Source organism: Clostridium sp. BSD9I1, assembly GCF_900185645.1.
Lineage (GTDB): Bacteria > Bacillota > Clostridia > Clostridiales > Clostridiaceae > Clostridium_AK.
The window spans coordinates 115,343-160,991 of the sequence record NZ_FYAM01000005.1; the positions used below are offsets into that span (position 1 = coordinate 115,343).

41 protein-coding genes are annotated in these 45,649 nt (G+C 33.1%); 37 read left to right on the forward strand and 4 right to left on the reverse strand.

The features are described from left to right. Positions 1 to 30: 30 nt before the first annotated feature. Positions 31 to 1,140 carry a DEAD/DEAH box helicase gene (locus tag BSD9I1_RS02780; RefSeq protein ID WP_186429034.1) on the reverse strand — a complete coding sequence of 370 codons (1,110 nt, stop codon included), beginning with the start codon at positions 1,138 to 1,140 and terminating at the stop codon, positions 31 to 33. A gap of 174 nt (positions 1,141 to 1,314) precedes the next feature. On the opposite strand from BSD9I1_RS02780, the gene BSD9I1_RS02785 reads away from it, so the two are divergent. The 5 genes from BSD9I1_RS02785 (at position 1,315) to BSD9I1_RS02805 (ending at position 5,075) form a co-directional block, all read left to right on the forward strand. Next, on the forward strand, positions 1,315 to 1,548 hold the full coding sequence (locus tag BSD9I1_RS02785) for a hypothetical protein (protein WP_186429035.1): 234 nt from the start codon (positions 1,315 to 1,317) through the stop codon (positions 1,546 to 1,548). 244 nt (positions 1,549 to 1,792) lie between these two features. After that, the gene (locus BSD9I1_RS02790; protein WP_186429036.1) at positions 1,793 to 2,686 is read left to right on the forward strand and encodes a chemotaxis protein; all 894 of its coding nucleotides are present in this window, start codon (positions 1,793 to 1,795) and stop codon (positions 2,684 to 2,686) included. Positions 2,687 to 2,973: 287 nt separating this feature from the next. Continuing rightward, entirely contained in the window at positions 2,974 to 3,654 is a 681-nt protein-coding gene (locus BSD9I1_RS02795; protein ID WP_186429037.1) for a pseudouridine synthase, read from the forward strand. 3 nt (positions 3,655 to 3,657) lie between these two features. Next, positions 3,658 to 4,329: a chloramphenicol acetyltransferase gene (locus BSD9I1_RS02800; RefSeq protein ID WP_186429038.1), complete on the forward strand. Its 672-nt coding sequence runs from the start codon at positions 3,658 to 3,660 to the stop codon at positions 4,327 to 4,329. A gap of 20 nt (positions 4,330 to 4,349) precedes the next feature. Continuing rightward, a complete protein-coding gene (locus BSD9I1_RS02805) occupies positions 4,350 to 5,075 on the forward strand; it encodes an MBL fold metallo-hydrolase (protein WP_186429039.1) in 726 nt (241 codons plus the stop codon). Positions 5,076 to 5,131: 56 nt separating this feature from the next. Here the strand turns inward: BSD9I1_RS02805 and BSD9I1_RS02810 are convergent, their stop codons facing one another. After that, entirely contained in the window at positions 5,132 to 5,755 is a 624-nt protein-coding gene (locus tag BSD9I1_RS02810) for a flavodoxin family protein (RefSeq protein ID WP_186429040.1), read from the reverse strand. A gap of 292 nt (positions 5,756 to 6,047) precedes the next feature. On the opposite strand from BSD9I1_RS02810, the gene BSD9I1_RS02815 reads away from it, so the two are divergent. Continuing rightward, positions 6,048 to 7,673, forward strand: a complete 1,626-nt coding sequence (locus tag BSD9I1_RS02815) for a GH3 auxin-responsive promoter family protein (RefSeq protein WP_242966393.1) — start codon at positions 6,048 to 6,050, stop codon at positions 7,671 to 7,673. A gap of 22 nt (positions 7,674 to 7,695) precedes the next feature. Continuing rightward, entirely contained in the window at positions 7,696 to 7,863 is a 168-nt protein-coding gene (locus BSD9I1_RS02820) for an iron chelate uptake ABC transporter family permease subunit (protein WP_373419336.1), read from the forward strand. Positions 7,864 to 8,094: 231 nt separating this feature from the next. Here the strand turns inward: BSD9I1_RS02820 and BSD9I1_RS02825 are convergent, their stop codons facing one another. Continuing rightward, positions 8,095 to 8,196 carry a putative holin-like toxin gene (locus BSD9I1_RS02825; RefSeq protein ID WP_035311500.1) on the reverse strand — a complete coding sequence of 34 codons (102 nt, stop codon included), beginning with the start codon at positions 8,194 to 8,196 and terminating at the stop codon, positions 8,095 to 8,097. 308 nt (positions 8,197 to 8,504) lie between these two features. Here BSD9I1_RS02825 and BSD9I1_RS02830 point away from each other — a divergent pair, with 308 nt between their 5' ends. From BSD9I1_RS02830 to BSD9I1_RS02850, 5 genes are all read left to right on the forward strand, one after another. Beyond that, positions 8,505 to 8,864, forward strand: a complete 360-nt coding sequence (locus BSD9I1_RS02830) for a hypothetical protein (protein ID WP_186429041.1) — start codon at positions 8,505 to 8,507, stop codon at positions 8,862 to 8,864. A 346-nt stretch (positions 8,865 to 9,210) separates the two neighbouring features. Continuing rightward, complete coding sequence (locus tag BSD9I1_RS02835; RefSeq protein WP_186429042.1) at positions 9,211 to 9,474, forward strand: hypothetical protein; 264 nt, start codon at positions 9,211 to 9,213, stop codon at positions 9,472 to 9,474. Between the two features lie 90 nt (positions 9,475 to 9,564). Beyond that, the gene (locus tag BSD9I1_RS02840; RefSeq protein ID WP_186429043.1) at positions 9,565 to 10,665 is read left to right on the forward strand and encodes a sorbosone dehydrogenase family protein; all 1,101 of its coding nucleotides are present in this window, start codon (positions 9,565 to 9,567) and stop codon (positions 10,663 to 10,665) included. A gap of 277 nt (positions 10,666 to 10,942) precedes the next feature. Further along, complete coding sequence (locus BSD9I1_RS02845; protein ID WP_186429044.1) at positions 10,943 to 11,152, forward strand: hypothetical protein; 210 nt, start codon at positions 10,943 to 10,945, stop codon at positions 11,150 to 11,152. A 126-nt stretch (positions 11,153 to 11,278) separates the two neighbouring features. After that, entirely contained in the window at positions 11,279 to 12,085 is an 807-nt protein-coding gene (locus BSD9I1_RS02850) for an MBL fold metallo-hydrolase (protein WP_186429045.1), read from the forward strand. A gap of 210 nt (positions 12,086 to 12,295) precedes the next feature. Here the strand turns inward: BSD9I1_RS02850 and BSD9I1_RS02855 are convergent, their stop codons facing one another. Continuing rightward, positions 12,296 to 13,210 carry a branched-chain amino acid transaminase gene (locus tag BSD9I1_RS02855; RefSeq protein WP_186429046.1) on the reverse strand — a complete coding sequence of 305 codons (915 nt, stop codon included), beginning with the start codon at positions 13,208 to 13,210 and terminating at the stop codon, positions 12,296 to 12,298. 439 nt (positions 13,211 to 13,649) lie between these two features. Between BSD9I1_RS02855 and ilvN the strand changes: the two genes are divergently transcribed. The 25 genes from ilvN (at position 13,650) to BSD9I1_RS02980 (ending at position 45,233) form a co-directional block, all read left to right on the forward strand. Continuing rightward, entirely contained in the window at positions 13,650 to 14,153 is a 504-nt protein-coding gene (ilvN, locus tag BSD9I1_RS02860; RefSeq protein ID WP_242966390.1) for an acetolactate synthase small subunit, read from the forward strand. A gap of 33 nt (positions 14,154 to 14,186) precedes the next feature. Beyond that, positions 14,187 to 15,179, forward strand: a complete 993-nt coding sequence (ilvC, locus tag BSD9I1_RS02865) for a ketol-acid reductoisomerase (RefSeq protein WP_186429047.1) — start codon at positions 14,187 to 14,189, stop codon at positions 15,177 to 15,179. 80 nt (positions 15,180 to 15,259) lie between these two features. Further along, positions 15,260 to 16,771, forward strand: coding sequence for a 2-isopropylmalate synthase (locus tag BSD9I1_RS02870; protein WP_186429048.1), 1,512 nt, complete (start codon positions 15,260 to 15,262; stop codon positions 16,769 to 16,771). Between the two features lie 9 nt (positions 16,772 to 16,780). Continuing rightward, positions 16,781 to 18,343, forward strand: coding sequence for a citramalate synthase (gene cimA / locus BSD9I1_RS02875; protein ID WP_186429049.1), 1,563 nt, complete (start codon positions 16,781 to 16,783; stop codon positions 18,341 to 18,343). A gap of 17 nt (positions 18,344 to 18,360) precedes the next feature. Next, a complete protein-coding gene (gene leuC / locus BSD9I1_RS02880) occupies positions 18,361 to 19,629 on the forward strand; it encodes a 3-isopropylmalate dehydratase large subunit (RefSeq protein WP_186429050.1) in 1,269 nt (422 codons plus the stop codon). Then, positions 19,630 to 20,121, forward strand: a complete 492-nt coding sequence (gene leuD / locus BSD9I1_RS02885; RefSeq protein ID WP_186429051.1) for a 3-isopropylmalate dehydratase small subunit — start codon at positions 19,630 to 19,632, stop codon at positions 20,119 to 20,121. A 17-nt stretch (positions 20,122 to 20,138) separates the two neighbouring features. Next, a complete protein-coding gene (leuB, locus tag BSD9I1_RS02890) occupies positions 20,139 to 21,212 on the forward strand; it encodes a 3-isopropylmalate dehydrogenase (RefSeq protein WP_186429052.1) in 1,074 nt (357 codons plus the stop codon). A 12-nt stretch (positions 21,213 to 21,224) separates the two neighbouring features. After that, positions 21,225 to 22,886: a dihydroxy-acid dehydratase gene (gene ilvD / locus BSD9I1_RS02895; protein WP_035311484.1), complete on the forward strand. Its 1,662-nt coding sequence runs from the start codon at positions 21,225 to 21,227 to the stop codon at positions 22,884 to 22,886. A 5-nt stretch (positions 22,887 to 22,891) separates the two neighbouring features. Next, on the forward strand, positions 22,892 to 24,559 hold the full coding sequence (ilvB, locus tag BSD9I1_RS02900; protein WP_186429053.1) for a biosynthetic-type acetolactate synthase large subunit: 1,668 nt from the start codon (positions 22,892 to 22,894) through the stop codon (positions 24,557 to 24,559). 334 nt (positions 24,560 to 24,893) lie between these two features. After that, a complete protein-coding gene (locus BSD9I1_RS02905) occupies positions 24,894 to 26,558 on the forward strand; it encodes a PAS domain-containing sensor histidine kinase (protein ID WP_186429054.1) in 1,665 nt (554 codons plus the stop codon). Positions 26,559 to 26,682: 124 nt separating this feature from the next. Further along, positions 26,683 to 27,819: a 4Fe-4S binding protein gene (locus BSD9I1_RS02910; protein WP_186429055.1), complete on the forward strand. Its 1,137-nt coding sequence runs from the start codon at positions 26,683 to 26,685 to the stop codon at positions 27,817 to 27,819. A gap of 411 nt (positions 27,820 to 28,230) precedes the next feature. Continuing rightward, positions 28,231 to 29,034: an enoyl-CoA hydratase-related protein gene (locus tag BSD9I1_RS02915; protein WP_186429056.1), complete on the forward strand. Its 804-nt coding sequence runs from the start codon at positions 28,231 to 28,233 to the stop codon at positions 29,032 to 29,034. A gap of 81 nt (positions 29,035 to 29,115) precedes the next feature. After that, positions 29,116 to 30,435: a GntP family permease gene (locus tag BSD9I1_RS02920; RefSeq protein WP_186429057.1), complete on the forward strand. Its 1,320-nt coding sequence runs from the start codon at positions 29,116 to 29,118 to the stop codon at positions 30,433 to 30,435. 96 nt (positions 30,436 to 30,531) lie between these two features. Continuing rightward, on the forward strand, positions 30,532 to 32,091 hold the full coding sequence (locus BSD9I1_RS02925) for an acyl CoA:acetate/3-ketoacid CoA transferase (RefSeq protein WP_186429058.1): 1,560 nt from the start codon (positions 30,532 to 30,534) through the stop codon (positions 32,089 to 32,091). Between the two features lie 24 nt (positions 32,092 to 32,115). Beyond that, positions 32,116 to 33,252, forward strand: coding sequence for an acryloyl-CoA reductase (gene acrC, locus BSD9I1_RS02930; protein WP_186429059.1), 1,137 nt, complete (start codon positions 32,116 to 32,118; stop codon positions 33,250 to 33,252). A 10-nt stretch (positions 33,253 to 33,262) separates the two neighbouring features. Then, complete coding sequence (locus tag BSD9I1_RS02935) at positions 33,263 to 34,057, forward strand: electron transfer flavoprotein subunit beta/FixA family protein (RefSeq protein ID WP_186429060.1); 795 nt, start codon at positions 33,263 to 33,265, stop codon at positions 34,055 to 34,057. A gap of 15 nt (positions 34,058 to 34,072) precedes the next feature. Then, complete coding sequence (locus tag BSD9I1_RS02940; protein WP_186429061.1) at positions 34,073 to 35,113, forward strand: electron transfer flavoprotein subunit alpha/FixB family protein; 1,041 nt, start codon at positions 34,073 to 34,075, stop codon at positions 35,111 to 35,113. Positions 35,114 to 35,150: 37 nt separating this feature from the next. After that, positions 35,151 to 35,594 carry a MaoC family dehydratase gene (locus BSD9I1_RS02945; protein ID WP_186429075.1) on the forward strand — a complete coding sequence of 148 codons (444 nt, stop codon included), beginning with the start codon at positions 35,151 to 35,153 and terminating at the stop codon, positions 35,592 to 35,594. Positions 35,595 to 35,902: 308 nt separating this feature from the next. After that, positions 35,903 to 37,315, forward strand: coding sequence for a sigma-54-dependent Fis family transcriptional regulator (locus tag BSD9I1_RS02950; protein WP_186429062.1), 1,413 nt, complete (start codon positions 35,903 to 35,905; stop codon positions 37,313 to 37,315). Positions 37,316 to 37,670: 355 nt separating this feature from the next. Next, positions 37,671 to 38,891, forward strand: a complete 1,221-nt coding sequence (locus tag BSD9I1_RS02955) for a Zn-dependent hydrolase (RefSeq protein ID WP_186429063.1) — start codon at positions 37,671 to 37,673, stop codon at positions 38,889 to 38,891. Positions 38,892 to 39,111: 220 nt separating this feature from the next. Beyond that, entirely contained in the window at positions 39,112 to 40,500 is a 1,389-nt protein-coding gene (hydA, locus tag BSD9I1_RS02960) for a dihydropyrimidinase (RefSeq protein ID WP_186429064.1), read from the forward strand. A gap of 27 nt (positions 40,501 to 40,527) precedes the next feature. Continuing rightward, positions 40,528 to 41,013 (forward strand): DUF1097 domain-containing protein, encoded by a 486-nt coding sequence (locus BSD9I1_RS02965; RefSeq protein ID WP_035311466.1) that lies wholly within the window; start codon positions 40,528 to 40,530, stop codon positions 41,011 to 41,013. Between the two features lie 97 nt (positions 41,014 to 41,110). Further along, positions 41,111 to 42,325 (forward strand): FAD-dependent oxidoreductase, encoded by a 1,215-nt coding sequence (locus BSD9I1_RS02970; protein ID WP_186429065.1) that lies wholly within the window; start codon positions 41,111 to 41,113, stop codon positions 42,323 to 42,325. Positions 42,326 to 42,337: 12 nt separating this feature from the next. Then, on the forward strand, positions 42,338 to 43,591 hold the full coding sequence (gene preA, locus BSD9I1_RS02975) for an NAD-dependent dihydropyrimidine dehydrogenase subunit PreA (protein ID WP_186429066.1): 1,254 nt from the start codon (positions 42,338 to 42,340) through the stop codon (positions 43,589 to 43,591). Positions 43,592 to 43,787: 196 nt separating this feature from the next. Beyond that, complete coding sequence (locus BSD9I1_RS02980) at positions 43,788 to 45,233, forward strand: amino acid permease (protein ID WP_186429067.1); 1,446 nt, start codon at positions 43,788 to 43,790, stop codon at positions 45,231 to 45,233. The last annotated feature ends 416 nt before the right edge of the window (positions 45,234 to 45,649 follow it).

A 45,649-nucleotide genomic window follows, 5' to 3' on the forward strand; every position in this document is an offset into this window, starting at 1 on the left:
AATGTTAAAAGAATAGATATGCTTAAAACATTATATATCTAATTCTCTTCTAGATATCTCAAATTTTATAGATTTTTCTATTTCTTCTAATGTTCTTTTATCTTTTGGGTCTATAAATAGACAAGTATAGCCCTCTTCACCGGCTCTTCCTGTTCTGCCAATACGATGTATATAGGATTCTGCATTTTCTGGAATATCATAATTATATATATGGCTAACTCCGCTTATATCTAATCCTCTAGCTGCCACATCTGTAGCTATTAAATACTGTACATCTGCATTTCTAAAGGATTTTATTATTCGTTCACGTTTTGATTGAAGTATATCACTATGTAACTTTGTACAGTTATATCCACGTCTATGTAATGCCATTTCAAGATCATCTACTCTTCTCTTAGTTCTACAAAATATTATAGCCATAAATGGATTATCTTCATCTAAAACTTTACATAAAGAATCTTGTTTTCTTCTGTCTGTAGTTTCTACAACTTCCTGTTTAATATTAATAAGTGTAACTTCTTCTTTTTTAACCGCAACCATTAAAGGGTCATTCATATATCTATAGGCTAATTTTTTAACTTCAGAATTCATAGTTGCTGAGAAACATAAAGTTTGACGTTTTTTATTTGTTTCTTTTATAATAGCTTCAACATCATTTTTAAATCCCATAAGCAGCATTTGATCTGCCTCATCTAATACTAATGTTTTTAATTTACTAAGATCTATTGTTTTTCTTTGGAGATGGTCTAGTAATCTACCTGGAGTTGCAATTATTAAATGAATATTTTTGCTGAGCTTTTTTAATTGAGATCCAATGTCTTTACCACCATATGCCGCTAAAATATTTATGTCTTTAGCAGCTTTAAATTTCATAGCTTCTTCAGTTATTTGAATAGCAAGTTCTCTTGTAGGAGATATAATCAATGCCTGAATTGCATTTACGTTAGACGATATATTTTCAAAAATAGGAATCAAAAAGGCAAAGGTTTTTCCTGTACCAGTTTGTGCTTCTGCGATAACATCTCTTCCTTCTTTAATAAATTTAATACTTTCTTGTTGAATTGCTGTTGGCTCAGTAATACCTGTGTGACTTAGTACATTTATTATATCTTCACTAATTCCTAGTTCTTTAAAATTCATTATTCTTCAAACCTTTCATTACTTATTTATATTTAGTCTTTATTAAATCAATTAATAATATCACATAAATATTAATAGTAATAGGGGACGGTTAATTAGATAACTAAATACTTGTTATTTTATTATTAATACATATAATTATACTTGGGAAAAACAAATAATGGAGGTGATATTATGACTAGTGATGAAATATATAAAAGAATAATTGTTATGGATAGCGTTAAATCTGCAAATGCATTTATGAAGGATAATAATATAAGTAAATCCGATATTGGAAAGCTGTGCAAGAAGTATGATATATTTGTAGACCCTAAAGCAACAAAAGAAGAACTAATAAGCAGATTTATAAGTTTGACTTTGGGTGAAAAGTTAAAAAAGAAATCTGCTAATAAATATAAAACAAAATAAGAAATAAGTGCCACCCACATGGCAAGTGGCAAATGGAAATAGATAATTTATATGAACCACCTTCTAGTAATGGATGGTGGTTTTTAATTTAGCAATGCTGTAAAGATAAATCTTGGGTAGTCGATAACATAAATAGAAAAACATAGAAAAGAATCATAATTTGAAATATAATATATATTGAGGAAAGTTTGACTATTTATATATTTATTAAGAAATATATTATTTATAAAAAGGAGATTTGATTATGGGAAGTGGTATATTACTCGAAAGCGGCACTGGTGAAGTAGAGATTCTAGAATTTATAGTTAATAATAAGCACTATGGAATTAACGTAATAAAGGTTAAAGAAGTACTAGAAATGGAAGAGTTAACTGAAATCCCTCAATCCCATCCAGCAGTAGCAGGATTGATCTTATGCAGAAATGAAATAATAACTTTAGTAAATTTAAAATATGTTTTAGATGGACAAAGTGTAGTAAATAAGAAAAATAAAATAATACTGTGTGAATTTAATAAAACTAAAGTTGCATTTAATATTGATAGCATAGTTGGTATACATAGAATAGGGTGGAATAATATAAGTAAACCTGAAGATATTGCAAGCAATCCTTTAATTATAGGAAACATAATATTAAACAATAAAATAATTTTCTTATTAGACTTTGAAAAAATTGTTACAGATATAAACCCTGAATCAGGAATAAGTGAGGATAAAATTATAGATGTTGAATATAGGGATAGGTCAGATATTAAACTTATGCTAGTAGATGATTCGCCTCTAATAAGAAGACTCCTAAGAGAGACTTTAACTAAAGCCGGCTTCACTAATTTAAAGTCTTTTGATGAAGGAGAACAAGCTTTAGATTATTTGAACAAATTAGTAAGAGAAAAGGGAGAAGATTTTATAAAAGAGGTTCAGCTTGTTATAACAGATATAGAAATGCCTAAAATGGATGGACATACTCTTACTCGAAAAATTAAGGAGGACAATATATTAAGGGAACTTCCAGTGATAATATTTTCTTCCCTAATTACAAACGAGCTAGCCCACAAAGGAAAGTCCGTAGGAGCAGATGCTCAATTAAGTAAGCCAGAGGTAGGAACTTTAGTTGAGCTAATAGATAAGTTTATAAAATAGTATTTATAACAAGAAATAAACCGCCAGAAATGGCGGTTTTTCTTACTATATTAGTTATATATATATCAGAAAACTCAATTTGTATTTTTTCTACATCAAAATTCATAATCATTTCCTCTGTATCTGTATCAAATATAAGGTTTTTCAGGAATTAAAGATTATCACATATTAACTTTAGAGTTTGTTGTATAATATTTATAAAGGTAAGGTCATTATTAATTAAAAAGTAATAAGAATTTATATGAACTAATTTATATACACATATATAGAAAGGATAAAGAGTTAAAATGAGAATCAATAAACTTCTTAGTAATTTGGGTTATTGTTCAAGAAGGGATACTAATAGACTTATTGAGCAAAATAGAATAACAGTAAATGGTGAACTTTGTAGTCCAGGACAGTGGGTGAAAGAAGAAGATGTTATTCTCATTGATAATAAGCCTATCCCATTAAAGGACAAGATTTATATTGCATTAAATAAACCAGTTGGAATTACTTGTACTGCATCAAAGGAAGTAGAAAGTAATATAATTAATTTTATGAATTATCCAGAATACATTTTTCCGGTTGGAAGATTAGATAAAGCATCTCAGGGATTAATATTAATGACCAACGATGGAGAACTAGCAAATAAAATCTTGGAATCGGAAAATGAGCACGAAAAAGAATATATTGTAACTGTGGATAAACCATTTGATGATTCTTTCATGAAAGGCATGTCCGAAGGGGTAGAAATTTGTGGAGTCAAGACAAGAGCTTGTGAAGTGAATAGAATAGGGGAAGATACTTTTCGTATTATTCTTACCCAAGGACTAAATAAGCAAATTAGAAGAATGAGTAAAGTCTTTGGATATACAGTTGTGAGATTAGAACGTATCCGAATCATGAATATGAAAATTGATGGGATAGATGTTGGTAAGTGGCGTAATCTTACAGAGAAAGAGGTATCAGAATTAAGGAGGAGTTAATTTATGTTTCAGGTGGTTGATGTTGAAAAGTGGGAAAGAAAGGAGCATTTTAAATACTATACTGAACAAATTAAGTGTGGCTATAGTATTACTGCAAATCTTGATGTCACTTTGTTTAAAGAGCTATTGGAAAAGAACAATCTAAAATTTTACCCTTCATTTATCTATTGTGTTACTTATAACATAAATTCCATGCCAGAGTTTCGCATGAGGTTGGGAGAAAATAATCAATTAATAATATATGATATTGTTCATCCTAATTATACAATTTTTCATAATGATGATCATACGTTCTCAGATATGTGGTCAGAATATAATAGCGATTTTTATAAGTTTTATAATAATTATAAGGATGATATGGAAAGGTATTCAAATGTTAAAGGCATAAAAGCTAAGCCAACCCAACCTAAAAATTTTTATTGTATATCTTGTGTTCCATGGGTGAGTTTTACCGGATATTCAACCTATAGTAGCGGCTGTACACCAGCATTAATGCCAATTATAACATACGGAAAGTATCATGAAGAAAATGGAAAGTGGATAATGCCGTTTACTGTAACAATATCACATGCAGCGGCTGATGGATATCATGTAAGTAAGCTCATAAATAGTATTCAAATGACAATAGACAAATTTGATATAATATTATCACGGGAATATAAGAATCAGGAATAATGTTGAAGGAGTAAAAAAGTATGGAACTAAAGAAAATATCTGATAGGATTTATTATTTACCTAACGAAGAAGAAAATGATAGACCAGTTCTTGGGTATATCAAAGGAGATAAATATTCATTATCTATAGATGCAGGTAATTCATCTAAGCATGTAGAAAAATTCTATTCTGAATTAAATAATTTAGATTTGAAGTTGCCAGATTATACAGTGATTACTCACTGGCACTGGGATCATACATTTGGCATGCATTCAGTAGTGGGGAAGACAATTGCAGGAAAATTTACAAATGATAAATTGAAAGAAGTTGCAACATGGCAGTGGTCTGATGAGGATATGAACAATAGACTTGAAACAGGAGAAGACATTGAAATGTGTGATAGGTGTATCAAAGCAGAGTATTCAAACAGGCAAGAGATAAAAGTAATCCCTGCAGATATAGAATTTGACGGAAGTTTAAAGATTGATTTAGGCGGAATTCATTGCGAATTAATCCAAGCTGAAGCGCCTCATTCAGAAGACTCCGTTTTAATTTGCGTACCAGAAGAAAAAACGTTGTTTGTAGGTGATGCAAATTGTGAAGATTTCTATAATAACAATGGTAATTATGATAAGGATAAGCTGGAGTCTTTTATTGCACTAATGAGAAAAATTCATTTTGATACTTATATTTGGGGGCATGATGAACCGCAAACTAAGGATGAAGCAATTACATATTTGGTAGATCAATTAGAAACGCTTAAATAGAGTTAAAAATCAGGGTAAGAATATTGTTACCCTGATAAATCATAGTTTTTCTTGAATTAACGTATAAAGTTAGTAACAGCTCGTGGTTCTTTTTCTGGAAGTGTAACTCCAGTTTCTTTACCCGCATTTATACACTTTAAAAGCCAAGCCATATTTTTGCCTAGTGTTCTCATTGTCTGCATTCCCTCAAGATCTTGCTTTACTTCCTCAGGAGTATTTCCATGAACCATATTCCAATACTGAGAGGATACAACAGGCATATTTGAAATGGTAAAGTATTTATTTAACTGTTCGAAAGCTGCTGTTGAACCACCGCGTCTACAACTTACAATTGCAGCACCAGGTTTATATTGAAAGTCGTTTCCAGCATAGAAAAATCTATCTAGAAAGGATGTTATTTGACCAGATGCACCTGCATAATGTACAGGAGAGCCAAAAATAAATCCGTCAGCATCTTTTGCTTTTTCTAAAGCAATATTCACAGTATCATCGCTAAATACACACATATCATTATTAGTAGAACACCCACCGCAGGCCATACAACCACGAATAGGGTTGGTTCCTACATGAAAAATTTCTGTTTCAATACCGTCATTTTCTAAAGCCGATGCTACTTCATTTAATGCAGTATAAGTACAGCCTCGAGCTTTTGGGCTTCCATTTATAAGTAATACTTTCATTTTGTTACCTCACTTTAATTATATATTTTCTACGCATATTATTATTCTAAAATACGAGTAGCAATATTACAAGCATGCTATTTTTTACTTAGATGCTAAATTCTCTTAGCATAAGCGAATAGGTCATTTGTTCACTAATGTTAATGATTTTACATGTTATATATTTTTGTAACTAGTTATTAACAAAATTCCAACTTTTTCATATATTAATCACAGAGAAATACCTAGGGAGTGTGCAATTACGAGTATAATAAGTAAAGCGCTTTATAAAATTGCCATAGAGGGTGGAGGAATAGTTAAAAAGAAGTTTGATAGGGAGACCAGAAACTGTGGAGTAGCAAACTCAGAAGCACTATTTAAAATATTGAGGGCAAACTCTAAAAGTGAAATTGGAAATAAATTTAACTTTGGGGATATTAAGTCTATAGAGGATTTTAAGAAACAAGTTCCATTAACAGAGTATGGGTATTATGAAAACTATATAGAACGAATGGCAAATGGGGAAAAGAAAATTTTAACAAGTGAAGATGTGGAATACTTTGGACATACATCAGGAACAACAGGAAAACAAAAATTAATTCCTTCTACTAAGAGAGGTAGAAAGATTGCTTCAAAGTATATGGCGCTTCTTACCAATAAATTTAGTTATGATAATTTTAAAGAAAACTGGAATTATGGAAAAGGCTTAATGATAGCTGATATAGTTATGACAACTTATACTAAAGGAGGAACTCCAATATGTGCGGCTACTTCTGGAGGAATGAATGGTATAAGGCATATTCTGCCATATTTATATACTTCACCAATAGAAGTTATGAAGATAAAAGATAAGGAAGCTGCACTTTATCTTCATCTATTATTTGGATTAACAGAAGCTAGACTTTTATATATAAGTGGAGTTTTTATTTCAAATATATTAGATTTATTTAGAGTTTTAGAGAGTAAAAGCCAAGATTTAGTAAGAGATATAAGAAGAGGACGTATAAGTAACAATTTAAATATTGATGGAAGTACTAGAAAGAATTTAAATAAACTTCTTACTCCTAATGCTAGCAGAGCTGACAAATTAGAGTGTGAGTTTAAAAAAGGATTTAAGGGGATAGCCAGAAGAATATGGCCTAGTTTACTATATATTGCTACAGTAACTGGAGCAAACTTTTCTATATATGACGATAAAGTAAATTATTATACCGATTCATTGCCTATTTATTCTCCAGGTTATGCTGCTACTGAAGCTATGATTGGAATTAATCCTTATGTAAATAAAATAAGGTATGTAATTGTCCCCGATACTGCTTTTTATGAATTTATTCCTATTAAAGAAGAGGCTGAAGGAAGTCATTATACCTTTTGCTTAGATGAACTAAAATTAGGGGAAAAGTATGAAATAGTTATCACAAATTATGCAGGACTTTATAGATATAGAATTGGTGATGTTATTAAAGTGGTTGGATTTTATAATAATTGTCCAGAAGTTGAATTTTTATATAGAAAGAATCAAGTACTTAATATGGTATCTGAAAAGACTAATGAAGAGCATTTAGCTAGCTCTATAAAAAATACAGTAAAAAAATTAAATTTAAATTTGGTAGATTATACCACAATGCCAGATAATTCAATTACACCTGGAAGATATATTTTTTATTTTGAATTAAAAAATAATATATATAAATACAAAGTTGAATTATTAGAAGAAACATTGGATAGAGAAATCAGAAATTCAAATTTGGCCTATGATAGAGCTAGAAATAACAAGAAGTTAGGTAGGGTAAAAGTAATACTTTTAGCACCAAATACTTTCAACTTAATAAAGGAATCGTTATTAAATAAAGGGATATCAAAAAATCAAATTAAGATTCCAAGAGTAGCAATTAATAATAAAAATATATTAGATATTATAAATAAAAATAAAATGTGAAAGTGAATCATTCTAAATTATAATTGTTACAGGAATAGGAGGATGGTTTCTATTGTTTGTAGATATAATTGGATATAATATAATTCAACCTAATGGAATTCCAGCGGGAATTATGGTTGCTCTAATTGGTGCACCATGCTTTATATATTTAAGTGCCACCCACGTGGCAAGTAGTGCTAATGATGTGTAAATTTATGTCATTTTGTTAGAATAGTAGTAGTATACTATATAAATCCTAAAAGTCTTATATAAAATAGGTTTAATTTTCTAAAATATTTGATATAATATAAGTATAAATGAGCAAAATAAAATAGGGTGCTGGTAACACCCTATAACATACAATTCTAGTTGCTTAGGCAACTGATATCACTATTAATTGTTTAATTAAAATAGTAGCTAACCAATTGCGAGATGGGGGCTACTATTTTTTTGAGATTTTTTCTATAAGTAACACTATTAACGTCAATAGTGAAATCAAGAATAATCCACCTTCAAATAATAACATTAAAACGTCATTACTCATCTTTATCACCTCCCTTCAACAGGGATGGGTGATACCAAGTAGCCCACATTCAACTATATTGAATTGTACTAGAAAATTATACCACATGCTTTATGGAAATTCTATAATAGTAAATATGAGATAGTTTGTCAATCAGTTATACCAAATCAATGAAAGAAATATGTGAGATGTTTTTTAAAAGGATTTGTAAGGTTACTATAGAATATATTTATAAAGTCACAATTACATAATATGTGTGGAAGTAAACTATTTTTGCTTATCGCTAAATCAATTAATGATACAATAAAGATGGGAGTGTTTATGTAAAAATGAGTAAAATAAAGGATATTATTATTGGTTTTGCAGTAAGCATCCTCGTACTAGCATTGTGGACATATAAGATGATAGTTACAAGCGGGATACCTGTTGAGATGTCTTTTAAGGATAGTGTATCGATATCATGCCTACTATTTTTAGATTTGATAGTATATAGTTTTTATGTAAGAAAGACAGAGTATATACTAATGAATATTATATTATTGTTAATACCGCTGTTTTTATGGGGTGCGTCTATGCAACAGGCATTAACATATAATTATCACAAATATGATACTCTCGTTAGTATTATAGGTTTCTCTACAATTTTAATTTCATTTTTACAGCTTGTTTACTGGAAAGTAAAGAAATAAAATTCACGACATAATCGTAAAATATGTGCAGCAATACTGTTGATTAATTGATTGATGATAAGGAGGGGTTATGAATTATATTCATTATGCTTTAGATTTACTAAGTATTTTATTTATATATATAGTCATTACAAAAATTTATATGGTGGTTGCAAACTATATAGGTGAAAAATTAGGGTTTGGGAAATTTTTTATGCACTTATGGGAAAAAGTGAGGAAAGATAAATAGCTGTAAATTTGTTACCCATGGAGGTGAAAAAATGACAAATTATAAGGAAATTACATGCACTATCGCCTGCAATAAATTGAAATTAATTCCCTGTATGAGCATGGAGCAGACTCTGGAGTGGACTGTGTTTTACCAGGAGTACTTTATTTAAGAGGTAAAACCAGACAGGTATTCTTTGATTTTATAAAGCAAGAATTTCCAAATTTATATGAGCCTTTAAAAACTTTATACAAGACGGGTGGTGCACCAAAGGAATATAAAGATAAACTATATAACACTGTCAATGAGTTAAAGGATAAATATAAGCTTTCAAGCAGTTATACGAAACCAATGAAAGAGAAACTAAATCAATCCAGAGGTGAGCAGATATCTTTTCTTTAAACCTCTCATAAGAATTTATCTATTAAAATGGTACGGTTAGCTTCCTAAATGAATAATATAGTAATTGGATTAAGTGTGGAGGATAACAGTATGAAGAATGCAATTCATAATGCTTTGTCTAATATAATGTTTCGTGCTCGTAATACAATCAATATCAAAGCAAAGACTAACTCATCAAGGCAATTTCCTTACGAAATTAAAGTTATCGCTGAAAACTTATATGTACCCTGGGCGATGGATATAAGCAATGAAGACAAACTATACTTTACTGAGCGGTCTGGAGCAATTAGAATTATTGAAAATGGTAAACTTCTTTTGCAGGCACTGATTACACTTCCTGCACCCTTTGTAAGTGAGGGAGAAGGAGGCCTGATGGGTATTGCCCTAGACCCAAGTCATTCACAAAACCATTATATGTATGTTATGCACTCATATGCAGAGGGTAACCGAATCTATAACCGTGTTGTTAGATTAGTTGAAAGCAATAACAGGGCATCCATCGACAGGGTTCTTCTAGACAAAATCCCTGGGGGACGAATTCACAATGGAGGAAGGTTAAAGATAGGTCCAGATAAAAAATTGTATATAACAACCGGAGATGCAGGGAATCCCGCATTGGCACAAGATTCTAGTAGTACAGCTGGAAAAATACTGCGAATAGAATTAGACGGCAGCATTCCTAAGGATAATCCAATTAGTAATTCCACTGTGTATAGCTTAGGCCATAGAAACCCACAAGGTTTAGCATGGAATTCAAAAAATGTCTTGTATGCATCAGAGCATGGACAGACAGCACATGATGAGATAAACATAATAAAACCTGGAGCTAATTATGGCTGGCCTCTTGTTCAAGGAGATGAAACCTCGACACAAGTTGTAACACAAAAGCCATTGATACACAGCGGAGAAGTTACATGGGCACCCTCTGGGATTACCTTCGTAAATCAAGGACCATGGCAAGGAAAATTACTGGTTGCTTGTTTGCGTGGAGAGCAGCTACTTGCTATCTCTTTGAATGGAAATGGAACAGTAGTTAGAAATGTAGAATCATTGTTCAAGAATGAGTATGGACGTTTACGTGAGGTTATTCAGGGGAAGGATGGATTGATTTACTTGACAACAAGTAATAGAGATGGAAGAGGTAATCCTCGTATAGCTGATGATAAAATTATCCGGCTCATTCCGAAATAAAGAGATGTTTAGATACCTTAAGACATATCATCTATTTTATTTGCCACAATATAAACAGCCGTCAAGAAAAAGTAGTAAAGGAACTAGAAAACTTTTTCTCAGTGGCTGTTTTGAAATTCGTCATAAATATAGTAATACAATGTGAATTTTATCTAGATGAAAAGCATGGTAGGTGAGTTCTAAAAAAGGATTTGTAAAGTTGGAATAGAATATATTTATAAACACTAATATTGTATATTATGGGGAAATAATTAAATTTTAATTGGGGGATTATTATATGTTTTTTACAGAAGCTATATGTATTATACTTATCATTTTATTTTTAATTTTAGCGGTTAAGCCTTTGAAAGTAGCAAATATTATTAGAACTATATTTCGCATGCAGGAGTTACATGTTGATGACTCCAGGATTTTTTTCTTAAGAGCTTCTGGTATAACAGGAATAGTAGTTTTTTCTTTATTTCTAATACTAACAGTATTTTATTAGAATTGTTATTTGATTTATGTTTAAGTATTTTACAAGATTCATTAATAATGAACTCATGCTGTTTTAAATATTAAGTAAGATTTAGGCAATTAAATACAAAAAATTAATAGATGAAGGAGGCAAAATGTGAAACTAAAAGTTTTAGTAGATAACAATACATATATTGACCAATATTATTGTGGTGAACCTGCTGTTTCGTATTATATTGAAGATGAAGATATTAGACTATTACTGGATGTAGGATATTCTGATTTGTTTATAAGAAACTCAGATGCCTTAGGTGTAGATTTAGAAAGTGTGACTACTATCGTTATTTCACATGGTCATGATGACCACACAAGGGGATTAAAATACTACTTTAAACAAAACAATAAAAATAATATTTCTATTATTGCTCACCCAGATGCATTTAAAGAAAAAGCAGTAGGTGATTTAAAAATTTGCTCGCCTATATTAGAAGAAGAACTAAAAGAAAAATGTAATCTAATTCTTTCAATAAAACCTATTAAGGTTAGTAAAAACATAACTTTTTTAGGAGAAATACCACAAATAAATCATTTCGAAGAAAGAAAACCTATTGGCAAACAAATTGTTGGGAAGAATTCAATTGACGACTATGTAAGAGATGATACTGCACTTGTTTATAAGAGTGAAAAGGGTATTTATATTATTACAGGATGTTCTCATAGTGGAATATGTAACATAATAGAATATGCAAAAGAAGTGTGTAAAGATAATAGAGTATTAGGAGTTATAGGAGGTTTGCATTTATTTGAAGTAACCAAGCAGGTTAATAAAACTATCGATTATCTAAAACAGAATAACATCAAAGAACTATATCCTTGTCATTGTACTTCATTTACCGTTAAAGCAGAGATACATAAGGCTTTGCCTGTAAAAGAAGTTGGTGTTGGCCTAGAAATAAACTGGTAAAAATGTTGGAAATAAAAATACATAGCAGCTAAATAATGCCGCATTTTTAAATTTGGCGTCTAGCTGCTATTTTATAAGTAGGGTACAGCACATAGCATAGAATAGTGGTAGGGGGAGCTACCTTTTATTCTGTGCTTTGCAATCTGTACCCAGAACTTGCTTGAAAACTAATTTCAACTTGCCACTTGTCACGTGGGTGGCACTTTTATGCTAATAAACAGCAGTACAAGAATCTTTGTATTTTTCAATCTTGCCTACGGTTAAATTTGAAAATGCTTCTTTAATTCTTTTGCATATTTCGCCAGGTTCTCCATTACCAACAATTCTATCATCTGCCTCAATAATTGGGGTAACTTCCATAGCGGTACCACTGAAAAATAATTCATCAGCAGCATAAAGCTCTGTTCTTGATATGCTTCTTTCAATTACCTCTATACCTAAATCTTCCCTTGCTATTTGCATAACAAGTTCTCTAGTTATACCCTCTAATATGTTATCTGAAGGAGGAGGTGTAATTAGTTTACCTCTTCTAACCATAAATATATTTTCGCCTGGTCCTTCACAAACATGACCAGTTGCAGTTAAAAATATAGCTTCGTCATATCCTCTGCTAGTAACCTCCAATGAAGCCAATGCAGAATTTAAATAAGATGCAGTGGCCTTAACTCTTGGAGGAAGCATATTATCGTTTAGTCTTGTCCAAGATGTTACAGCAACTCTAAGACGATCTTTTCCAGTGTAACTTCCTAGCGGTTGACAGTATATAACTATACGATCATCGTTATCTTTAAGAGTAGGCCCTATATGCTCAGATCCCTTAAAAGCTATAGGTCTTATGTAGGTCGTAGATTTAAAATTGTTTTTCTTTAAAAGTTCAATTGTAATATCACAAAGTTCTTCTACACTATAAGGCAAATTGATATTTAAAACCTTACATGATTGAAGAAATCTAGTATAGTGTTCTTTTAATTTAAATGCATAAAGTTGATTACTATCTTCATGCCAATAAGCTCGTATTCCTTCAAAACAAGCAAGTCCATAGTTAAAAGCCTTAGACCTAACACTTATATTTACGTTATTTTCCTTTACAAAGTCCCCTTGATAAAATGCTAAACATTCATTCATAGAAAAGCCCCCTTACAAAATATAAATTTATTTTTATATATTCGACATGTTTGCAAAATAGCAAATTTTTCATGAATTTTGATATTTTAATTATAGATTCTAAAGGTATTTTCACCATATGTCAACAGAAAATTGAATGAAAAACAAAAATAATTTAAAATTTCTTGTAGTTTTCAGAATATAGAAACAAATAATTCTAAATTGATTATAAATGAATAATTTTAAATCAGCAAATATTTAATAAGAGCCTAGGTGCTGAAATGCCTTAACGGCAACGTTTACAGAGGTTTAATAAGCTAAAAAATGAAAGATTAAATTCAAATGACGGAGGTATCATGCAATTTTTAATTATTTAAGAAAATTGATTGACCTTGCAAAAAATATATGATAATATTACTGACAAGATTTGGTTTAAGTAGCTTGTTTTCTCTGAAAGGAGATGATTGAGATAAAATCTTATGTTTTGTCAGTTACAGTTGATAACAATCCAGGAGCACTTATGAGAGTGTGTCAACTTTTTAGTAGAAGAGGCTATAACCTAGAAAGTGTTACAGCAGGACTCACTGAAAAGGAAGGCATATCTAGATTAACATTAATTGCTAAAGTGGAAAAAGATGATATATTAGATCAAATAGTAAAACAAATTAAAAAACTAGAAGATGTTTATAAGGTATCAGTTCTAGATGAAAACAGCTCTATATGTAGGCAAATGATGTTTATAAAGGTTAAAGCAGAAGGAGAAAGTAAGCAGGAAATACTGAATATAGTTAATATTTTTAGAGGTTCCATAACAGACATTACACCTGAAAGTTTAACAATAGAAATTACAGGGGATGAAAATAAGCTAGAGGGGCTAAAAAATGTATTAATGCCTTTTGGTATTTTAGAAATAGTAAGCAGTGGTTTTATTGCTTTAGAAAGAGGCGTAGAATCTCTTAAATAATAAATATTTAAAAATCACAAGGGGGCTATTATTATGGCAAAAGTATATTATGAACAAGATTGTAATTTAGAGGTTTTAGAAGGAAAGAAGATTGCTGTAATTGGTTATGGAAGCCAAGGACATGCACATGCACTTAACCTAAAAGAAAGCGGACAAGACGTTATAGTGGGGCTCTATAACGGAAGTAAGTCTTGGAACAAGGCTGAAGAAGCTGGACTTAAGGTTATGGTTGCTGCAGATGCTGTTAAGGCTGCAGATGTAATAATGATACTTGTTAATGATGAAAAACAAGGTAAGCTTTATAAAGAAGATATAGAACCTAATTTAACACCAGGTAAAGCATTAGTATTTGCTCATGGATTCTCAATTCATTTTGGTCAAATACTACCTCCAAAGGATGTAGATGTATTCTTAGTTGCACCAAAGGGACCAGGACATACTGTTAGAAGTCAGTATTTAGAAGGAAAAGGAGTACCTTCTCTCATAGCAATACATCAAAACGCTACGGGAAATGCAAAAGAAATAGCATTAGCTTATGCAGCAGGTATAGGTGGAGCAAGAGCTGGAGTTATTGAGACTTCCTTCAAAGAAGAAACTGAAACAGATCTTTTTGGTGAACAGGCTGTATTGTGTGGTGGGTTAACTGCACTAATAAAAGCAGGATTTGAAACTTTAGTTGAAGCAGGTTATCAACCAGAAATGGCTTACTTTGAATGTTGTCATGAAATGAAGCTTATTGTTGATTTAATTAATCAAGGTGGATTAAACATGATGAGATATTCCATAAGTGATACTGCAGAATATGGTGACTACATAGCAGGACCAAGAGTAGTAACAGAAGAGGCTAAAAAAGCAATGAAGGGTATTTTAACAGACATTCAAAATGGTACGTTTGCTAAAAATTGGTTGCTTGAAAATCAAGTAGGAAGACCGTTCTTCAATGCTACAAAAAATAAAGAAGCAGAACATGAAATTGAAAAGGTTGGATCTGAACTTAGAAATATGATGAGTTGGACAAAACAATAAATCATAATCGATAAATGGGTGCCACTTATGCTATTAGAGTAAGTGGCACTAAATTTAGTCTTAGAGGGGAGGGGACAATTTTGGATAGGCGAATAAAAATATTTGATACTACATTAAGAGATGGAGAGCAAACTCCTGGTGTAAATCTTAATGTAAAAGAAAAGGTAATGATTGCAAGACAATTGGAAGCCTTAAATGTGGATATCATTGAAGCAGGCTTCCCATTTTCATCTAAAGGAGACTTTGAGGCAGTAAAAGCTATAGCAAAAGAAATCAAAAAGTCAACTGTAGCAGCATTATGTAGAGCTACTAAGGGTGATATAGATTGTGCATGGGAAGCTGTAAAGGAATCGGCAAAACCTAGAATTCATACGTTTATTGCCACGTCCGATATTCATATGCAGCATAAGCTTCAAATGACTAAGGAAGAAGTCTTAAAAAGAGCTGTCCAAATGGTCTCCTATGCTAAAAGCTTATGTGAAGATATAGAATTTTCAGCTGAGGATGCATATAGAAGTGATCCAAAGTTTTTATGTGAAATTTTTGAAAAAGTTATTAAGGCTGGGGCAACAGTGATTAATATACCCGATACAGTGGGATATGCTTTGCCTTCGGATTACTATAAATTTATTGAATATATAATGAAAAATACCAAGGGTATAGAAGCTGTAGACGTAAGTGTACATTGTCATGATGACTTAGGCCTAGCAGTAGCAAATAGTCTATCAGGAGTTATGGCAGGGGCAACACAGGTAGAATGTGCTATTAATGGTTTAGGGGAAAGAGCTGGAAATGCAGCCTTAGAAGAAATAGCTATGGCTATAGACCTTAAAAAAAATTCTTTAGGTGCATTTACTAATATAAATACTAAGCAAATTTATAGAACGAGCAAGCTTGTAAGTTCCTTAACAGGTGTGAATGTACAGCCTAATAAGTCTATTGTTGGAGGTAATGCTTTTGCTCATGAATCAGGTATACATCAAGATGGAGTTCTTAAAGAAAAGAGCACCTATGAGATTATTACTCCAGAATCAGTTGGAATAAATAATAATTCAGGTATTGTACTTGGTAAGCATTCAGGAAAGCATGCCTTTGATAATTATTTAAAGGATATGAATATTGATCTTGATAAGGAAGAATTGGAACATGTCTTTGAAAAATTTAAAGAGTTAACGGACAAGAAGAAAACCATAACTTCTAAGGATATAGAAGCAATTGTACATGCTAAAAAATACTTCAATGAAACCTATAAGCTTAAATCCTTCCAAATAAACACTGGAAACAACATAGTTTGTACAGCAGCAGTAGAAATATTAAAAGGTGAAGAATTATTTACTGAGGTTGCAGTAGGAGATGGCTCTGTAGATGCAGCATTTAAGGCTGTAGAAAGAACTATAGGTATGAATATAAACCTTAAGGACTACTCTATAGCATCTGTAACTGATGGAAAGGATGCATTGGGAGAGGTAACAGTGAAAATAGAAGATGAAAAGGGACATATTTTTGTAGGTAAGGATATTTCGGAAGATGTTATGGAGGCAAGTATACGTTCGTATATAAATGCAATAAATAAGATGATTGATGAGAGTTAGGTGATAGGTATGAATAAAAGGGTACACATTTATGATAGTACATTAAGGGATGGGGCTCAGGCAGAAGGGATTTCATTTAGCGTTACTGATAAACTTAAAATCGTAGAAAAGCTAGATAATCTAGGAGTGAGCTATATAGAAGCAGGAAATCCATCATCAAATCCTAAGGATTTAGAATTCTTTAAGGAAGTAAAAAAGCTAAATTTAAAAACCTCTAAAATATGTGCCTTTGGAAGTACCAGAAGACCTAATATAAAGGTAGAAGAAGACAAAGAATTAAGTAGTCTTGTAAAATCCGAAGCTGAGGTTTTAGCTGTATTTGGAAAGGCTTGGAGTTTCCATGTGGAAGAAATAATTAAGACTACCCTAGATGAAAATTTGTCAATGATAAGAGATACCATAGAGTATTTAAAGGCCTTAAATAAAGAAGTTGTATTCGATGCAGAACATTTCTTTGATGGCTATAAAAATGATGCTGAATATGCTTTAAATGTTATAAATACAGCTAAGGAAGCGGGAGCAGATTGGATTGTACTTTGTGATACAAATGGTGGCACCCTGCCTATGGAAGTTCAAAAGATATTAAATTATGTTGTGAAAGACTTAGAATTTAATAACTTAGGAATACACTGTCATAATGATTTAGGCACTGCTGTAGCTAATTCTTTAATAGCTGTCCAGTGTGGAGTAGCCCAAGTACAAGGCACTTTTACAGGGGTTGGTGAAAGATGCGGTAATGCAAATTTAAGCACAATTATAGCAAACTTAAATTTAAAAATGAAATATGAAGCAATAAAGGATGAAAATTTAGAAAAGCTTATATCCACATATAGATATATTAGCGAGGTAAGTAATGTTACTCCAAATAAATTAGAGCCCTATGTTGGAAGTTGTGCCTTTGCTCATAAGGGCGGTATGCATATAGATGCTGTTTATAAAAATCCCACATCCTTTGAACACATATCACCGGATTTGGTTGGTAACGAAAGAAAAATTCTCATGTCTGAGGTTTCTGGAAGAAGTACTATTATGTCTTTTATAAATTCTTTAAATCCCAATATAACAAAAGATTCAGAAGAAACCAAGGGGATACTGAAAAAGTTGAAGGATTTAGAATACGAAGGATATCAATTTGAAGGGGCGGAGGGTAGTTTTGAACTTTTAGTTAGAAAAGAATTAGGACTATTTAAGCCATCCTTTCAACTTGTTGAATATAAAGTAATGATGGGAGAATCAGATACAGGAGTTTCCAATGCTTTAGCAACCATGAAAATAATGGTGAATGGAGTAATGGAAATCACTGCTGCAGAGGGAAATGGTCCAGTAAATGCATTGGATAAAGCCCTTAGAAAAGCACTAACAGTTTTTTATAAGTCTATATCAAATATGTATTTAACTGATTATAAAGTTAGAGTTATAGATGGAGATAAGGCTACAGATGCAAAAGTAAGGGTAATAATTACATCTACAGATGGAAGCTCAATATGGAGTACAGTTGGAGTTTCAAATGACATAATAGAAGCTAGTTTTAAAGCACTAACAGATTCTGTTGAATATAAATTAATTCAGTAAAAGGGAGATGACATATTATGAAAAAACCTATGACCATGACACAAAAAATACTTGCAGCTCATGCAGGTTTAGATTATGTACAGCCAGGGCAGTTAATAACAGCAAACTTAGATTTAGTTCTAGGAAATGATGTAACAACACCAGTTGCTGTTAAAGCCTTTAACAGCATGAACATTGATAAAGTTTTTGATAAAGATAAGATAGCAATAGTGCCTGATCACTTTACTCCTAATAAGGACATAAAATCAGCAGAGCACTGTAAGTTTATTAGAGAATTTGCCTGTGAAAAAGAGATAACAAATTACTTTGAAATAGGGGAAATGGGAATAGAACATGCCCTAATACCAGAAAAAGGATTAGTAATTCCAGGTGATGTGGTAATTGGAGCAGATTCTCATACTTGTACCTATGGAGCATTAGGAGCTTTTTCAACAGGGGTAGGAAGTACTGACATGGCTGTAGGAATGGCAACAGGTAAAGCTTGGTTTAAGGTTCCAGAAGCTATAAAGTTTGTTTTAAAAGGTAAACTTTCTAAATGGGTTTCGGGTAAGGATTTAATACTTCATATCATAGGTATGATTGGAGTAGATGGTGCACTTTACAAATCAATGGAGTTTACTGGAGAAGGAGTAGCAGAGCTTTCAATGGACGGCAGATTTACCATAGCTAATATGGCTATAGAAGCTGGTGCTAAAAATGGAATATTCCCTGTAGATGAGAAGACTTTAGAATACATAAATGGACGTACAGATAGAAAGCCAACTATATTTGAAGCTGATGAAGATGCAGAGTATAGCGAAGTTTATGAAATAGATTTAGGTGCTATAAAGCCTACAGTAGCTTTCCCACATCTACCTGAAAACACTAAAACTATAGATGAAGTTGGAGAAGTGAAAGTCGATCAAGTAGTAATTGGTTCTTGTACTAATGGAAGAATGGAGGACTTAAGAGTTGCAGCTTCTATATTAAAAGGCAAGAAAGTTAAAAAGGGAATTAGACTTATAGTATTCCCAGGAACGCAAAATATATATTTACAGTGCTTAGAAGAAGGATTAGCTAAGATATTTGTAGAGGCAGGAGGAGTATTTAGTACACCAACTTGTGGCCCTTGTCTTGGAGGACATATGGGGATTTTAGCAGCAGGGGAAAGAGCTATAGCTACTACAAATAGAAACTTTGTTGGAAGAATGGGACATCCGGAAAGTGAAGTGTATTTAGCAAGCCCAGCAGTAGCTGCAGCATCTGCCATAGCAGGAAAAATCGTATCACCAGAGGAGGGAATATAGATGCAGGCATTAGGTAAAGTTTTAAAATACGGAGATAATATAGATACTGACGTTATAATACCGGCTAGATATTTAAATACATCTGTTCCAGAGGAATTAGCAAAATATTGTATGGAAGATTTGGATAAAGACTTTTTGAGAAAGTTAAACCAAGGAGACATTGTAGTTGCAGGTAAAAATTTTGGATGCGGATCTTCAAGAGAACATGCTCCAATATGTATAAAAGCAGCTGGAGTTTCTTGTGTAATAGCAAAAAGTTTTGCAAGAATATTTTATAGAAACTCAGTAAATATAGGTTTCCCGATACTTGAATGTGAGGAAGCTGTAAATGCTGCAGAAAACGGGCATGAGTTAGAAGTGGATTTTGAAAAAGGAATAATAAAAAATATTACATTAGATAAGGAATACCAGGCACAGGCCTTTCCTGAATTTATGTTAAATATAATGAAAAATGATGGATTAGCAAACTGCGTAAATAAAGGATTATTTTAATTTAGGGAGGGACAAACATGAAAGAATTTAAAATAGCAGTTGTACCAGGAGATGGTATAGGCGTTGAAATAACAAAAGAGGCTTTAAAAGTTTTAGATAAAATATCAGAAAAGTATAGTACAAAATTTAATTATGTGGATTTGAAAGCAGGAGGATGTGCCATAGATGCTTATGGAGAAGCTCTTCCAAAGGAAACTTTACTAAAAGCCAAAGAATGTGATGCATTATTTTTAGGAGCAGTTGGAGGGCCGCAGTGGGATCACCTTCCAGGAGATCAAAGACCTGAAAAAGCCCTTCTAGGACTAAGATCAGGATTAGGACTTTATGCAAATTTGAGACCAGCAAAGGTTTTTGAAGAACTAAAATCAGCATCTCCTCTCAAAAATGCACTAGTAGAAAAAGGAATAGATCTTTTAGTTGTAAGAGAATTAATAGGTGGAATTTACTTTGGTAAGAGAGATACGGTAGTTGAAAACGGAGTGGAAACAGCCTATGATACAGAAAGCTATAATGTAGATGAAATAAAAAGAATTGCTCATGTAGCTTTCAAATCAGCAATGAAAAGAAGAAAGAAAGTTACTTCTATAGATAAAGCAAATATTTTAGATGCTTCAAGACTTTGGAGAAAAGTTGTAATAGAGGTTTCAAGGGAATATCCAGAAGTTGAATTAAATCATATGTATGTTGATAATGCAGCTATGCAGCTTGTACGCGATCCTTCACAGTTTGATGTAATGCTTACAAATAATATCTTTGGAGATATATTATCTGATGAAGCTTCTATGCTTACAGGATCAATAGGAATGCTTGCATCATCAAGTGTTGGAGAAGGTAGCTACGGAATGTATGAACCTATTCATGGTTCTGCGCCAGATATAGCAGGCAAAAATATAGCAAATCCACTAGCACAAATACTTTCAGCAGCTATGATGCTTGATTATTCATTTAATATGACAGAAGCGGCAAAGGATATACAAAATGCAGTTAAAAATGTTCTAGCAAAAGGTTATAGAACTTCAGATATATGGACAGAAGGTATGACAAAGGTTGGAACAAAGGAAATGGGAGAACTTGTTTTATCAGAAATCTAAGGAGGGATTTGCATGAAATCAGATGCATGTAGAAAAGGCTTAGAAAAGGCACCTCATCGTTCTCTTTTTAAAGCTCTGGGTTTTATAGATGAAGAGATGGATAGACCACTTATAGGTATTGCAAATTCCTATAGTGAAATAGTGCCGGGACATATGAATTTAGATAAAATTGCTCAAGCTGTTAAAGATGGAATAAGACTTGCAGGGGGAGTACCTGTTGAATTTAGTACTATAGCTGTATGTGACGGAATAGCTATGAATCATAAGGGAATGAGCTATTCCCTTCCTTCTAGACAAATAATTGCTGATAGTGTTGAAATTGTTGCAAACGCCCATTCCTTTGATGGATTAGTTTTACTTCCTAACTGTGATAAGGTGGTTCCAGGTATGATTATGGCAGCAGCAAGGGTTAATATACCTTCAATACTTGTAAGTGGTGGCCCTATGCTGGCTGGAAAAACTAATGGAAAAACAACTGATTTAAGTGCTATGTTCGAAGCAGTAGGATCAGTTAAAGCTGGAAAAATGACTGAGGAAGAACTACTTGAAATGGAAGATACCGCATGCCCTGGCTGTGGTTCCTGCTCTGGAATGTTTACAGCAAATTCTATGAATTGCTTATCAGAAGTTTTAGGAATGGCGCTTCCATACAATGGAACCATACCAGCAGTTTTTGCAGAAAGATTAAGACTTGCAAAAAAGACAGGAATGAAAATTGTAGAGCTTGTTAAAAAAGGCGTTAAGCCATCTGAAATTTTAACAAAGGATGCATTTATGAATGCAGTAACTGTAGATATGGCATTAGGATGCTCTACTAATTCACTGCTTCACCTACCAGCAATAGCAAAAGAAGTATCAGTAGAAATAAATTTTGATAAAGTTAACGAAATAAGTAATAAAACTCCAAACCTATGTAGACTTAGTCCAGCAGGGCATCATCATATAGAGGATTTGCATATGGCAGGAGGAGTGCCAGCGGTAATCAATTTACTAGCTAGTAAAAATCTTATAAATAAGGATTGTTTAACTGTAACAACAGCAAGTATTTATGAAAATGTAAAGAATGCAAAAGTTAAAAACAATGAAGTAATAAGGGATATTGATGCTCCTTACAGCAGTACTGGAGGACTTGTGGTACTTAAGGGAAGTTTAGCACCAGATGGAGCTGTTGTAAAAAAATCTGCTATGGCACCAGAAATGATGAAGCATACGGGAAAAGCTAGAGTGTTTGATAGTGAAGAAGAAGTAGCAGAAGCAATAATGGGTGGAGAAATAAATCACGGTGATGTAGTGGTAATAAGGTATGAAGGACCTAAGGGTGGCCCTGGAATGAGAGAGATGTTATCGCCTACAGCTCTCTTAGCAGGCATGGGATATGATAAAACTGTGGCTCTTATAACAGATGGAAGATTCTCAGGAGCAACAAGAGGAGCTGCTATAGGCCATGTTTCACCAGAAGCTGCAGAAGGTGGGCCAATAGCATTGGTTAAAGAAGGAGATCTCATTGAAATAGATATAGAAAATAAGAAATTAAATCTATTAGTAGATGAAGAAGAGTTACAAAAGAGAAAACCTCAGGGGAAGATGAAGTCTGTAGAAGGATACTTAAAAATTTATAGAAAATTAGTATCCTCAGCCTGCAAAGGAGCGGTTTTTGAAGATGTAAAGGAGTGATAAATTTGGAGTATACAGGTGCCAGGATTATACTTGAATGCTTAAAAGAACAAGGAGTCGATACTATTTTTGGATATCCAGGAGGAGCAGTGCTGAATATATATGATGAGTTATATTCCTTTGATGGTATAACTCATATACGTACAGCCCATGAACAGGGATCTGCGCATGCTGCAGATGGGTATGCAAGAGCTACGGGAAAGGTAGGAGTATGTATTGCTACCTCAGGTCCTGGAGCTACAAATCTTGTAACAGGAATTGCTAATGCCTATATGGACTCTGTTCCTATGGTAGCAATAACAGGCCAAGTGCCCACAAGCTTAATTGGAAAGGACTCCTTTCAGGAAGTTGATATACTGGATATTACAATGCCTATAACTAAACACAATTTTATTGTTAAAAATGTAGAGGACTTAGCACCTGTAATGAGAAAGGCCTTTTCAATTGCAAAACATGGAAGACCAGGACCGGTTTTAGTAGATATACCTAAAGATATAACTGCAGCAATATGTGAATATACGCCATTAGAATTAATAGAGTATGTTAATAATAAACCCATTAATGAAGATGAAGTAGAAAATGCAGTAGAAATAATAAATAAAAGTAAGAAGCCCGTTATTATAGTAGGAGGGGGATGTAATATTTCGGATGCTCAAGAAGAGCTTCAAGAATTTCAAAATAAACTAAAATCTCCTGTTTGCTCTACAATGATGGGACTTGGATCCTTCGATGGAACACATCCTATGTTTACTGGAATGGTTGGAATGCATGGAACTTTGGCATCTAATAAATGTATTTGCGAGAGTGATCTTATAATAGCTGTTGGAGCTAGATTTAGTGATAGAGTTATAAGTAATGCAAACACCTTTGCAAAAGATACAAAAGTAATACATTTAGACATAGATGAAGCTGAAGTAGGGAAAAACATCGAAGCTAATTCGTGGATTATAGGGAATATCTCAGATATACTTACAAAATTAAATAATAGGCTAGAGGAAAGAAAAGAAACTGAATGGACAAAATTTGCTTTAAATCTAATAAACAAGGATGAAAGAAAAACTTTAAGGATAAATCCTAAAGATTCAGTAAATCCTGTTTATCTTATAAGAAAACTGTATGAGCTTACAAAGGGAGAGGCTATTATAACCACAGAAGTTGGACAAAATCAAATATGGGCAACTCAAGGGTATATATATAAGAAACCAAAAACCTTTATAACATCGGGCGGCCTTGGAACTATGGGATATGGCTTTGGTGCCGCTATAGGTGCCAGCATGGGTAAAAAGACAGCTGTGTTTGATATAGCGGGGGATGGAAGTTTTAAAATGAACTGTAATGAACTAGCTACAGTGGTGGAATATAATATACCGGTTAAAATAATAGTACTCAATAACGGCGTTTTGGGAATGGTAAGACAATGGCAAAACCTTTTTTATGAAAAGAGATTTTCACAAACTACGTCTGAAAAAAGAGTAAACTTTGCTAAAATAAGTGAAGCTTACGGTGCGCTAGGAATTAGCATAAATACAAATGAAGAAGTAGAAAATGCACTAAAAATGGCCATAGAATATGATGGACCAGTTGTAGTAGATTGTCTTGTAGACAAAGATGCCATGGCTGTACCTATAGTACCTCCAGGAGCTGATATAGAAGAAATGATGATATTGGATTGAAGCAAGTTCTTAGTTCAGATGGGAATTCTTTTATCACATCTGAATTTTAGAACTGCAAATGCATGACTTAGTTGGCGTTGAGCTCCTGCTTAGAAAGTAGGAGACTTACGCCAAGTTAGTCAGGTGAAGAAAATATAACCTCTTTAGAAGGAGGCTCCTTAAGGGGCCTTTTTTTTATACGAAAATTAACTGTGGCTTATTTTGTGAATTTACAGCTGAAATATTCGAAATTTTCTTTCATGTTGAAGGGATTTTTACTAGCTGTATAGAAATAATACTTAACATAATTCATTTTGAATATTGTTCTAACTAGAGGGTGGGAGGGGTAGTTAAGATGTATGAGGATGAAAATGTAAACCTTTTAAAGAAGCGTATTGAGGAATTGGAAAAAAGATTAGAAGAAACAGAGACTAAATTACGAAAGAGTGAATACTTATTTAAAAGTGTCATTGGGTTGTCGCCTATTTGTACTTATATTCATAGGGGAGATGAGTTATATTACACAAATAAAGCTGGAGCTAAACTAGCAGGTACGGATAATCCGAAAGAACTCATAGGAAAGTCTATAAACTCCATAATAAATAATCATCCTGATTACAATGATATAGTGAAGGAGAGGATAGAAACATTACTTAGTAATGAAACCAGCGTACCCTACATGGAACAAAAACTTATAAAAAATGATGGCACTACAATGTATGCTGAAATTGCAGGTGTCTCTTTTATGTGTGATGATGTCATGAATTTATTAACTGTAATTCGAGATGTAACAAAAAGAGTAGAGTTAGAGCATGCTTTTAGGGAAAGGGAAGAACTTTTTAGAGGTATTTTTGAAAATGCAGCTGTGGGTATGGCCCTAGTAGATTTAAAAGGTAAGGCTATAAAGGTTAATAGCTCAATATGTGAAATTATGGGTTATTCTGAATATGAGCTGCTTGGAAAAACCGTTCATGATGTAACTCATCCAGAAGATATAAATAAAGAGTTAGATAATGCACATAAGTTATTAGAAAATAAAATACACTGCTATCATATGGAAAAACGATATTTTCATAAGGATGGCCGCATTATATGGAGTATTCTAAGTGTTTCATTAATAAGAAATAAACAGGGAGAACCTTTGTATTTTATATGTCAAATTCAGGATATAACCAATATAAAGCAGGCAAAAGAGGCTTTAGAATACGATAAGTTGAAAACAGAATTTTTTGCGAATATATCTCATGAATTAAGAACTCCTATAAATATAATTTATAGTTCAATACAACTCTTAAATATGTATATGGAAAATAATCAATTGTCAGGTAACGCAAGTAAAGTTAAAGGATATTTAGATATAATGAAACAAAATTGTGGTAGGACCATAAGACTAGTCAACAATCTCATTGATACCACTAAAATGGATACAAATTTTTATAATTTAAATTTACAAAACCATGATATAGTAAAAATTATCGAGGATATTACATTATCTACTGCGGAGTATATACAGGATAAAGGAATAGATATAATTTTTGATACAGATATAGAAGAAAAAATAGTTGCCTGTGATGCAGATAAGATTGAAAGAATTATGCTCAATTTACTTTCTAATGCAGTTAAGTTTACAGAAAAAAGTGGGAAAATTAATGTATCACTGCAGGCTAAGAAAAAACACATTAAGGTTTGTGTAAAGGATAATGGTATAGGTATTCAGGATGATAAAATTGATTTGATCTTTGAGAGGTTTGGACAAGTAGATAGATCTCTTGTGAGAAGTCATGAAGGAAGCGGAATAGGATTATGTCTAGTTAAGTCTTTTGTAGAAATGCATGGAGGAGAAATAACAGTTAAAAGTAAATATGGACACGGAAGTGAATTTATTGTTAAGTTACCTACGAAAGTTATTGAGGAAGAAAAACTACAGGAAAAATGTGAAGAATTAAGTAAAAAAACAAAGGGTAACTTTAATAACCATATAGAAAGAGTAAATATTGAGTTTTCAGATATATATTTATAGAAAATCCATTTCTGGAGGCCGCTATGATTTTTCCTTTTCACAAACTTATCACAATTAACACAAGTTTTAATCATATTATTTTATTAATATAATCTTATACAAAATGTGTAGGAGGTTATTAATAATGAAAAATAAATGGAAATGGGTAATAGCAATTTTCTTTTTAATATTTACCCCAATAGCTGGAGTTATGCATCAAATTAAAGGTGGAGGCCCTAGTGGATCACCGTCAACAGATGCATTATGTCCATTTGGTGGTATGGAAACATTATATAGTTTAATTGCTAATGGAAATTATATAAAGAAGATAGAGCCATCATCTTTAATTCTTTTAGGTGCAACATTACTAATTACTATAGTAATAGGAAGGGCCTTTTGTGGATATATCTGTCCTTTAGGGACGATTCAAACTCTTCTAAATAAATTAGCAAAAAAACTTAAAATAAAACAAGTTAAGCCTCATGGGAAAGTTGATAAGGTATTAAGATATGTTAAGTATATAGTGCTATTTTTAATATTATTTATAACTTATAAATCTGGAGAGTTAATTTTAAGACCTTATGATCCTTGGGCAGTATTCATGCACTTAGGTAGCGGAACAGAAATATTTGAAGAATTTCTAATAGGTTTTATTATACTTATAGCTATACTTCTATCTTCAATGTTCATTGAAAGAGCTTGGTGCAGGTATTTATGTCCTCTAGGAGCAACTTTAGCGTTACTTACACCCCTAAGTATTTTCAAAGTTAGAAGAAGTGATTCTAAGTGTATTGGCTGCAAAGCTTGTACTAAGAATTGTTCTATGGGACTTAACGTACATTCACAAGAAATAGCATCTAAAACTGAATGTATTTCCTGTGGAGAATGTGTATCAAGCTGCCCTGTAGATAATACTTTAGAAATGAAAAAAGGTAATACAGTTTTATCTTTAAATAAAATGGCAGCAATACCTTTAGTGATATTAGTTATAGTTGTTTGCTCAAACATAGCTTTAGGGACTTTTAAGACTTCTTCCTCAAATGTTGAAGTGCTAAATGAAAATGGTGTCTTAAATGCTGATAATATTAAAGGATATATGACAATAAAGGATGTAGCAAATGAATTTAATATAGATACTAATATAATTGTAGAAAAGGCTAACTTACCAAAGGATACTGATATAAATAAACCTTTAAAGGAATTAAAAAATGACTTGCTAGATAAAGGAATTGAATTTGAAACTGAAGATTTAAAAGAGGTAGTGAAAGAATTGATAAAGTAAAGTTATTAAAAATAAAGTAAGGATTGTATTTTTAGTAACGGCAGGATTGTTGAAAAGCGTAGATAAATTTATAAAACGTAGAAAAAATTCTACAAGTATTAATAAAAGAGTAAGAAAGATTGAAATTAAAGAGTTTTAACAATACCGAATTACATTCAAAAGTATAAAATTTTTAAGTTGTAGAAAAAATCCTACAATAACTGAAAGTTTTAATATCCTATATAAGTTATAAAATTAACTTATATAGGATATTTTTGTTTAAAATTTATCTATGTTATTAACTCTTCATGCTTAGTATAGGTGATTGTTTATTAAAATGGATTAAAAAAGTTTTTCTTATAAACGATAATGTTACATTTTGGCAAAGATATTGCTTTATATATAAATGCAAAGATAAAGGAGGATGTTTTTATGAAAGAAATAGTATTAAAAGATTTAAGTCTTGAAAATGTCAAGGTGAATATTGAAGAAAATGTAGCAATTGTGACTATGAGTCGTCCAAAGGCTCTAAATGCATTAAATAATCAAACTTTAGAAGAGCTAGATGCCATTATCGAAAGCATAAGTGTAGATAAGAGTGTTTTAGGCGTTATTATCACAGGAGAAGGAAAAGGTTTTGTTGCAGGAGCAGATATTGCCCAGATGAGACCCTATAAAGCAGAGGAGGGCAGAAATTATGCAGAGTATGCTCAAAGCGTATTTAATAAAATTGAAGCTCTTGGAAAGCCTGTAATTGCAGCGGTTAATGGATATGCACTTGGCGGTGGATGTGAGCTATCAATGAGCTGTGATTTGAGAATTGCTTCTGAAAAGGCTGTTTTTGGACAACCAGAGGTAAACTTAGGCGTTATTCCTTGCTTTGGCGGAACACAAAGATTGCCTAGACTCATAGGCAGCGGACGAGCAAAAGAACTCATTTACACAGGAAGAATGGTAAAGGCTGATGAAGCGCTCCTCATGGGTCTTGTAAATAAGGTAGTTTCAGCTGAAGAACTTTTAACTGAGGCAAAAAATATGATGAAAGGCATTATTTCAAAGGCTCCTATGGCAATTAAGTATGCTAAGATAGCCATTAATAAAGGAGCTGATTTGGATTTAGCGAATGCACTTGAACTTGAAAAAGATTTGGCAGCACTTACATTTGCTTCAGAAGATAAAGATGAAGGTATGGCAGCGTTTCTTGAAAAAAGAACTGCTAAATTTGAAAATAAATAAAAGTAAAATAAAATTACTCTTTTTAACAGCCATATTAGTTTAATAAATTAAATAATAAGAAATGGAAGGAGGAGTTAATATATGTCAGGCGGAGAAATTATAAGTTTAATTGGTATTATAGGAGCACTTGCACTATTAATGTATTTAGTAATGAAGGGTGTAAATATTTTTATTATAGCTATAACTTGCTCAGCTATTGTTGCCTTGACAGGAGGCATTAATTTATATGCTGCTTTAAAGGAAAATTATATGACTGGTTTTGTTGGATTCTTTAAAGCAAACTTCTTGATTTTTTTAACTGGTACATTGATGGGAAAAATGTACGAGGTTACAAATGGAGCAAAGGCAATAGCAAGGATGATTGTTAAAACCTTTGGCCCTAAAATGGCTTTAATTTCAATTCCTTTAGCTTGCGGTATTATTTCCTACGGTGGGGTTAGTGTTTTTGTTGCCAGTTTTGCAGTATTTCCTATCGCCCTTGAAGTTTTCAAAGAAGCAGATTTACCTAGAAGGTTTATTCCAGGAGCATTAACATTTGGATGTTCTACATTTGCTATGGTTGCACCTGGTGCTCCTCAAATCCAAAATGCTGTCCCTGCTCAAGCTCTAGGAACGGATTTAATGGCAGGTGCTGTAAATGGTTTCATTTCAGCATTTGTTATCCTTATAGTTGGAGCATTTATGTTATATAGAATGGTAAATAAAGCAAAGGCCAATGGTGAACATTTTGCAGCAAAGTCTGTTGATAATTTTCATGATAATTCAAAACTTCCAAGTGGAGTTGCAGCTTTAATTCCATTAATCATTACAATAATATTAATTAATGTTAAAGTTAACGGCAAGGTGTTGCTTCCACTTGAAGCAGGTGTATTTGCTGGTACTGTAATAGTATTTCTTGTTTTAAATAAATATCAAGATAATAAAACAGTTTTAAATAATATAGGAGAAGGATGTAAAACTTCTGTATTTGCTATTAGTAATACCTGTGCTGTTGTGGGATTTGGTGCGGTGGTTAAGGCAGCTAAAGCATTTCCAGCTGTTATAGATGCAATGGTTAATATTCCTGGACCAGACTTTGTAGGTATTGCTGTAGGTACAACAGTTATAGCAGGTATATGTGGATCTGCATCAGGAGGCCTTGGAATTGCAGCTCCTTTAATAGGACCTGTTTATTTAGCAAAAGGTGTTGCAGCTGCCGCAATTCATAGAACAATGTCTATTTCATCTGCAGCCCTTGATTCTCTGCCACACAATGGATATGTTGTAACTGTTACAAATGGATTATGTAATGAAACACATCATGATGCATATGGACCAGTATTTTGGCTAACAGTAGTTGCTCCAGCAATTGGGTCTGTGGTTGCAGTTATTTTGTTCTCAATGTTCCCATTCCTTCCTTAGTAGAGTGAGTATAAAAGGATGAAAGGACATAGTTTAACTTATGTCCTTTCATCAAAATTAATTGATAATTTTATTTAAGTTAAAGGGGGTTTTTATGTGAGTAAGATAATTACAGCAAAACAAGCAGCAGAAATGGTTAAGGATGATATGACAATTGCGGTGGGAGGCTTTACCAGCTTTGGACTTGCAGAAGATTTATTGATAGCACTGCAAAATAGATATATTGAAACAAAGTCTCCTAAGAATTTGTTCCTTTTTCACTGCGCAGCTGTTGGTGATGGTGGAGAAAGAGGTGCTAATCATCTTGGGGAAGAAGGATTAGTTAAAAAACTTGTATGTGCTCATATTGGCTTAGAGCCAAGATTAAATAAGCTAACAGTTGCAAATAAGCTAGCGGCTTTCATGATCCCACAGGGAGTTACCACTCATATGCTTAGATCAATTGCGGGAGGAAAGCCTGGGACTTTAACTCATGTTGGATTAAAAACCTTTGCTGACCCTAGACTTGAAGGCTGCAAAGTAAATAAGGCAGCTATTGATTCAGGGGAGGAGGTTGTTTCCGTAGTAAATATAGAAGGACAAGACTATCTTTTCTATAAATCTTTTCCTATAGATATTTGTTTTATAAAAGGTTCATTAGGGGATGAGAATGGAAATATTTCTTTAAATAGAGAGGCTTTAATTTCAGATCAATTGGAAATGGCTGCTGCAACACATAATTCAGGAGGTATTGTTATAGCTCAAGTTGAACAAATTGTTCAAAGGGGAAGTATAAAAGCACATGATGTCAAGGTTCATGGATTTATGGTTGATTATATTGTAGAAGGCACAAGAGAAAATAGCCTTCAGACATATGCATACGATCATTATAGACCAGAATTATCAGGTGAGACAAAAGTTCCATTAGCTTCTATTGAACCTATGAAATTAGATGAAAGAAAAGTTTGTGGAAGAAGAGGTGCTTTAGAGCTAAAACCTAATTGCCTTATTAATTTAGGTATCGGTGTTCCAGAAGCTGTGGCTGCAGTTGCAGGGGAAGAGGGATTCTCAGATAAGATTACACTTTCAATTGAGTCAGGTGCTCTTGGCGGCGTGCCTACAGGTGGTATTGCCATTGGAGGCTCCGTTAATCCTGAATCCATATATAAACAGCCTGATATATTTGATATTTATGATGGCGGTGGAATTGACATGTCTTTCCTTGGTGCAGCTGAAATTGATGCTTTAGGAAATGTTAATGTTTCTAAATTTGCAGGGAGAGTTGTAGGTCCTGGTGGATTTATAAATATATCACAAAATGCTAAGAAAGTTTGTTTTACAGGAACTTTTAAGGCTGGAAAAATGGAAACTGAAATTAAAGATGGAAAACTTACTATTTTAAAGGATGGAAAAGGAATAAAGTTTAAAAAAGAAGTAGAGCAAGTTACCTTTTCAGGTGAATATGCAAGTGAAACTGGACAGCAGGTCTATTACATCACAGAAAGGGCTATATTTAAACTTACTAAAAATGGAATTATGCTTATTGAAATTGCTCCAGGAGTTGATTTGGAGAAGGATATTCTCGCAAATATGGAGTTTAAACCATTGATATCAGAGGACTTAAGGCTAATGGATGAAAGAATATTTAAAGATGAGAAGATGGGGCTTTCACTTTAAAGTTTAGTTATAGGGGGAGATAGTATGGATTTTAAGTTAACAGAGGCACAACTTATGTTACGAAAGGTTGCCAGAGAGTTTGCTGAAAAAGAAGTTCAGCCTATTGCAGCTGAAATTGATAAGACGGGAAGATTTCCACGAGAGACCTTTGACAAAATGGCAAGAATAGGGTTCACAGGAATTGGCACACCTTTAGAATATGGAGGATCGGGTGGAAATGATATTGATAAAGTTATAGTAGTTTCGGAAATAGCTAAAAAGTGTGGAGCTACAGCAGCTATTCTTTCAATACACACAGTTTTTTCTTCTATTATTCAAAAGTTTGGTACTGAAGAGCAGAAACAAAAATATTTGCCACAGGTAACAAGTGGAGGATGTCTTGGAGCCTTTGCCTTAACAGAGCCTAATGCAGGTTCAGATGCAGGTGCCGCTAAAACAACAGCCATATTGGATGGTGATGAATATATTCTTAATGGAACTAAATGCTTTATTTCCGGTGGAGGGCAGGCACAATATTTAGCTGTTGTTGTGCTGACACAGCCAGAAAAAGGGCTAAAAGGCTTATCTACAATTGTTGTAGAAAAAGGTACTCCAGGTTTCACAATAGGTAAGATTGAAGACAAAATGGGCATTCATGGATCAGAAACTGTAGAACTTATATTTGATAATTGTCGTGTTCCAAAAGAAAATCTTGTGGGAGTAGAAGGCAAAGGATTTATGATGGCAATGAATGCTCTCGATGGTGCTAGAATTGGTATTGGTGCTCAAGCTCTTGGCATAGCTGAAGGTGCTTTAGATGAAAGTGTTAAGTATATGAAGGAAAGAATCCAATTCGGTAAGCCTCTTACAGCGCTTCAGGGCCTTAGCTGGTATATAGCAGAAATGGCAACTAAGATTGAAGCAGCTAAATGGTTAGTTTATTATGCTGCTCATCTAAAGACAATTGGAGAGAAACACACTAAGGAAGCAGCTATGGCTAAATTAAATGCATCGGATACAGCTAGAGTTGTTACAAATCTTGCATTACAAATTCATGGCGGTTATGGCTATATGAGGGATTATCCACTAGAAAGAATGTATCGTGATGCAAAAATCACTGAAATATATGAAGGTACTTCTGAAATTCATAAATTAGTAATTTCAAGAGAAGTACTGGGCTAGGAGGAGAAAAATGAATATCATTGTATGTTTAAAACAAGTTCCAGATACAAATGAAGTTAGAATTAATCAGGAAACAGGAACACTTATAAGAGATGGCGTTCCAAGTATTATAAATCCTGATGATAAAAATGCCCTTGAAGCAGCACTTCAAATTAAAGATGAAAAGGGCGGCAAAGTTACTGTGATAAGTATGGGACCTCCTCAAGCAAAAGACGCCCCAAGAGAAGCTCTTGCCATGGGTGCTGATGAAGCAATTCTTATAAGTGATAGAGTTTTTGGTGGATCTGATACATGGGCTACGGCTACTATTATTGCAGCAGCAATTGAAAAGACTAAAAATTACGATATTGTACTTTGTGGAAGACAGGCTATTGATGGTGATACAGCACAGGTTGGCCCAGAAATTGCTGAATTTTTAGGTGTTCCACAAATAACATATGCCAAGGAAATTAATTTAGATAAGGAAAAGGTAACGGTAACAAGGTTTACAGAAACAGGGGATTATATAATAGAAGCAAAATTACCAGTACTTCTAACAGCTATTAAAGAATTGAATACTCCAAGATATCCAAGTGTAAAAGGTATATTTAAGTATTATGCACCTGAATCTGATGAAATCACTGTTTGGAGCTTTAATGATTTAGAAGTTGACCCTACACAGATTGGTCTCAAGGGTTCTCCAACTAATGTGTTTAAATCCTTTGTACCAACAAAGTCTAAAACAGCAGAAATTATTGATGGAATAAGCGGAAAAGAAAAAGCAGCTATTTTAGTAAATAAGCTTGCTGATCTGAAGCTTATATAGGAGGTAGGTGCAGATATGGAAAGGGCAAAAGTAAATCAAGATATTAATTTAAATGATTATAATGACGTTTGGGTAATTGGTGAGCAGAGAGAAGGAAAGATTCATCCCGTAACCATTGAATTAATTGGTGAAGCAAAAAAGCTTGCAAGTGAAATTAATAAAAAGGTAGCAGTTGTTGTTACGGGATATGAAATTGACGAAGAAGTAAGCAAGCTCCTTAATTATGGAGCAGATAGAGTTTTATATATCTGCAGTCCATTATTAAAGACTTTTTCAACGGATGGGTATGCACTTTCAATTTCAAATCTTATTTTAGAGAGAAAACCTGAAATTGTCCTAGTTGGAGCCACATCAATAGGAAGAGATATAGGACCTAGAATTGCAGCTAAAATTGGCACAGGACTAGTTGCTGATTGTACAAAGCTTGAAATTGATCCTGAAGATGGGAAAATTCTTCAGACAAGACCTGCTTTTGGTGGAAACTTAATGGCAACTATCATCTGTCCTAAAAACAGACCTCAAATGGCTACAGTAAGACCTGGGGTAATGAAAAAATCAGCACATGTGGATAATCCTACTGGAGTTATTGAAAAAGTAATTCCTGAAATCACTGAGGAAGATATTACAGCTAGGGTTATTGAAATTGTAAAAAGCGGTAGGAGAAGAGTTGATCTTACAGAGGCCAAAATCATTGTGTCTGGGGGACGTGGTGTAAAAGGCCCTGAAGGGTTTGAACTTATTAAAGCCCTTGCTGACAAGTTAGGCGGGGAAGTAGGATCATCTAGAGCTTGTGTTGATGCGGGATGGATAGATAGTATGCATCAGGTAGGACAGACTGGCACAACAGTAAGACCAGAAATTTATTTTGCTTGCGGTATCTCTGGTGCTATTCAGCATTTAGCGGGTATGAGCGAATCAAAATATATTGTAGCAATTAATAGTGATAAATCAGCTCCTATTTTCAAGGTTTGTGATTTTGGAATTGTAGGGGATTTAAAAGAAGTAATCCCAGCTATGATTGAGGAAATAGAGAAAAATAAGGAATTTGAGATTTAAATTCATATTGAAAGGTAGGGAGAGTAAATTGAGCAATATGATAGATGAAAATAGCTTGAATATGAGTGGTTACAGCATAAATGAAATTTATATTGGTATGAAAAAAAGTGTAACAAAAACTATTTCAGAGTCAGATGTGTATACCTATGCAGGCTTAATAGGTGACATTAACCCAGTACATGTAAATGCTGAATATGCTAAGACAACAAGATTTGGCGAAAGAATCGTTCATGGAATGCTTACTGCATCATTCTTTTCTACAATTGTTGGAATGCTTATTCCTGGTGCAGATGCTATTTATTTAGGTCAGACATGTAAATTCTTATTACCAGTTAAGTTTGGCGATACAATCACAGCTACAGGTGAAGTTATTTCTATGCGTCCAGAAAAGAAAATTGCTGTAATGAGGACCACTGTTGTTAATCAAAGAGGGGAATTGGTTATTGATGGTGAAGCTACAGTTATGGCTACCAAGGAATAAAACTTAAACATATTGTTTACTAATGAATAAAATAATGCCATTTTATCAATGAGGAATAAATAATAGAACCTAATTTGAACGGGAATGTATTTATACTCAATGATGAAAATGGCATTATTTTTTATATTAAAAATTTATAATATAAAACTCTAGTCATCTTTTTTTAAATTATGAACTTAAGGTTCATGAATTCTTAACATATGTAAATTTTTTACAAATAAAAACGTATTTTCGTATTTTAATGTAATTTTATGGTATAATATTACATAAAATAATTTACATTTTAAGGAAAAGGGGCTTGAGGTAACATGATTAGTGATATGGATTTAGAGCATTATAAGTTGATATTTAATGAGATTTTAGATATGACTGAGGATGGCTTTGTGGTAACTAAAGTTGATGGCACTATATTCGATATAAATAATTCATATTGCGATTTTTTAGGAACCACAAAGGAAAAAGCTATTGGGCATCATATCGGTGAGTTTATAAAAAACACTAAGATGCCAGAAATAGCTAGCTCTGGCATAAAGGAAGTAGATGTGATTCATCCCTTAGTTGATGGACAGCATTATAATGGAGATAAGTTTTTGTTTGTAACTAGGGCTCCAGTAAAGAAAAATGGTAAAGTAATAGCTGCAGTTGCTCAAGTTAAATTTAGAGTTCAAACACTTAATTTATCTCAAAAATTATATAAGCAGGATCAGGAATTAAAATATTATAAGGATGAACTTCAAAGACTAGGAGAAAGTAAATTTGATTTTAATTGTATACTTGGGGAAAGTGAAGCTTTTTTAGAAGTGAAGGAGTTAGCTAGAAAGGCATCCAGAAGTAATCTAGCAGTTTTAATAACCGGGGAAACCGGAACAGGAAAAGAGGTTTTTGCAAATGGAATACATTATGCCTCTGATAGAAAAAATAGCCCTCTTATAAGAATAAACTGTGCTGCAATTCCTGATGAGCTCTTAGAATCAGAGTTATTTGGCTATGAAGAGGGTTCTTTTACTGGAGCTAAAAAAGGAGGGAAAAAGGGTAAATTTCAACTTGCCCATAAGGGAACAATATTTTTAGATGAGATAGGGGATATGCCTCTACATATGCAGGCAAAACTTCTTAGAGTACTTCAGGAAAATGAAATTGAACGAATTGGAGGCTATGAACCAATACCAATAGATGTAAGAGTTATTGCTGCAACTCATCAGGATTTAAGAAAATTAATTAAGGAAAAGAAGTTTAGAGAAGATTTATTTTATAGATTAAATGTTATAAATATAAAAATACCACCTCTAAGACAAAGAAAGGAAGATATACTGATATTCATAAATCACTTCTTAGGTCAACTCAATAAAAAGTATAAGACCGACATTACTATATCTCAAAGAGCAGTAGAATTATTATTAAATCACAAGTGGCAAGGAAACATAAGAGAATTAAAGAATGTCATAGAAAGTGCATATGTTCTAACAGAAAAAGATATATTAGGAGTTAAACACTTACCATCAAATTTACTAACTTTTTCTCCAAATACAGCTCCCGAGGCTAAAGGTGGTACTTTAGATTTCATATTAAATGAATTTGAAAAAGATATAATTTTAGAGTCATTAATGGAAAATAATTATAAAATTTCTAAAACAGCTAAGGATCTAGGCATACACAGAACCACATTATATAAGAAGTTAGAGAGGCTTAATATAAAATTTTCTAAAGATATTGCAGAGTGATTGATGTTATCTATAGAAAACACCTGTAAGGCAATTGCAGGTGCTTTTTTTATTTCACTAAAGTTTTAAAAGAAGAAAAACTTTCGTCAATAACAGTAAAATTGCAGAATTAAAGATTAATTATGATTAAAAAGAAAGAATAAATAACTAAATTTAAAACTACAAGGCAAATACATACAAACCATCTTATAAGATTAAGGAATTAAGTCAATAATTAGGCAAAAAGAAAGATAAATTTTTAACAGGAATAAAATGTAAATAGATATAAATTATGGTATAATATCATAGTATAGTAGTGAAGATGGACAAACACCAAAAATTAAACTATTTGTTAAGAGAAAGGGAAGTGTGTGATATGTTAAGTTGTAAAAAAGAAAGATTAGAAGAAAAGATACTTACATTTAGTAAATTTGGGGCTACTGGCAGAGGAGGAATAACAAGATTATCCTTATCAGAGCCAGCTCTTCAGGCAAGAGCAGAATTTTGTGAAAGAATGAAAGCCATTGGCGCAGATATAGTAACAGATGATATGGGAAATATATATGCAACTATTAAAGGTTCAGAGGAGCTTCCTCGTATTGCATCAGGTTCCCACTGTGATTCAGTAATACAGGGTGGAAATTACGATGGTATTTTAGGAGTATTAACTGCAATGGAAGCTGCTGAAACTATAGTTAAAGAAAATATTCCTCACCGTCATCCAATTACAGTTATGATTTGGACAAATGAAGAGGGAGCTCGTTTTGATCCTGCAATGATGTCATCAGGCGTTGTTACAGGTAAATTTGATAAGGCAAAGATGTTAGCTTCAAAGGATACAGAAGGAATAACTTTTGCAGAAGCATTAGATGCAAGTGGCTACAAAGGTGATGAAAAAAATAGAATGAATACTAAGGACTACAAGGCTTTTGTAGAATTACACATTGAGCAAGGTCCAGTACTCGAAAATGCAGGCATAGATATAGGAGTTTTGGAAGGCGTTGTTGGAATGGTAAACTATGAATTCCAGTTTGTAGGTCAAGCTGGTCATGCTGGAACTGTTCCTCAAAAATTAAGAAAAGATGCTCTTTTAGCAGCTTCAGAAGCTATTCAATATCTTCATAGAGAACTTGATAAGTTAGATGGTAAATTAGTGTACACTACAGGAAGAATTAATTGTTCGCCAAACGTACACACAATTATACCAGATGATGTTAGGTTTACTTTAGATGCAAGACATCAAGATCCAGAAGTAATAAAACAAGTTGTTAAAATTATTGAAAATATTCCAAAGGAACTTGCAGGCTGCAAAGTTAGCTACAAAGAATTATGGTCACGTAAAACAGTTAGCTTTAATAAGGAATTTGTAGATTTTGTTGAAAAAGGTGCAAATCTTTATGGTTATTCAAATATGAGAATGTACAGTGGTCCTGGACATGATGCTCAGTTTGTTGCTGATATAGTACCTACAACTATGCTATTTGTTCCAAGCATCGGTGGACACAGCCATTGCGAAATAGAAAAAACTCCTACTGAGCAGTGTATAAAAGGAGCTAACGTATTATTACAAACAATTTTAGAGATAGATAAAAAATAGAAGAAATAGAAGCAAAGTTTCAGTAGAAATTTTACTTCTACTGAAACTTTGTTGTTTAGTATAATAATTACTTTTAAATAGATTAATTGATGGAGTAGTTTTATTAGTAATAAATGTTTTAAAAGCAGACGTTTATAGGGGCTATTTTCGGAAAGTATTGTTAAAAATATAACAAAGTAGTGATGAAAATAAAAAGAATAAAAAAGAAAGAGGTGTCATTATGACTAAGTATGATTTTATCATTAAGAATGGAACTATTGTTACAGCATCAGATACATTTAAAGCAGATATTGCTATCAAGAATGAAAGGATAGTAGAAATAGGAGAAAATATACAAGAAACTGAAGGCCATAGAATTTATGATGCAAATGGAATGTATCTTATTCCTGGTGGCATTGATGCTCATACCCACTTAGATATGCCTTTTGGTGGAACTTTCTCTAGTGACGATTTTTGCACTGGAACTAAAGCTGCTGCAATTGGAGGAACTACTTCCATAGTAGATTTTGCTATACAACCTCAGGGGAATACTTTACACGAAACTATCGATATTTGGAGAGATAAAGCTGACAAAAAGGCTGTCATAGATTATGGAATTCATATTGCAGTTACACAGCTGAATGATGATGTAAAAAAAGAAATTCCTCAAGTTATTTCTGAAGGTTATTCAAGTTTTAAAGTATTTATGGTATATGACAATATGAGAGTGGATGACTTAGCTTTGATTGAGGTTTTAAAAACTGCTAGCGATGCAGGTGGACTCATTGGAGTACATGCAGAAAATTATTATGTTATAAAGCATCTAGTAGCAAAGCTGCTTTCTGAAGGAAAGATTGAACCCAAATATCATGCAGTATCAAGACCTTATATATGTGAAGAAGAAGCTACTAATAGAGCAGTAAAGATGGCACAGATTTCAAATGCGCCTTTACATGTAGTGCACGTAAGTTGCGAGGAATCTGCTAAGGCAATTAAAGAAGCCAGAGAAAAAGGATTACCTGTAATGGGTGAAACATGTCCACAATACTTGATGTTAGACGATAGTAGATACGATGAACCTGAATTTAATGGTTCAAAATATGTAATGTCACCACCATTAAGAAATAAGAAGAATAACGAAGTTCTATGGAAGATGATTAATGACGGTGTTTTACAAACCATTGCAACAGATCACTGCCCATTTTTCATGAAACAAAAAGAGATGGGTAAGGATGATTTCACTAAGATTCCTAATGGGGCTCCAGGTATTGAATTGAGAATGCCGCTAATGTATTCAGAGGGCGTAGAAAAAGGAAGAATTTCTTTAAATAAATATGTTGAAATTACATCTACAAATAGTGCAAAGATATTTGGTATGTATCCTCAAAAGGGAACAATTGCAATAGGTAGTGATGCAGATATCGTAGTTTTAGACCCTAATAAGAAAGTAAAAGTATCTAAGGATATTTTACATGAAAACGTTGATTATACACCTTATGAAGGATTCGAAATAAAAGGTTATCCTGTAGCAACTTTCTCTCGTGGAGAGTTGATCGCTGAAAATGGTAACTTTGTAGGAGAAGAAGGAAGAGGAGAATTTATAAGGAGAGGAAAGCCTCAGATTATTTAAAATGAATTAATTATAGGAGCTGAGTGTATGTATTTAATAATACTTGGTATATCTACTGGTATATTATGCGGAGTATGGACTTTTGTAGCCCCATTAATAGCGTTATCAGTATGGGGAGGATTTGCTGGAACAACTACCTATTTTGCTTCAGGAAAACATGGACTAGAAGGTATAGGTTTAGCAATTAGATGTAATTTAGCTGGTATAGCATGTGGTATGTCTATGATGTTTCTTACTAATTTATTTGGCTTTAGTGGAGGAGGAGCAGTGGCAAGCGCGATCATTTCTGCTGTAATGTGCTTCTTAGGACTGTGGAAATATACTACTTTTGTACCTGGTATATTTTTAGGTTGTTTCACAACCTTTGCTGCTAACGGAGACTGGATATTACTAGGAAGTTCTGTAATATTAGGTGCAATTTTGGGATATGGATGTGATGCTTCTGGTACATGGGCTTACAATAAATACTTTGCTAAGAATGATGTAGTAGAAAATAATGGAGAAGTTAATTAACACAAGTTTTACAGAAATAAGTTAAAAGCATTACCTGTATTGAATAGATAGGTATGCGTGCCTATCTATTCTTAGATTTATATAAGGGGGAATTATAATGGCAAAAGTTAATAAACTCGCTTATGGTGAGCAGAATGTTCAGGATTATAATATTAGAACAGCAGTTGAGGAAGCTAGTAGATGTTTATTATGTGAGGATTCACCATGCAGCAAGGCATGTCCAGCACTAACTGATCCGGGAAAATTTATACGCTCTATTCGTTTTAAAAATATTAAAGGAGCAGCAGAGGTTATTAGAAGTAACAATATATTAGGTGCATCCTGTGCTTTGATATGTCCTCATGAAAATCTATGCGAAAAAGCATGTAGTCGAACTGAAATAGACAAGCCTATTAATATTGGGAAGCTACAAAAATTTGCTATGGACCAAGAAAAGATGTTCAATTTAAAAGTATTAAAAGCTTATGAGAAAAAAAGAGAAGAAAAGATTGCATGTATAGGTTCTGGGCCAGCTTCCTTAGCATGTGCAGCAAAATTAGCCCTAGAAGGATATCAAGTAACAGTATTTGAAGAAAAGGAAAAGTTAGGTGGAATGCTTACTTATGGAATCACTCCATCACGTTTACCTCAAGAGGTTGTTGATCAAGATATTAACTGCCTTAAGGAATTAGGTGTAGAATTTAGAACTAGTGAACATATTGCACCAGAAGATATCAAGAAATTAAAAAATGAATATAAAGCTATATTTATTGGTGTTGGTCTTGCTAAGTCTAAAGATATTAAGATTGAAGGTCATGATTTAGATGGTGTAGAAAATGCTTTATCATTTTTAGCAAATGCTCGAAGCTCTAATGGGAAAGTTAAAGTAGGAAATAATGTAGTTGTTATAGGACTAGGAGACGTAGCGCTGGATTGTGCAACAACTGCAAGACAGTTATCTCAAGGTAAAGTTAGTATTGTATATAGAAGAAGTATTGAGGAATCACCTGCACACGGTGCTGAACTTACCTATACCCAAGGTATGGGAATTCCTATATATACAGAGTTTGCTCCAGAGGCGATACTTGGAGAAGATAATAAAGCTATGGCTTTAGTTTGTAAATCTCGAGACGGGTACTCAGAAATGAAGTTAAAGGCAGATCATATAATCTTTGCAATTGGACAAGAACCTTATGAGGAGTATAAAAACTATACTCTTGAAGATGGTTTATTCGCAGGTGGAGATTTTGTGAGCGGTGGAAAAACTGCAGTAGAAGCAGTTGCTGATGGAAAAGAATCTGCAGAAAAAATTATTTCATATTTAAATAAATAGGGAGGGTTCGTTATGGCATATAAAAAAGATTTATCTATAGAATTTTTAGGTGTAAAATGTGAAAATCCGTTCTTTCTATCTTCTTCACCAGTTGGAAGCAATTACGACATGATAGCCAAAGCTTTCGATGCAGGATGGGGAGGGGTTTTTTATAAAACAATAGGTATCTATATTCCTGATGAATGCTCTCCTAGATTTGATATAACTAAAAAAGAAGGCACTCCTTGGACAGGGTTCAAGAATATGGAACAAATATCTGACAAACCATTAGAGGTTAATTTAGAATATATAAGAAGATTAAAGAAGGATTATCCAAGTAAAGTTATGGTTGTTAGTATTATGGGAAGCACTAAGGAAGAGTGGGAGATTTTAGCTAGAAAGGTAACTGAGGCGGGGGCAGATATGATAGAATGTAATTTCTCTTGTCCACAAATGACTAGTTCTTCTATGGGATCGGATGTAGGAACAAATACAGCTTTAGTATATGAATACACCAAAGCTGTAGTAGAAAACACTACTCTACCAGTCATTGCTAAAATGACACCAAATATTACTTTAATGCAGGTTCCAGCAAAAGCTGCTATAGATGCTGGGGCTAAGGGAATAGCTGCTATTAACACAGTTAAGTCTATTACTAACATTGATTTAGAAAACTTAACTGCAATGCCTGTTGTAAATGGCAAGTCTTCTGTATCAGGATATTCTGGTGCAGCAATAAAACCTATAGCTCTTAGATTTATTTCTGATTTAAAAAAGGATGCAGATTTGAAGGATGTACCGATTTCAGGAATAGGTGGTATAGAAACTTGGCAAGATTGTTTGGAATTTTTATTGTTGGGCTGTGAGAATATACAAGTTACAACTGCAGTAATGCAATATGGATATAGAATTGTTGAGGATATGATCAGTGGATTATCTTATTATATGGAAGAAAAGGGATTAGACAAATTAAGTGATTTAATAGGTTTAGCATTACCTAATGTAGTTGGATCTGATGAAATTGATCGTTCCTTTAAGGTTATTCCTAAGATTAATGAAGAATTATGTATTGGTTGTGGCAGATGTTATATTTCTTGTTATGACGGAGGACATCAAGCTATTGATTGGAATAATGAAGATAGAAAACCAACCATAAATGACACTTGCGTTGGTTGTCATTTATGCTTAAATGTTTGTCCGGTATACCAATGCATTACCCCTGGTGAAGTTCAATTTAAGGAAAATAGAGAGCCGCATGAAGTAGCTTTAAAAACTATATATTCTTAGATTAAATAGATAGGCTTTAATATATTTAGAAATTACTATAGGAAAAACTTCCTATAGTAATTTTTATTTTTTGGGGTATTACTAGATAATGGATTGAAATAATTTAAAGAGAATGTATTTGTGAATTTAGGAAATAATAATTTTGCACATTAAATGACCTATTATATCTCAAATGGTTTGTACGGAGGATAAGATTATGGAGAAAGAGCATAAAGGACTGTCTGCATGGCAGCTTACAATGATGGCACTAGGTACTGTAATAGGAGGTTCGTTTTTTCTTGGCTCATCGGTAGCTATACATGCTGCAGGGCCTGCAATTTTAATATGTTATGTATTAGGTGGAGCATTAGTATATTTTATACTTTTTGCTTTATCCGAGATGACTGTAGCAAATCCCGATTCAGGTTCTTTTCGAACCTTTGCAGCGAAAGCATTTGGTCCAGGAGTTGGATTTGTAGTTGGATGGGTATATTGGACTGGAATGATTTTAGCTATGTCAAGTGAAGCTACTGCTGTGTCAATCTTAGTTCGTGGGTGGGCCCCTAACATATCTATATCATTACTTGGAAGTTTAATAATAATTAGTGTTACTATGTTAAATTTATTAGGAGCTGATAAGCTAAGTAAGCTGGAGAGCAGTCTTGCAGCAGTAAAGCTATTTGCTATAGTTTCTTTTATAGTTATAGCTCTTCTATTGATTACAGGAGTAATGCCAAGAACATCAGCAATTGGCGCTGGAGAATTAACTAGAGAACCTTTTATGGCAGGAGGCATAAAAAGTATAGCAGGAAGTATGCTTATAGTTATATTTGCCTACGCAGGTTTTGAAATAATTGGCTTAGCCGCGTCAGAAACAGATAATCCTAGGGAAACAGTTCCTAAAGCAATTAAATATACAGTTATATGCCTTGTAGGATTTTATATACTTTCTGTTGCTGTATTGCTTCCACTAATTCCAACAGCTGGCCTTAGTGAAGATATAAGCCCAATGGTAGCAGCCCTTAATAGGTGGAGAATTGGGTGGGCAGGTACTATTCTTAATATAGTACTTATTACAGCTATACTTTCTACTATGCTTGCAGCTATGTTTGGGCTAGGAAGAATGATGAGATCACTTGCAGATGAAGGGCATGCACCTAATTGGTTAAAAGATGAAAGTAATGTTCCTCGTCGTGGGATATTATTTTCTGGCTTTGCAATGCTTTTAGGTCTAGGTTTTGGTATGCTGCTTCCTAGAGTGTACTTATTTTTGATAAGTTCTGGTGGATTTGCACTGCTTTTTACATATGCCGCAATTTTAGCTACCCATATACGTTTTCGTAAGATTAATGGATGCCCGCCAGAAGGAAAATGTCAGATGCCAGGCTATCCATATACATCTTGGATTGCTTTAATAAGTATGATTATTATTATTTTAAGTATGCCATTTATTCCTGGGCAAGGGTCAGGACTTATTGCAGGATTCATATTAATAGCTTTATATTCATTTATTTATATGGGAATAAAATTTGTTAATAGTCCCGAAAGAAATAATGCTATTAATAGAAGTGTAAGTAATAGAAGATATAAAAAGAGACTATTAACAGAGTTTTCTAAAGAACTAACTGAAGAAAATGAAAAGAAAGACAAAGATGATAGATAAGAGGAATACGCAGTAGAATTCGATAGTAGTTAATGTAAACTTTATCTAGTGTATCAGTACATGAAATTTTAAGCATATGGTCGAATAATGCTAAATAATACGTTTGTTTTTGCTTAGTAGCACTTAATAAAAGTAGAGTAGGAATAATCTCATGGTAAGATAGTCTTCGTCGCTGAGATGAGCGACAAACAAGAAACAGCAAAACATTTGAACTTCAATAGTATTTGGAAACAAATTACTAGTTGACAAGCTTAAATGAATTTGATAAGATGTAAAAGTCGCTTAGGGTGACAGGGTCTTTGAAAATTGAACAGAGAATAGAAACCAGTCAATTACTTAACAGTTAAATGTTAAGAAACGCGATGAGCGAAACAGATTAAACTTTTAAATTGAGAGTTTGATCCTGGCTCAGGACG

Bases quoted from the DNA above. Each gene is read 5' to 3' on its own strand.
- leuB (WP_186429052.1), top strand. From the start codon at position 20,139: ATGAAAGAATTTAAAATAGCAGTTGTACCAGGAGATGGTATAGGCGTT.
- BSD9I1_RS02795 (WP_186429037.1), top strand. From the start codon at position 2,974: ATGAGAATCAATAAACTTCTTAGTAATTTGGGTTATTGTTCAAGAAGG.
- BSD9I1_RS02830 (WP_186429041.1), top strand. From the start codon at position 8,505: ATGAGTAAAATAAAGGATATTATTATTGGTTTTGCAGTAAGCATCCTC.
- BSD9I1_RS02790 (WP_186429036.1), top strand. From the start codon at position 1,793: ATGGGAAGTGGTATATTACTCGAAAGCGGCACTGGTGAAGTAGAGATT.
- hydA (WP_186429064.1), top strand. From the start codon at position 39,112: ATGACTAAGTATGATTTTATCATTAAGAATGGAACTATTGTTACAGCA.
- BSD9I1_RS02780 (WP_186429034.1), bottom strand. From the start codon at position 1,140: ATGAATTTTAAAGAACTAGGAATTAGTGAAGATATAATAAATGTACTA.
- BSD9I1_RS02980 (WP_186429067.1), top strand. From the start codon at position 43,788: ATGGAGAAAGAGCATAAAGGACTGTCTGCATGGCAGCTTACAATGATG.
- BSD9I1_RS02920 (WP_186429057.1), top strand. From the start codon at position 29,116: ATGTCAGGCGGAGAAATTATAAGTTTAATTGGTATTATAGGAGCACTT.
- BSD9I1_RS02810 (WP_186429040.1), bottom strand. From the start codon at position 5,755: ATGAAAGTATTACTTATAAATGGAAGCCCAAAAGCTCGAGGCTGTACT.
- BSD9I1_RS02955 (WP_186429063.1), top strand. From the start codon at position 37,671: ATGTTAAGTTGTAAAAAAGAAAGATTAGAAGAAAAGATACTTACATTT.
- BSD9I1_RS02845 (WP_186429044.1), top strand. From the start codon at position 10,943: ATGTTTTTTACAGAAGCTATATGTATTATACTTATCATTTTATTTTTA.
- BSD9I1_RS02945 (WP_186429075.1), top strand. From the start codon at position 35,151: ATGATAGATGAAAATAGCTTGAATATGAGTGGTTACAGCATAAATGAA.
- BSD9I1_RS02965 (WP_035311466.1), top strand. From the start codon at position 40,528: ATGTATTTAATAATACTTGGTATATCTACTGGTATATTATGCGGAGTA.
- BSD9I1_RS02915 (WP_186429056.1), top strand. From the start codon at position 28,231: ATGAAAGAAATAGTATTAAAAGATTTAAGTCTTGAAAATGTCAAGGTG.
- BSD9I1_RS02825 (WP_035311500.1), bottom strand. From the start codon at position 8,196: ATGAGTAATGACGTTTTAATGTTATTATTTGAAGGTGGATTATTCTTG.
- BSD9I1_RS02970 (WP_186429065.1), top strand. From the start codon at position 41,111: ATGGCAAAAGTTAATAAACTCGCTTATGGTGAGCAGAATGTTCAGGAT.
- BSD9I1_RS02805 (WP_186429039.1), top strand. From the start codon at position 4,350: ATGGAACTAAAGAAAATATCTGATAGGATTTATTATTTACCTAACGAA.
- acrC (WP_186429059.1), top strand. From the start codon at position 32,116: ATGGATTTTAAGTTAACAGAGGCACAACTTATGTTACGAAAGGTTGCC.
- leuD (WP_186429051.1), top strand. From the start codon at position 19,630: ATGCAGGCATTAGGTAAAGTTTTAAAATACGGAGATAATATAGATACT.
- BSD9I1_RS02950 (WP_186429062.1), top strand. From the start codon at position 35,903: ATGATTAGTGATATGGATTTAGAGCATTATAAGTTGATATTTAATGAG.
- cimA (WP_186429049.1), top strand. From the start codon at position 16,781: ATGAATAAAAGGGTACACATTTATGATAGTACATTAAGGGATGGGGCT.
- BSD9I1_RS02940 (WP_186429061.1), top strand. From the start codon at position 34,073: ATGGAAAGGGCAAAAGTAAATCAAGATATTAATTTAAATGATTATAAT.
- ilvN (WP_242966390.1), top strand. From the start codon at position 13,650: ATGATTGAGATAAAATCTTATGTTTTGTCAGTTACAGTTGATAACAAT.
- preA (WP_186429066.1), top strand. From the start codon at position 42,338: ATGGCATATAAAAAAGATTTATCTATAGAATTTTTAGGTGTAAAATGT.
- BSD9I1_RS02905 (WP_186429054.1), top strand. From the start codon at position 24,894: ATGTATGAGGATGAAAATGTAAACCTTTTAAAGAAGCGTATTGAGGAA.
- BSD9I1_RS02785 (WP_186429035.1), top strand. From the start codon at position 1,315: ATGACTAGTGATGAAATATATAAAAGAATAATTGTTATGGATAGCGTT.
- ilvD (WP_035311484.1), top strand. From the start codon at position 21,225: ATGAAATCAGATGCATGTAGAAAAGGCTTAGAAAAGGCACCTCATCGT.
- ilvC (WP_186429047.1), top strand. From the start codon at position 14,187: ATGGCAAAAGTATATTATGAACAAGATTGTAATTTAGAGGTTTTAGAA.
- BSD9I1_RS02800 (WP_186429038.1), top strand. From the start codon at position 3,658: ATGTTTCAGGTGGTTGATGTTGAAAAGTGGGAAAGAAAGGAGCATTTT.
- BSD9I1_RS02855 (WP_186429046.1), bottom strand. From the start codon at position 13,210: ATGAATGAATGTTTAGCATTTTATCAAGGGGACTTTGTAAAGGAAAAT.
- BSD9I1_RS02840 (WP_186429043.1), top strand. From the start codon at position 9,565: ATGAAGAATGCAATTCATAATGCTTTGTCTAATATAATGTTTCGTGCT.
- BSD9I1_RS02910 (WP_186429055.1), top strand. From the start codon at position 26,683: ATGAAAAATAAATGGAAATGGGTAATAGCAATTTTCTTTTTAATATTT.
- leuC (WP_186429050.1), top strand. From the start codon at position 18,361: ATGAAAAAACCTATGACCATGACACAAAAAATACTTGCAGCTCATGCA.
- BSD9I1_RS02935 (WP_186429060.1), top strand. From the start codon at position 33,263: ATGAATATCATTGTATGTTTAAAACAAGTTCCAGATACAAATGAAGTT.